The 56,766-nt window shown below is 37.4% G+C and carries 62 protein-coding genes, 1 tRNA gene, 2 pseudogenes and 1 riboswitch (1 of these 66 cut by a window edge); of the genes and pseudogenes, 11 read left to right on the top strand and 54 right to left on the bottom strand.

The window, feature by feature from the left end:
- Window positions 1-101 precede the first annotated feature (101 nt).
- Genes ACQ5H4_RS10720 through spoIIIAA form a run of 8 tightly spaced genes read right to left on the bottom strand, consistent with a single transcriptional unit; the run spans window position 102 to window position 5,290 of the window.
- A complete protein-coding gene (locus ACQ5H4_RS10720; protein WP_430774909.1) occupies window positions 102-647 on the bottom strand; it encodes a SpoIIIAH-like family protein in 546 nt (181 codons plus the stop codon).
- Between the two features lie 15 nt (window positions 648-662).
- Window positions 663-1,343 carry a stage III sporulation protein AG gene (gene spoIIIAG, locus ACQ5H4_RS10715; RefSeq protein ID WP_430774908.1) on the bottom strand — a complete coding sequence of 227 codons (681 nt, stop codon included), beginning with the start codon at window positions 1,341-1,343 and terminating at the stop codon, window positions 663-665.
- Window positions 1,344-1,958 (bottom strand): stage III sporulation protein AF, encoded by a 615-nt coding sequence (spoIIIAF, locus tag ACQ5H4_RS10710; RefSeq protein WP_430774907.1) that lies wholly within the window; start codon window positions 1,956-1,958, stop codon window positions 1,344-1,346.
- A gap of 10 nt (window positions 1,959-1,968) precedes the next feature.
- Window positions 1,969-3,177 (bottom strand): stage III sporulation protein AE, encoded by a 1,209-nt coding sequence (gene spoIIIAE, locus ACQ5H4_RS10705; protein WP_430774906.1) that lies wholly within the window; start codon window positions 3,175-3,177, stop codon window positions 1,969-1,971.
- 36 nt (window positions 3,178-3,213) lie between these two features.
- A complete protein-coding gene (gene spoIIIAD, locus ACQ5H4_RS10700) occupies window positions 3,214-3,609 on the bottom strand; it encodes a stage III sporulation protein AD (RefSeq protein ID WP_119709093.1) in 396 nt (131 codons plus the stop codon).
- A gap of 8 nt (window positions 3,610-3,617) precedes the next feature.
- Window positions 3,618-3,824, bottom strand: a complete 207-nt coding sequence (spoIIIAC, locus tag ACQ5H4_RS10695; RefSeq protein ID WP_077213937.1) for a stage III sporulation protein AC — start codon at window positions 3,822-3,824, stop codon at window positions 3,618-3,620.
- A 32-nt stretch (window positions 3,825-3,856) separates the two neighbouring features.
- Window positions 3,857-4,372, bottom strand: coding sequence for a stage III sporulation protein SpoIIIAB (gene spoIIIAB / locus ACQ5H4_RS10690; protein ID WP_119709094.1), 516 nt, complete (start codon window positions 4,370-4,372; stop codon window positions 3,857-3,859).
- Window positions 4,373-5,290, bottom strand: coding sequence for a stage III sporulation protein AA (spoIIIAA, locus tag ACQ5H4_RS10685; RefSeq protein WP_430774905.1), 918 nt, complete (start codon window positions 5,288-5,290; stop codon window positions 4,373-4,375).
- Between the two features lie 156 nt (window positions 5,291-5,446).
- Here spoIIIAA and ACQ5H4_RS10680 point away from each other — a divergent pair, with 156 nt between their 5' ends.
- Window positions 5,447-6,124: an SIMPL domain-containing protein gene (locus ACQ5H4_RS10680; RefSeq protein WP_430774904.1), complete on the top strand. Its 678-nt coding sequence runs from the start codon at window positions 5,447-5,449 to the stop codon at window positions 6,122-6,124.
- Window positions 6,125-6,178: 54 nt separating this feature from the next.
- Here ACQ5H4_RS10680 and efp read toward each other — a convergent pair whose 3' ends face one another.
- The 3 genes from efp to ACQ5H4_RS10665 all read right to left on the bottom strand — a co-directional run bounded on the left by efp (window position 6,179) and on the right by ACQ5H4_RS10665 (window position 8,433).
- Window positions 6,179-6,736: an elongation factor P gene (gene efp / locus ACQ5H4_RS10675; protein ID WP_430774903.1), complete on the bottom strand. Its 558-nt coding sequence runs from the start codon at window positions 6,734-6,736 to the stop codon at window positions 6,179-6,181.
- A 24-nt stretch (window positions 6,737-6,760) separates the two neighbouring features.
- A complete protein-coding gene (locus ACQ5H4_RS10670) occupies window positions 6,761-7,822 on the bottom strand; it encodes a M24 family metallopeptidase (protein WP_430774902.1) in 1,062 nt (353 codons plus the stop codon).
- An 86-nt stretch (window positions 7,823-7,908) separates the two neighbouring features.
- Window positions 7,909-8,433 (bottom strand): YqhR family membrane protein, encoded by a 525-nt coding sequence (locus ACQ5H4_RS10665; RefSeq protein WP_430774901.1) that lies wholly within the window; start codon window positions 8,431-8,433, stop codon window positions 7,909-7,911.
- Window positions 8,434-8,797: 364 nt separating this feature from the next.
- Here ACQ5H4_RS10665 and ACQ5H4_RS10660 point away from each other — a divergent pair, with 364 nt between their 5' ends.
- Window positions 8,798-9,169, top strand: a complete 372-nt coding sequence (locus tag ACQ5H4_RS10660) for an SA1362 family protein (protein ID WP_430774900.1) — start codon at window positions 8,798-8,800, stop codon at window positions 9,167-9,169.
- A gap of 17 nt (window positions 9,170-9,186) precedes the next feature.
- Here ACQ5H4_RS10660 and ACQ5H4_RS10655 read toward each other — a convergent pair whose 3' ends face one another.
- From ACQ5H4_RS10655 to ACQ5H4_RS10635, 5 genes and pseudogenes are all read right to left on the bottom strand, one after another.
- The gene (locus ACQ5H4_RS10655) at window positions 9,187-10,071 is read right to left on the bottom strand and encodes a patatin-like phospholipase family protein (protein ID WP_430774899.1); all 885 of its coding nucleotides are present in this window, start codon (window positions 10,069-10,071) and stop codon (window positions 9,187-9,189) included.
- Between the two features lie 108 nt (window positions 10,072-10,179).
- On the bottom strand, window positions 10,180-11,205 hold the full coding sequence (splB, locus tag ACQ5H4_RS10650; RefSeq protein WP_430774898.1) for a spore photoproduct lyase: 1,026 nt from the start codon (window positions 11,203-11,205) through the stop codon (window positions 10,180-10,182).
- A 107-nt stretch (window positions 11,206-11,312) separates the two neighbouring features.
- Window positions 11,313-12,425, bottom strand: a pseudogene (locus ACQ5H4_RS10645) (vitamin B12-dependent ribonucleotide reductase); the annotation flags it as partial.
- A 266-nt stretch (window positions 12,426-12,691) separates the two neighbouring features.
- Window positions 12,692-14,128 (bottom strand): annotated as a pseudogene (locus ACQ5H4_RS10640) (vitamin B12-dependent ribonucleotide reductase); the annotation flags it as partial.
- 387 nt (window positions 14,129-14,515) lie between these two features.
- Window positions 14,516-15,352 (bottom strand): lipoate--protein ligase family protein, encoded by an 837-nt coding sequence (locus tag ACQ5H4_RS10635; protein WP_430774897.1) that lies wholly within the window; start codon window positions 15,350-15,352, stop codon window positions 14,516-14,518.
- A 173-nt stretch (window positions 15,353-15,525) separates the two neighbouring features.
- Between ACQ5H4_RS10635 and ACQ5H4_RS10630 the strand changes: the two genes are divergently transcribed.
- Window positions 15,526-15,906 (top strand): rhodanese-like domain-containing protein, encoded by a 381-nt coding sequence (locus tag ACQ5H4_RS10630; protein WP_119709106.1) that lies wholly within the window; start codon window positions 15,526-15,528, stop codon window positions 15,904-15,906.
- Between the two features lie 55 nt (window positions 15,907-15,961).
- On the opposite strand, the gene gcvPB is transcribed toward ACQ5H4_RS10630, so the two are convergent.
- The 3 genes from gcvPB to gcvT are packed head-to-tail and all read right to left on the bottom strand — an operon-like array spanning window position 15,962 to window position 19,882.
- On the bottom strand, window positions 15,962-17,419 hold the full coding sequence (gene gcvPB, locus ACQ5H4_RS10625; protein WP_430774896.1) for an aminomethyl-transferring glycine dehydrogenase subunit GcvPB: 1,458 nt from the start codon (window positions 17,417-17,419) through the stop codon (window positions 15,962-15,964).
- Window positions 17,412-18,758: an aminomethyl-transferring glycine dehydrogenase subunit GcvPA gene (gcvPA, locus tag ACQ5H4_RS10620; protein ID WP_430774895.1), complete on the bottom strand. Its 1,347-nt coding sequence runs from the start codon at window positions 18,756-18,758 to the stop codon at window positions 17,412-17,414. Before gcvPA ends, gcvPB begins: the two co-directional genes overlap by 8 nt.
- A gap of 17 nt (window positions 18,759-18,775) precedes the next feature.
- Window positions 18,776-19,882, bottom strand: a complete 1,107-nt coding sequence (gcvT, locus tag ACQ5H4_RS10615; protein WP_430774894.1) for a glycine cleavage system aminomethyltransferase GcvT — start codon at window positions 19,880-19,882, stop codon at window positions 18,776-18,778.
- A 146-nt stretch (window positions 19,883-20,028) separates the two neighbouring features.
- A riboswitch (glycine riboswitch) is annotated at window positions 20,029-20,120 on the bottom strand.
- A gap of 167 nt (window positions 20,121-20,287) precedes the next feature.
- Between gcvT and ACQ5H4_RS10610 the strand changes: the two genes are divergently transcribed.
- Together ACQ5H4_RS10610 and ACQ5H4_RS10605 are read left to right on the top strand one after the other, a co-directional pair.
- Window positions 20,288-21,976 (top strand): DEAD/DEAH box helicase, encoded by a 1,689-nt coding sequence (locus ACQ5H4_RS10610; RefSeq protein WP_430774893.1) that lies wholly within the window; start codon window positions 20,288-20,290, stop codon window positions 21,974-21,976.
- A complete protein-coding gene (locus ACQ5H4_RS10605; protein ID WP_430774892.1) occupies window positions 21,954-22,748 on the top strand; it encodes a YqhG family protein in 795 nt (264 codons plus the stop codon). Before ACQ5H4_RS10610 ends, ACQ5H4_RS10605 begins: the two co-directional genes overlap by 23 nt.
- 10 nt (window positions 22,749-22,758) lie before the next feature.
- Here ACQ5H4_RS10605 and ACQ5H4_RS10600 read toward each other — a convergent pair whose 3' ends face one another.
- From ACQ5H4_RS10600 to comGA, 8 genes are all read right to left on the bottom strand, one after another.
- Complete coding sequence (locus tag ACQ5H4_RS10600; protein ID WP_430774891.1) at window positions 22,759-22,965, bottom strand: YqzE family protein; 207 nt, start codon at window positions 22,963-22,965, stop codon at window positions 22,759-22,761.
- 65 nt (window positions 22,966-23,030) lie between these two features.
- Window positions 23,031-23,402 carry a hypothetical protein gene (locus tag ACQ5H4_RS10595; protein WP_430774890.1) on the bottom strand — a complete coding sequence of 124 codons (372 nt, stop codon included), beginning with the start codon at window positions 23,400-23,402 and terminating at the stop codon, window positions 23,031-23,033.
- Window positions 23,399-23,839: a competence type IV pilus minor pilin ComGF gene (gene comGF / locus ACQ5H4_RS10590; RefSeq protein ID WP_430774889.1), complete on the bottom strand. Its 441-nt coding sequence runs from the start codon at window positions 23,837-23,839 to the stop codon at window positions 23,399-23,401. Before comGF ends, ACQ5H4_RS10595 begins: the two co-directional genes overlap by 4 nt.
- The gene (gene comGE / locus ACQ5H4_RS10585; protein ID WP_430774888.1) at window positions 23,823-24,146 is read right to left on the bottom strand and encodes a competence type IV pilus minor pilin ComGE; all 324 of its coding nucleotides are present in this window, start codon (window positions 24,144-24,146) and stop codon (window positions 23,823-23,825) included. The genes comGF and comGE overlap by 17 nt, the downstream gene beginning before the upstream one ends.
- Window positions 24,130-24,564 carry a competence type IV pilus minor pilin ComGD gene (comGD, locus tag ACQ5H4_RS10580; protein WP_430774887.1) on the bottom strand — a complete coding sequence of 145 codons (435 nt, stop codon included), beginning with the start codon at window positions 24,562-24,564 and terminating at the stop codon, window positions 24,130-24,132. The genes comGE and comGD overlap by 17 nt, the downstream gene beginning before the upstream one ends.
- The gene (gene comGC / locus ACQ5H4_RS10575; protein ID WP_430774886.1) at window positions 24,557-24,877 is read right to left on the bottom strand and encodes a competence type IV pilus major pilin ComGC; all 321 of its coding nucleotides are present in this window, start codon (window positions 24,875-24,877) and stop codon (window positions 24,557-24,559) included. The genes comGD and comGC overlap by 8 nt, the downstream gene beginning before the upstream one ends.
- A 19-nt stretch (window positions 24,878-24,896) precedes the next feature.
- Window positions 24,897-25,928, bottom strand: a complete 1,032-nt coding sequence (gene comGB / locus ACQ5H4_RS10570; protein WP_430774885.1) for a competence type IV pilus assembly protein ComGB — start codon at window positions 25,926-25,928, stop codon at window positions 24,897-24,899.
- Window positions 25,915-26,985 (bottom strand): competence type IV pilus ATPase ComGA, encoded by a 1,071-nt coding sequence (gene comGA / locus ACQ5H4_RS10565; protein ID WP_430774952.1) that lies wholly within the window; start codon window positions 26,983-26,985, stop codon window positions 25,915-25,917. The genes comGB and comGA overlap by 14 nt, the downstream gene beginning before the upstream one ends.
- Before the next feature lie 146 nt (window positions 26,986-27,131).
- Between comGA and ACQ5H4_RS10560 the strand changes: the two genes are divergently transcribed.
- Window positions 27,132-27,203: transfer RNA gene (locus tag ACQ5H4_RS10560), tRNA-Gln, on the top strand.
- Between the two features lie 166 nt (window positions 27,204-27,369).
- On the opposite strand, the gene ACQ5H4_RS10555 is transcribed toward ACQ5H4_RS10560, so the two are convergent.
- Entirely contained in the window at window positions 27,370-27,747 is a 378-nt protein-coding gene (locus ACQ5H4_RS10555) for a Spx/MgsR family RNA polymerase-binding regulatory protein (protein ID WP_430774884.1), read from the bottom strand.
- Window positions 27,748-27,948: 201 nt separating this feature from the next.
- Between ACQ5H4_RS10555 and ACQ5H4_RS10550 the strand changes: the two genes are divergently transcribed.
- Window positions 27,949-28,647, top strand: a complete 699-nt coding sequence (locus ACQ5H4_RS10550) for a helix-turn-helix transcriptional regulator (protein ID WP_430774883.1) — start codon at window positions 27,949-27,951, stop codon at window positions 28,645-28,647.
- Window positions 28,648-28,734: 87 nt separating this feature from the next.
- Entirely contained in the window at window positions 28,735-28,980 is a 246-nt protein-coding gene (locus ACQ5H4_RS10545; protein WP_066049620.1) for a DUF2626 domain-containing protein, read from the top strand.
- Between the two features lie 59 nt (window positions 28,981-29,039).
- On the opposite strand, the gene ACQ5H4_RS10540 is transcribed toward ACQ5H4_RS10545, so the two are convergent.
- Both ACQ5H4_RS10540 and ACQ5H4_RS10535 read right to left on the bottom strand, forming a co-directional pair.
- On the bottom strand, window positions 29,040-30,116 hold the full coding sequence (locus ACQ5H4_RS10540; RefSeq protein WP_430774882.1) for a class I SAM-dependent methyltransferase: 1,077 nt from the start codon (window positions 30,114-30,116) through the stop codon (window positions 29,040-29,042).
- Between the two features lie 138 nt (window positions 30,117-30,254).
- Window positions 30,255-30,887, bottom strand: coding sequence for an MBL fold metallo-hydrolase (locus ACQ5H4_RS10535; RefSeq protein WP_430774881.1), 633 nt, complete (start codon window positions 30,885-30,887; stop codon window positions 30,255-30,257).
- A gap of 238 nt (window positions 30,888-31,125) precedes the next feature.
- Between ACQ5H4_RS10535 and ACQ5H4_RS10530 the strand changes: the two genes are divergently transcribed.
- The gene (locus ACQ5H4_RS10530) at window positions 31,126-31,299 is read left to right on the top strand and encodes a DUF2759 domain-containing protein (protein WP_251514305.1); all 174 of its coding nucleotides are present in this window, start codon (window positions 31,126-31,128) and stop codon (window positions 31,297-31,299) included.
- Window positions 31,300-31,353: 54 nt separating this feature from the next.
- Here ACQ5H4_RS10530 and ACQ5H4_RS10525 read toward each other — a convergent pair whose 3' ends face one another.
- From ACQ5H4_RS10525 to ACQ5H4_RS10450, 16 genes are all read right to left on the bottom strand, one after another.
- Window positions 31,354-32,499, bottom strand: coding sequence for a YqgU-like beta propeller domain-containing protein (locus ACQ5H4_RS10525; RefSeq protein WP_430774880.1), 1,146 nt, complete (start codon window positions 32,497-32,499; stop codon window positions 31,354-31,356).
- 73 nt (window positions 32,500-32,572) lie between these two features.
- Entirely contained in the window at window positions 32,573-33,760 is a 1,188-nt protein-coding gene (locus ACQ5H4_RS10520; RefSeq protein ID WP_430774879.1) for a M14 family metallopeptidase, read from the bottom strand.
- A gap of 116 nt (window positions 33,761-33,876) precedes the next feature.
- The gene (locus ACQ5H4_RS10515) at window positions 33,877-35,757 is read right to left on the bottom strand and encodes an LTA synthase family protein (protein WP_430774878.1); all 1,881 of its coding nucleotides are present in this window, start codon (window positions 35,755-35,757) and stop codon (window positions 33,877-33,879) included.
- A gap of 251 nt (window positions 35,758-36,008) precedes the next feature.
- A complete protein-coding gene (locus ACQ5H4_RS10510) occupies window positions 36,009-36,986 on the bottom strand; it encodes an ROK family glucokinase (protein ID WP_430774877.1) in 978 nt (325 codons plus the stop codon).
- A gap of 11 nt (window positions 36,987-36,997) precedes the next feature.
- Window positions 36,998-37,198, bottom strand: coding sequence for a YqgQ family protein (locus ACQ5H4_RS10505; RefSeq protein ID WP_119709126.1), 201 nt, complete (start codon window positions 37,196-37,198; stop codon window positions 36,998-37,000).
- Between the two features lie 123 nt (window positions 37,199-37,321).
- Window positions 37,322-38,779 (bottom strand): spore germination protein, encoded by a 1,458-nt coding sequence (locus ACQ5H4_RS10500; protein WP_430774876.1) that lies wholly within the window; start codon window positions 38,777-38,779, stop codon window positions 37,322-37,324.
- A gap of 141 nt (window positions 38,780-38,920) precedes the next feature.
- Window positions 38,921-40,441, bottom strand: a complete 1,521-nt coding sequence (locus tag ACQ5H4_RS10495; RefSeq protein WP_430774875.1) for a rhomboid family intramembrane serine protease — start codon at window positions 40,439-40,441, stop codon at window positions 38,921-38,923.
- Between the two features lie 141 nt (window positions 40,442-40,582).
- Window positions 40,583-40,774, bottom strand: coding sequence for a hypothetical protein (locus ACQ5H4_RS10490; RefSeq protein WP_430774874.1), 192 nt, complete (start codon window positions 40,772-40,774; stop codon window positions 40,583-40,585).
- Window positions 40,775-40,836: 62 nt separating this feature from the next.
- Complete coding sequence (locus ACQ5H4_RS10485; RefSeq protein ID WP_430774873.1) at window positions 40,837-41,793, bottom strand: L-lactate dehydrogenase; 957 nt, start codon at window positions 41,791-41,793, stop codon at window positions 40,837-40,839.
- A gap of 56 nt (window positions 41,794-41,849) precedes the next feature.
- Window positions 41,850-42,626 (bottom strand): DUF92 domain-containing protein, encoded by a 777-nt coding sequence (locus ACQ5H4_RS10480; RefSeq protein WP_430774872.1) that lies wholly within the window; start codon window positions 42,624-42,626, stop codon window positions 41,850-41,852.
- Window positions 42,619-43,185: a 5-formyltetrahydrofolate cyclo-ligase gene (locus ACQ5H4_RS10475; protein ID WP_430774871.1), complete on the bottom strand. Its 567-nt coding sequence runs from the start codon at window positions 43,183-43,185 to the stop codon at window positions 42,619-42,621. The genes ACQ5H4_RS10480 and ACQ5H4_RS10475 overlap by 8 nt, the downstream gene beginning before the upstream one ends.
- Before the next feature lie 70 nt (window positions 43,186-43,255).
- Window positions 43,256-43,405: a 50S ribosomal protein L33 gene (gene rpmG / locus ACQ5H4_RS10470; protein ID WP_066049658.1), complete on the bottom strand. Its 150-nt coding sequence runs from the start codon at window positions 43,403-43,405 to the stop codon at window positions 43,256-43,258.
- 74 nt (window positions 43,406-43,479) lie between these two features.
- Window positions 43,480-44,109 (bottom strand): hypothetical protein, encoded by a 630-nt coding sequence (locus ACQ5H4_RS10465; RefSeq protein WP_430774870.1) that lies wholly within the window; start codon window positions 44,107-44,109, stop codon window positions 43,480-43,482.
- Window position 44,110: 1 nt separating this feature from the next.
- On the bottom strand, window positions 44,111-45,553 hold the full coding sequence (locus ACQ5H4_RS10460) for a nucleotidyltransferase family protein (protein WP_430774869.1): 1,443 nt from the start codon (window positions 45,551-45,553) through the stop codon (window positions 44,111-44,113).
- A 52-nt stretch (window positions 45,554-45,605) separates the two neighbouring features.
- Window positions 45,606-46,775, bottom strand: coding sequence for a glycosyltransferase family 4 protein (locus tag ACQ5H4_RS10455; RefSeq protein ID WP_430774868.1), 1,170 nt, complete (start codon window positions 46,773-46,775; stop codon window positions 45,606-45,608).
- Window positions 46,765-47,244, bottom strand: a complete 480-nt coding sequence (locus tag ACQ5H4_RS10450) for a DUF4912 domain-containing protein (RefSeq protein ID WP_430774867.1) — start codon at window positions 47,242-47,244, stop codon at window positions 46,765-46,767. Before ACQ5H4_RS10450 ends, ACQ5H4_RS10455 begins: the two co-directional genes overlap by 11 nt.
- Window positions 47,245-47,557: 313 nt before the next feature.
- On the opposite strand from ACQ5H4_RS10450, the gene ACQ5H4_RS10445 reads away from it, so the two are divergent.
- Entirely contained in the window at window positions 47,558-47,926 is a 369-nt protein-coding gene (locus ACQ5H4_RS10445; RefSeq protein ID WP_430774866.1) for a hypothetical protein, read from the top strand.
- Complete coding sequence (locus ACQ5H4_RS10440; RefSeq protein ID WP_430774865.1) at window positions 47,919-48,428, top strand: hypothetical protein; 510 nt, start codon at window positions 47,919-47,921, stop codon at window positions 48,426-48,428. Before ACQ5H4_RS10445 ends, ACQ5H4_RS10440 begins: the two co-directional genes overlap by 8 nt.
- Before the next feature lie 24 nt (window positions 48,429-48,452).
- Here ACQ5H4_RS10440 and phoU read toward each other — a convergent pair whose 3' ends face one another.
- The 8 genes from phoU to ACQ5H4_RS10400 form a co-directional block, all read right to left on the bottom strand.
- Window positions 48,453-49,112, bottom strand: coding sequence for a phosphate signaling complex protein PhoU (gene phoU, locus ACQ5H4_RS10435; RefSeq protein ID WP_430774864.1), 660 nt, complete (start codon window positions 49,110-49,112; stop codon window positions 48,453-48,455).
- Window positions 49,113-49,173: 61 nt separating this feature from the next.
- Window positions 49,174-49,953 (bottom strand): phosphate ABC transporter ATP-binding protein PstB, encoded by a 780-nt coding sequence (pstB, locus tag ACQ5H4_RS10430; protein ID WP_430774950.1) that lies wholly within the window; start codon window positions 49,951-49,953, stop codon window positions 49,174-49,176.
- 74 nt (window positions 49,954-50,027) lie between these two features.
- Entirely contained in the window at window positions 50,028-50,912 is an 885-nt protein-coding gene (pstA, locus tag ACQ5H4_RS10425) for a phosphate ABC transporter permease PstA (protein ID WP_430774863.1), read from the bottom strand.
- A gap of 1 nt (window position 50,913) precedes the next feature.
- Window positions 50,914-51,885, bottom strand: coding sequence for a phosphate ABC transporter permease subunit PstC (gene pstC, locus ACQ5H4_RS10420; RefSeq protein ID WP_430774862.1), 972 nt, complete (start codon window positions 51,883-51,885; stop codon window positions 50,914-50,916).
- Window positions 51,886-52,014: 129 nt separating this feature from the next.
- A complete protein-coding gene (locus tag ACQ5H4_RS10415; protein WP_430774861.1) occupies window positions 52,015-52,998 on the bottom strand; it encodes a PstS family phosphate ABC transporter substrate-binding protein in 984 nt (327 codons plus the stop codon).
- Between the two features lie 151 nt (window positions 52,999-53,149).
- Complete coding sequence (locus tag ACQ5H4_RS10410; RefSeq protein ID WP_430774860.1) at window positions 53,150-55,240, bottom strand: peptidoglycan D,D-transpeptidase FtsI family protein; 2,091 nt, start codon at window positions 55,238-55,240, stop codon at window positions 53,150-53,152.
- A 57-nt stretch (window positions 55,241-55,297) separates the two neighbouring features.
- The gene (locus ACQ5H4_RS10405) at window positions 55,298-56,509 is read right to left on the bottom strand and encodes an MFS transporter (RefSeq protein WP_430774859.1); all 1,212 of its coding nucleotides are present in this window, start codon (window positions 56,507-56,509) and stop codon (window positions 55,298-55,300) included.
- A 108-nt stretch (window positions 56,510-56,617) separates the two neighbouring features.
- A protein-coding gene (locus ACQ5H4_RS10400; RefSeq protein ID WP_430774858.1) for a superoxide dismutase crosses the window boundary here: on the bottom strand, window positions 56,618-56,766 show its end. The gene runs 460 nt beyond the window's last position; only the last 149 of its 609 coding nucleotides appear in the window; its start codon lies off the right edge, out of view — the gene reads right to left on this strand; the stop codon is at window positions 56,618-56,620.

Here is a 56,766-nt window from a genome sequence, read left to right as displayed (position 1 = left end):
TAAAATTTTACATACATATTTCCCTCCTGTGACTAAAGTTTGTAATAAATTAGGCTTATTTGAATAAAAAACGGAAAGCGCTCAGGCTTTCCGTTTTTCTATTATTTACTTATTTGAAATTGTACCACTGGCTTCAGCCCGCTTAATTCAGAGCGTACTAACTTTAAGATTTCATTTGCAGCTGCTGGTGAGTGGCTTTTTGCTTTTACAGTAACGCGAACTTCATCATCGCTTACTCTTACTAAAGCATCTTCATAGTCCATCGCTACAATCATTGTTTCAAGATACGCTTCTTTTTGAGTCACATCATTTAATTCTTTAATTTTGTCAAGAGCTGCATTAATGTCTTCAGTTGGTAGATCCGTTGAAGCAACTGTCGTTTCTAGCTCTTCTTTCAACTTACTTCTCTCTTCATCTAGCTCTAAGCGTAGTGCTTCAAACATTTCATCGCTAGCAGTACTAGAAATGACAGTTTCCCCAGATTCTGATTTATTTTCTCCACTTACTGTTGAGTCTTCCTCTGCTTCTTTTTCTACCGTAGCCATATTATTCATTTGCTGTTCTGGAGAAGTAATGTAATATACCGATAATACAACAACTAAGCTAAGCATTGTTAATAACCAAACCGTTTGTTTTTTCAATAACATCTATAAATCCCCCTTTTATTTTTTAGGCATAACAGATACTCTGTGAACCGGTACATCTAATAGTTTGGTAACGGATTCAAGTATCCATTTTTTCACTTGTATATTATCAGCTCCCTTTGCAATTACGATGACGCCACGAATAGCTGGCTTCTTCGTTTCTATTACAATAGGAACCTCTTTTTCCCCATCTCGGATAATCACTAACTGTTCATCCTTTGATTGGTCTTCGACTGTTCTTTGCCCACCCTCACGGTCAACCTCTTCCGTTTTCTGGGACTGAACAACCACATTTTTTTCTAGAATTTTTTTCTCAGTCGCGTCGACATTTACTGCTACAATGACTTCTCCAACGCCGACAATTCCCTCAAGTGTTTCCTTTAATTGATTTTCATAATGATCTTCATAGGCGGCAATGATTTCATTCCCATCTATTTTTTTCTGTCCAAATGTTTCAACGTCTTCGCTTGATTCATCGGCATTTGCTCCCGTTTCCACAGCTGAAGAACTTGAATTTGGATTTATTAGCAAATTGCTTGCTAACATAATGGCGGCTCCAATTAATAAGACGATCAAGAAGTATTGATATTTACTAGATTTTTTTTCAGGAGGGCTATCTTTACTAAATAGTTTTTTTAGGAATGTAATTGGCCCTTTATCTTTGTTAGGTTCTTTATCTTTTTCTGTATCATTTTCCACTTATTTGTTCCCCCCTTCTATGAAGATTTCAACAGCGTCTTTGTTTACATCCCATTTTTCAGAGAGAAGTGAAGACATTTCCTCGTTTTGTTCACTTACCGACTTAGATGGTAGAGGTGAGTTCGTATCAATATCAACCATTTGTACGACTTCTACTACATCCTCCGTTGTTGATTCTCGTAATGTAACAGATATCTCTTGAAGATTGTCTGGGAAGGTCGCGCTGCTCGTTTCATCCACTGATAAATCGATACTAGCAATCTCTAAACCGTACTGTTCCATCAACTCCTCTTCAACGTCCTTTTTTAATTGGACAGCCACTTCTTCTAAAGCATATGCATCAAAAGAGGCTTGTATTTCTTTTTTCTTCAATTCTATTGAATTTTCTATATTTTTTTCTGAAATGGAGTCTACTTCGGTTATAGAGGAGAGACTCGCCTCGAAATCACTAGATAATATTTTCAGAACGGGTGAAAGAATAATTGCTATTAGCAATAATCCAGTAACCATCCTGGTGTATTTTTGCATATTCGAATTTGGAAGCAGCATATCAACAACTGTTGCCAGCAAGACGAAAAGGATAATATTTGTGATCCAATCTTTTAGAAAATCCATTCCAACCCTCCTAACGGACCATCATCGTAAGGTTTCCTGCTGCAATGACAACGGTTAAACTTAAAAAAAACATCATAGATACGATAGCTAAAGCAGCAAACACGAAAACAATACTTTTACTAATGATTTCTAAACAAGCGATAACAGGTCCTCCTCCTAGAGGCTGTAAAACGGCAGCTGCAAACTTATAAATAAAGGCAATCATTAATATCTTTATCGCTGGAAAAGCGACAATTAATAGCAAAATGGCTACCCCTGCAATTCCAACGGTATTTTTCAGTAAAAGAGAAGCACTAATCACCGTGTCAGTGGCATCTGTAAACATTCGTCCAATAACTGGGATAAAATTACCGGTAATGAATTTCGCTGTTCGAATCGTAATACCATCTGTCACAGCAGCTGAAGCTCCTTGGACACTTAGAACACCAAGGAAAACGGTCAGGAAGATCCCGAGTAATCCAATGCTCCAATTTCTTAACAGATTGCCCAATTGAGTCACTTTGTGATGCTCTGATAAAATACTCACAATGCTAAGTACAGCTCCTAAAAACAAAAGTGGTAAAACCACATATTGTATAAACATTCCACTGCTATTCATGAGGAATAAAATCACTGGATGGAAAAAGGCTGCAGATACAAGCCCCCCCGACGAGGCAATTAATGCAAGAAGTAGCGGTATAAGCGCTAAGATGAAGGAAATCATAGTTGTTATCGTATCATTTGTATACTGGATGGCTACATGAAAACTATTTAGCGCGATAATAATTAACACCATAAATACAATCGCATACGCTACTTTACTAACTGTGCTCTTTTCAAATGAGTTTTGCAGTGTTTGCAAAAACATGGAGAACACGGTAAGTAAAATAAGGGTCCCAAGAAGTTTTCCATTCACAACAAATTCGTGAAAAATAAATTTAATTATTCCATTCGTCCACTCTTTTAAGGAAAATTGCTTGTCCCCTTTGATAAAATCGTATAGGCTTCCCTTTTGACTTTCCGGGAGAAACCCTCCGTATTCTGTCGTAATCTTTTCCCAGAACACTTTCATTTCATCGATATCTAAAGCCTCAAGCTGTTCCTCCATCATTTGTTCAGGATTTAGGACTGACTGTGAAGAAGATTGAGTTTCGTCGTTTGTCTCCGCTTTACTTATTGGGACTAACAAAAAAAGGATGAGAAATAAGAGAGAGATTGTTTTGAAGATTAGTTGCTTCAACTTTTTCACCTTCTTTTATTCAGTTCAGTGGCTCAACTAATTTGGGATTAATGCAATAATTGTTTCTATCAACACAGTCAAAATGGGTATCGCCATGGCAAGTATTAGTATTTTCCCAGCCATCTCGATTTTCGAGGCAATTGCAGCTTGTCCCGCATCCTTTGTAATTTGAGAAGCAAACTCCGCGATATAAGCGATTCCGATAATTTTCAGAATGGTTTCTACGTAAATGATATTTACATTTGCATTTATCGCTATTTTTTCAAGCATATGGATAATCGCGTAGATTTGGTCGATTAAATAGAGAAAGATGGAACATCCAACAAATACGATTAGCAAAAAGGCGAAATTTGGTTTTTGCTCCTTTACTACAAGAGCTAAAAAGGTAGCAATAAGTGCAAACCCAACTATTTGTAAAATTTCAATCGTCAAACCCTCCTTTACCCTTGGAATAGGAACACTGATTTGATTTTTTGAAATAATTCATCCACAATAGAAGCAACCATAAATAATATATAAATAAAGCCAAATAAAGTGACCCACTGAGCGTACTCTTTCTTTCCGACTTGATCGAGAATTGTGTGTAAAAACGCAACTACAATACCTACTCCAGCTATTTTAAAAATAATATCCACTTCTAAACCCATTTGCTTATCCTCCTAAGACCACATTCGATTTTTTACATCAATAGAATAACTAGAAGTAACCCTGATAGAAATCCTAAGCTTTTCATCATTTTTTCATATCTCGATTGCTTGTCATACGCATCCGCTTCTTCACGCTCTAGGTGGGTTAACGCCAAACGAATTTGTTTTTGTTGCGAGAAACGATCATGTCTCCCAAGCGTCTCACCAAATTGCTTCATAATCTCATATTCTCCTTGTTTTAACGCTGTGAGCTTCCAAACCTCTTGAAGACTTTCCTCCCACGCATCTTTTACCGTAGTTTCAGAGTTGGTTAGTTTCTTCGAAAAGGATTCAAAAAACCAAGAAAGAGGCTTGGAAAGCTGTGAAGCTAATCTTCTAGCTGCTTCATGAAGAGGGGTATGACCATACATGATCTCAGCCTCAAGTGATTGTAACGCTGACTTTAATTGTCTTAGCTGGCGAGGCCTTTCTGTTAAGTGCCTAGAGGCTTCAAAGCCCGTCCACGTAGTAGCAATGATAATAAAAACGGCTCCGATTAACTTTATCATTTATGTCACACTCACTTTTCTGACCATTTCCCTACCATGTTGATCCTTCACAGAAAGTACAGTGCCTGGCCCTTCTAATCGGCTTAATTCGATAAATCTTTGGAATATTCCACTATTGATAATCGGTGTTAATGTGGGTCTTTTTACAATATCTGCGTACGAATGGCCATGTGTCGTCGTTAAAAGCGAGATCCCTGCATGAACTGCTTCTAAAATAGCCTCGCCATCTTCTTCCCTACCAATTTCATCTACAACTAACACATCAGGGCTCATAGAGCGAATCATCATCATCATTCCTTCAGCTTTTGGACAAGAATCTAATACATCTACTCTCGGTCCGAATGTCAGCTGAGGAACACCATTTATACTTCCAGCAATCTCAGATCGCTCATCAACAATTCCTACCTTGGCTGCTGGGATCGTTTTTGTACCTGTTGAAATCACTCTCGCTAAATCTCTTATTAACGTTGTCTTTCCTGTCTGTGGCGGACCAATGATCATGGTATGCAACCAGTCTCCTTCATATAGAAATGGGAGGAGACTATGGCTAATCCCGATTTTCTCTCTTGCTATACGGAAGTTAAAAGATGAAACATCAGTAATTGCTTTCACCTTGCCCGCCTCCAAAATTACTTTCCCAGCAAGGCCCACCCGATGGCCGCCTGCCACCGTAACATATCCTCTTTTTAATTCTTCTTCTAATGTATAGATAGAAAAATGACTGATCTTATTCAGCAGTTGTATCGCATCTTCTGCTTTTACCGTATAAGATAAAAAGATTGGTTTTCCCCCACAGGTAATTTCCAAGGGGCGACCAATTCTGATTCGAATTTCTTCCATATCATTTAATTGAAAGGGTGACAGTTGATTCATTTGATTGGCAATTGCTTTAGGTAACATACCAATAACGTCTTCCATAACATTTCCTCCTGTCCTCAGAACCTTTCTCATTAATTCATTTGTATGCCTGCTTGGCCACATTATGACTCCTGAATTCTATAAATAAGAGTAGAATCTTATTCCTTAGACTGCATACATTTTACAAAGAGAATTACTGAAAAAGGAGGGGATGATATGTATCAAGATTACACCCGTGTATGGAACCATTATCCTTCTAGAGCAACAAATACAAATGAAATTAGGGTGATAGGGGAAGGAACAGTTGATATACAACCTGACCAGGCGGATGTTATTATTGGGATCATTACGGAGAATAAGGAACTCGTGCCCGCACAGCGAGAAAATGCACAAGTGAGTTCTGCTGTTGTGGATGCTTTACTTGCACTCCAAATTCCGAGAGACAAAATTAAAACATCTGATTTTTCCATTTTCCCTCAATACGACTTTGTTGATGGCGTGCAAACGTTTAGAAATTATAAAGTAGAGCATCGTTTAACAGTTACTTTATCCAATATGGAGCAAATTGGCATGGTCGTTGATAAAGCAATAGAAAGTGGAGCAAACAGTATACAAGCGATTAATTTTTCAGCAAAGAATGTCTTAAATCAAGAACAACAAGCACTCACTCTTGCCGTTAATGATGCGACACAGAAGGCTGCAGCGATTGCACAAGCCTTACGTGTTCAACTCAATCATCCACCTATACACATTATTGAAGGTGGCAGTGCTGTAACAATCCCTGAACCACTTTATGCTACGATGCCTATGGTAAAAGGAGTAAGTACAACGATAGAACCGGGTCTACTCCAAGTTAAAGCAACCCTTACGGCCGTCTTCCAATTTACTACGTAACAAAAAAAGACACTCACTCGAGTGTCTTTTTCATTCATTATAATAAGTACATTATTAAGCTCTTGAAACGTATGAAGCTTCTGTTGTGTTGATGATTAAACGATCACCTTGGTTAATAAAGAAAGGCACTTGAACAGAAAGACCCGTTTCTAAAATAGCAGGTTTTGTTCCACCTGATGCTGTGTCACCTTTGATTCCTGGCTCTGTTTCAGTAACTTCAAGCTCAACAGTATTAGGAAGTTCAACTCCTAGTGTTTCACCTTGATACATCATGATATGAACTTCCATGTTTTCTTTCAAAAACTTTAGTTCATATTCAATTGCTGTTGCAGGAAGCTCGATTTGATCATATGACTCTACGTCCATGAAAACATGTTGCTCTCCGTTTGCGTATAAATACTGCATTTTACGGTTGTCAATTTGCGCTTTCGCTACCTTTTCTCCCGCACGAAATGTCTTTTCTTGAACTGCTCCTGTACGAAGGTTACGAAGCTTTGAACGAACAAATGCCGCACCTTTACCAGGCTTAACGTGTTGGAAATCCATTACGCGCCATAAGCCGCCATCTACTTCAATTGTTAAACCTGTACGAAAATCGTTTACTGAAATCATTAATAAATCCTCCTAATAAGTGCATTAAAGAATAATAAGTTCTTTTGTAGAGTAAGTGAGGGATTCATTTCCATCCTTCGTAATAATCGTATCATCTTCAATACGAACACCGCCAAGCCCTGGAATATAAATACCAGGTTCAACAGTTACAATCATTCCTTCTTGAAGAACAAGATTTGATCTTACTGATAGTGCAGGACCTTCATGCACTTCTAGACCAATACCATGTCCCGTCGAATGACCGAAATATTCACCATACCCATGTGAAGAAATATGATTTCTTGTCAACGCGTCGGCTTCTTTTCCCGTCATTCCTGGTTTGATTCCTTCCATCCCAAGTAATTGTGCTTGTAATACAATATTGTAAATTTCCTTTAGCTTATCATCAGGTTCTCCAACTGATACAGTTCTTGTAATGTCGGATACATAGCCTTTATAATATGCCCCAAAGTCAAGTGTTACAAAATCACCTGCTTCAATCACTTTTTCACTAGCCACTCCATGAGGAAGTGCAGATCGAATTCCTGAAGCAACAATTATATCAAAAGATGATGAAGTTGCACCTCTTTTTCTCATAAAGAACTCAAGCTCATTCGAAACCTCTAACTCTGTTATCCCTGGACGAATAAAGCCTAAAATATGTGTAAACGCAGCATCTGCAATCTTTGCTGCTTCCTTTAATATCTTAATCTCTGCGTCAGTCTTTATCAAGCGCAACTTTTCAATAACGCCTGATAATGGTACTAGTTCTGTTTGGACTGCTTCTTTATAGGATTGATAAGAAGAATATGTAACATGTTCTTGTTCAAAGCCAAGTCTAGTGATTCCAAGCTCTTTAACTTGTGCTGCTACTTCCTCAGGTATGGTACCGTTATGCTTTACGATTTCGAAACCTACACATTGCTTTTCTGCTTGTTCGACGTAACGAAAATCAGTAATAAATTGTGCACGATCTTTACTAATGAGGACAACTCCCGCTGACCCAGTGAAATTAGACATATAGCGACGATTAAAACTACTTGTTATAACGATTCCATCAATATTTAACTTTTCTATCTCAGCTCTTAATTTATTTAATTTTTCCATCATTCTCTCCCTTTCGTATGTTTATTCTGTGTAACGAAAAAAGAATGCTCAATAAGAACATTCTAACACATCCTTTTTTCGTTACACTAGTCTGGAGAGAACTGAGGTTCATGGTTTGCCTTTTTTATTTTCTTCATTTCATGTTCTTCATAGGAAATCGAATAACCGATAAACGTCCCATATAAAACATAAAAACAAGCTGTAGTAATTAATGTATTTAACTCCAACTTTCTAAATGGAGGAATTCCAGGGAAGATTGGGTTAAGTACGAACAATACCAATGCAAGTAACGCAAGTCCAAAGCCCATGCTAATAAATATACTCCTAAAACGTCTGAGCGCTATGTAATACATAATGGCAACCCCGATTGAAATAACTCCGAGAAGAATAATCGAAATGACAGTACCAAGCCATTGTTTCTTCCATGCGCCGATCGCCCATGGTTCTAAGATAACCCTTGGATGAATCTCAGTGAAGTTAAAATACCATGCAATAAATGCAAGACCACTCCATAGTATTCCTCCTACAAACCCCGTAATAATGACCATAGCCATAAATGATAATGGTTTTTCGTGCTGTTCTTGCTCATATTTCCCCTTATTTTCTGCCATTAAAACCACCTCCATTTGTATTATGTCCCACGGCATTTCTTTCCTTACTTATAAATAAAAATAATTTGATTTCTGTCAATTTAAGTCTACATGATAGAGGTTTTTTTCCTTTTCTAGTAGAATAAATATAAGATAAGATTTTATTAAACAAATGTAAAAATGGAGTTCCAATATCGTGGAAAGTTGCATAAATTAATTAATACCTTTAAAACGTTTTATACAATAACAACCTCACCATTAAAATGTGCAAGCCCAATCTCCTCATCTTTGTTAACGAAGAATGGGTGGAAATTGTGTAATTGTCAGAGCAGCTAGTTTAAAAGCGGAAAAAAATGCTAATCATGCTTTTAGGGAGGTGGCTTTCATGAAAAATCGAACTTCGCTTATTTTTATCGTTTGTTTAGTTACTTTAGCTGCCATTGGTGTAGTTTCTAGACTTATGGTCAATCCGAGTGAATTTTTTAAAAGTATTTTTGTGTTTGCAATTGTCGGAGTCATTCTGTACTTTTTGGTTCGACATTTTTATAAGGGAAGTCCCGACAAAAAAGAACAGCATGCGTTCCGTAAAGCTGCTAAGCGTTCAAAAAAGAAGTATGTACAAAAAGAGCGGAAACCTTCAGCCAAAAGTGGCTCCATTACTTCGTTAAAAAAGCATGCGAATAAATCCAAATCAGCCACACATTTAACGGTCATTGAAGGGCGAAAAGGTAAAAAGAAAAACCGAGCATCTTTTTAGACGCTCGGTTTCTCTTTTTAATAACTCCACTTTGAAAAGAATTGGGAAGCTCTTTCCTTCCCTAAATCGAAAAGGATTTGCTTTTTTTCCTCAGTCAATTCGAACTCCGTTGTTAATACCCCTTCAGTAGGGATAAAGATGATATTTTTTTCATGCTTTCTTGAGATATATCTCGAGTCATGAGCATCCTTCATTGTCTCAAACAGAGCCTCGTATAGCTTAATTGCGTTGGTTATTTGTTTAATCGGTCGATCTTGAATACTATGAGAAAGTTTGATTCCTAATACGGGTCGAACCTTTTTTACATTCTCACTATCAAATAGCCACATGGGAAAATTGCTAAGAACCCCACCATCAACAACTGTACTTGTCGTATGGTCATGCTTTATTTTAACTGGTTCAAAAAAATACGGTAAGCTACAGCTCATTCGGATTGCTTTCGCAACTGAAAATGAATTTGGATTAATTCCATAGTACGGCAAATCATCTGGGAGGATAATTAATCGGCCATTTGATAAGTCCGAAGCGACAACTCTTAAAGCTTGTGGTTCAAGGTCTGCAAATGTTCGAACACCTTTTTGTGCAAGCTTTTCAGCAAGCCATTCTTCAAGTTTCTGTCCCTTGTAAATCCCAAGTCTCCAATAAAGAAGAATCCATTTAGCCACACGAAAGGGTAGATACGAAGGCCGAGTATCTAAAAACGTTTTTAAATCCAATTCATTTATAAGCTCATAAACCTCTTTGCTTGTATAGCCTGCAGCAATTAACGACGCAATAATGGAGCCTGCACTCGTTCCTGCCACTCTTTTAAATCGAAAGCCTCTATTTTCAATTGCTTCATAGGCACCAACTAAGGCAATTCCCTTAATGCCTCCCCCAGAAAAAACGCCGTCAATATACATGAAAGTCACTCCTTAGATGCACGTATATGATACATCTTTAAGCAGTAACTTCATGAAATAGTACCGCGGACAATCTTAATCATTTTATTTTTTTATCGTATGGGCCTTTTACGTAAAGTAGCTAACCTCTGCATTGGGAAAATACTCTTTTACATACCCTCGAATCGTTTGCTCCATTTCTGCTGCTTCATCGGTTTGATACACGTACTTTCCAATTCCGTAACGCCCCCATTTGTATTTTCTTTTTTCTTCATCCATTTCGAGCTTTGTTTTCGGGTAGCGCTTTTCAATTACCTTTTTGGCTGGCTTCGTAAAACGATGTTGAATTAATTCAAAGGTTAAGTTAGGCAACTCAATTCCTTGTAATGAGTCACTTAGTCGTTCAAATAACTCTCGATACCCTTCCTTCCAGTCCTCATGAAGATAAATAGGGGCAACAATAAACCCAAGTGGATAACCCGCATCAGCTACTTTCTTAGCGGCTTCAAGTCGTTCATCAAATGTTGATGTTCCCGGTTCGAAATTTTTAATTACATACCGTGAATTCACACTAAAGCGAAATCGTGTTTTCCCATTATGTTTCGCATCAAGCAGATGGTCGACATGATGATACTTCGTTACAAAACGAAGCTGACCATACTCTGTTTGACCGATAAACTCAATCGTTTTCTTTAGGGAATGAGTTAAATGATCTAAGCCAACAATGTCTGATGTACAAGCGGCTTCGAATCGAGTGATCTCTGGAGCTCGTTCATCCATATATTTTTGAGCCTGATTAAAAATATCCTCGAGATTTACGTATGTTCGAATATACGGCTTACTTCCTAATGTAGTTTGTAAATAACAGTAATGACAATGCCCCATGCATCCTGTTGCTAAAGGAATGGCGTATTCGGCTGACGGCTTAGATGTATCAAACTTTAATGTTCTTCTTACACCAACAACTAAGGTGGACTTTGCATTCCGGTATTGCTGAAGCTCATTGTCTCCAGGAATTCCACGTATTTGATTATGTGATGTTGTTTCTCTTATTTCAAGGCCCATGTCTTCAAACTTTCGTTTCAATTCTTTACCGAGTTTATACTCCAGTGCACCTGGTTCTATATAAACAAGCTGTGGAACGAATGGCTTCATATTTTTCCCTCATTTCATCAACCTAGTTATACAGGTAGTATGAACAAAAAAATAAAGAAACGAAAAAAGAGGATGGAACAATTATTTCCATCCTCTTTAACCTCAAATTATAGACCACACTTTAACTGTGCGTTACAGTTTGTACAAGTGTTACAGCCACCGATTTCTTTTACTTTTCCTTTGCGACATACAGGACAAGTATTTCCAACTTCAGAACCAATGGTTACATCAGTCGAACGAAGATCCGAAATGGTATCAACTAATACCACATGTGTTTTTTCCACATTTGGCTCAAATTCATCAGCCGTATTTTCTTCTGCCTTCAGTGTTAATACCTGGCTATCACGTGATCCATCCACATATACGGTACCACCCTTTGCTCCACCGCGGTATAAACGCTCATACACCTTTTCTACCTGCTCAACGCTATATCCTTTTGGCGCATTTACCGTTTTACTTATTGAACTATCAATCCATCTTTGGATGACACATTGTACGTCAGCATGCGCTTCAGGTGAAAGCTCCATCGCTGATACGAACCAGCTTGGCAAATGATCAGGATCCGCTTCTGGGTGTCGGTCAAGATAATCTTGTACAATATCTGCCTTTACTTCAATAAACTTCCCAAGACGTCCACTACGGAAATATGAGAACGAGAAGTAAGGCTCAAGACCCGTGGATACACCTACCATTGTTCCAGTTGATCCTGTAGGAGCTACTGTTAGCAAGTGAGAATTACGGATTCCAGTTTCTAGAATAGCTTCTCTCACATGCTCAGGCATCTTTTGCATAAAGCCCGTTTGCGTAAATGCTTGACGAAGACGATTCGTTTCTTCATCTGTATTGCCTACAAGGAACGGAAAGCTGCCTTTTTCCTTCGCTAATTCAACAGATGTTTCATAGGCTGTCGTTGCAATTGTTTCAAACACTTTATCAATTAGAACATTTCCTTCTTCAGAACCGTATTCTGTCTCACAATAGATCAGAAGATCATGTAAGCCCATTACACCAAGTCCTACACGTCTTTCTCCTAATGCTTGGTTCTTATTATCTTCAAGGAAGTATGGTGTAGCATCAATAACGTTATCTTGCATACGAACGCCGACAGCGACCGTTTGTCTTAACTTTTCAAAATTAACCGTTTTTGTCTCTTTATTTGCCATCTCCGCTAAGTTAACAGCAGCAAGGTTACACACGGAATATGGTGCTAGTGGTTGTTCCAATTTTGTTAACCTAAAGGCTTTTTATCCTCTAGTTCTTACGGTTGTATTCCCGCAAGTTCAGCATATCTTTTCATTGCACACGATACTCTTTCGGTAGATCCTGTGTAATGCTGCGGCCTCGTGGACGGGTTATATTCTCTTTCAAGGTTCACCGTCTATGCGTTGCCCCTGACTAAACTTTTACATTCAGCCTTCGGTTCGGATCAGCATCTCAGCCTTCCCGCTTTATTCCGCAGTTTTTTACATGAGGCAAACTATTTACCACATGGATTTGTAGCTACTACTTGTTGACCATATGCTTTCGCATTTGTCATATCGTTTGCGTTGTCGATGAAGAAAATTCCAGGCTCAGCTGAGTATGTCGCACAGATGTTAATAAGATTCCATAATTCTTTTGCCTGGATCTTTCTGTACACTCGTACTTTATGGCCTTGTTTTTCCCACTCACGAACGTCCCCGACTTTATGCCACTCTTCGTTGTAAATTTTCATTTCCTCAGCATCGTAGCTTTCCACATCTGGGAAACGAAGTTCGTACACAGTATCATTTTCAACTGCAGTCATAAACTCTTTCGTTAAACAGATAGAAATATTCGCGCCTGTTAAGAATTCTGAGTTATGAACGGAGAAATTTCCTCCAGTAGCAAGCTTTTCTTCAGCGTCCGCAATGTTTTTCTCAGAAAAACCACCATGACCTGGAATCGTTTTGTAATTAGCAATACCTTGGTACATAGCACGCTCACTCTCTGTAAGAGGAGAAAACTTTAGTTTTTCTTTCGCATATTTTTTAATCGTTTCATCTTTTGTTGTCTCAAGTAAGAAACGAAGAATTTTTGGATTTTGCATTTTTGAAATAATGAATTCAATAATGTCAGGATGCCAGTCGGCTAACATGATCATTTGAGCACCACGTCTTGACCCACCTTGTTCAACCAAGTGAGTTAGCTTTGCAATATCATCCAACCACGATACTGAACCAGATGATTTGCCGTTTACTCCACGAGCAAGTGTGTTTCTTGGTCTTAGGGTTGAACCGTTCGTTCCAACTCCACCACCGCGGCTCATGATTTCCATTACTTGCTTACGATGCTCGGAGATTCCTTCACGAGAATCTTGCACAAATGGCATAACATAACAATTGAAGAATGTTACTTCTGTTCCAGCACCTGCTCCATAAAGAACTCGTCCTGCTGGAATGAAGTTTAAGTTAACTAGTTCCTGGTAAAACTTCTGGAACCATTCAGCCTTCTTTTCTTCTGTTCTCTCTACTGAAGCCAAGCCTGTTGCGTTGCGTTTCGCAATTTGCTCATAGAACACTTCCAATGGCTTTTCAATGACATCAAGCGAACGATTAATAACTCCTGTACTAGCTTCTTCCGGGTCATCTAGAACTCCTCTAAACTCCTCATCAACAAGCACTTTAGCCATCTTTTGGTCCCAATCAATTTCAAGAATAAATCCAAGACCTCTCGCAGGAAACTTCGGATCTTCTTTAATTGTAAGAACAACAAAATCTCCGTTCGATAATGTTAGCTTTTCCGTATCTTTAAATGTATAACGGTCAAGCATAACTAGTCTTGATACCCCTTTATGAGTAATCTTCATATCTGGGGTTACTGGATGCACCTGAGGAAACAAGCTAATGTCCTTGTTCAAGCTCTCGACATCAATATTCATTTTTTTTCTAAACGCAACAGACATACACACAACTCCTTTAAAATATACAAATGCTTCTTTTAATCTACTCTGTAAAAAACTACTAATAGAAATTTAGAATCTAGCACAGCTAGGAATATTCTTAAATTACCACAGTCCAATTGTGAAATCAACTATATTGTCTACATATAGTATATATTTTTCCAAAACAACCACTATATATTGTGTTTAGTTCAAACACCTGCAATTTTGTCAAACTCAAAAAAATTAAGAATCTAGCGAAAAGAGATGATTTTTGTAGATTTTCGAGCGAAAGCGATAAATTTTAACAAATTTCGCTCCTTGCTTTTTCTAACAATGAGACAAACCTACGTACTATAGGCTTTTTTCCTATAACTTTACAAAAAAAAGAAAAGCGACATATTTCGACGCTTATCTTTTAAAATTCCATTCATTACTTTCATACCGTTCTCGCGCCAGTTTATGAACATATTCTAGCTGCTCTTCCGAAAGTTCAAATGGTTGCAATTCTATATTTAGCCCTTGTTCGAACCCCTTTTTAAAAGCATGTTTGGCTTCTTCTACCTCTATTTGTCTTGAACTAATTTCATTAATGGCCACAGCCTTGTTTTTAAAGGCTTTTTGCATACGTTCTTTTACTCTTTCGTTCGGATATTTAAAAAGACTAAACAGCTTATCTTCATCTATATCTAGTAGGATGGAACCATGCTGCAGAATAACACCTTTTTGTCTTGTTTGCGCACTTCCTGCTACTTTTCTTCCCTCAACAACTAGCTCATACCAGCTTGGAGCATCAAAGCAAACAGCTGAACGAGGATTTTTTAGAGAATCTCTTTCTTCTGCTGTTTTAGGAACCGCAAAGTAAGCTTCTAACCCTAGTAGCTGAAACCCTTTTAATATTCCTTCAGAGATTACGCGGTATGCTTCTGTTACCGTTTTAGGCATGTCGGGATGTTCTTCTGTCACAATAACACTGTAAGTTAGCTCTTGGTCATGAAGTACCCCTCTCCCACCGGTTGGTCTACGTACGAAACCGAGGTGATGTTCTTTCACCTTATCAAGATCGATTTCCTTCTCAACCTTTTGGAAATACCCTATAGAAAGAGTAGCCGGATTCCAGCCATAAAAGCGGATAATTGGCGGAATCTCTCCTTTACTATGCCAATCAAGTAATGCTTCATCCAATGCCATATTAAAAGAAGGAGATCCTTCTCCTGAATCAATGAAACCCCATATTTCTTTGTTCATAATGAAACCTCTTTTTCTAATGTTGAAATCTAGCTCTATTAGCTTAACAAATGAAACGAATGAAAGAAAGTAACATGTACTCAAAAATTAAGTTGTTCCTCTTTACCCAAAGTCTCAACATCGATATAATATAACTTGGCGTAATGCTTGTTCGAAAGGAGACATGTTACTTTATGGATACTCTTTATTTTATCCTTATACTTGTAGTTGCCATTATCGCTTACTCTGTGATTACATGGCTCTACCAACGAAAAATTGTAAAAACGCTGAATGAACAACAATTCCGTGAAGGCTATCGAAAAGCTCAACTAATTGATGTGCGTGAACCGAACGAGTATGAAGCAGGACATATTTTAGGAGCTAGAAACATTCCTCTATCGCAATTTAAAATGCGCATGAAAGAAATTCGTCCTGACAAACCGGTTTATCTATATTGCCAAAGTGGGATGAGAAGTGGCCGTGCAGCACAAACACTTTACCGTAAAGGTTATAAAGATCTTTCTCACCTTGAAGGCGGATTCAAAAAGTGGTCTGGTAAAATTAAAGTAAAGTAAGAGAAAAGGATTCCTAGCTCTTTAGAGCGGAATCCTTTTTGTTTTCTTAACATCACTATGCTTGATACCTCAAAATTGGCTTTCTTGCAGCTGTTGTTTCATCCAATCTCCCTACAACTGTTGTGTGTGGAGCTTCTTGAACAATTTCAGGGTTCTCTTCTGCTTCCTTTGCAATTTGAATCATTGCTTCAATAAATGCATCTAGAGTTTCCTTCGACTCTGTCTCTGTTGGCTCAATCATGATGCATTCCTCTACATTTAGTGGGAAGTAAATAGTTGGCGGGTGATATCCGAAGTCCAACAGGCGCTTCGCTATATCTAATGTACGTACACCCAGCTTCTTTTGTCTCTTTCCACTTAGGACGAACTCATGTTTACAATGCCTGTCAAACGGTAAATCAAAATATGGTTCAAGACGTCTCATCATATAATTCGCATTTAAAACAGCATATTCCGTCACTGCTTTTAATCCATCCGGACCCATTGTACGAATATACGTATAGGCTCTTACATTAATCCCAAAATTACCGTAGTATGGTTTTACACGTCCAATTGACTGTGGGCGATCGTAGTCTAACACAAATTCTCCGTCTTTCTTCGTAACAATTGGCTTTGGTAAGTATGGAATTAAATCTTTCTTCACCCCAACAGGACCAGAACCAGGACCACCGCCACCATGTGGGCCAGTGAATGTTTTATGAAGGTTTAAATGGACAACATCAAAGCCCATATCTCCTGGTCTAGCTTTAGAAAGTACTGCATTTAAGTTTGCTCCATCGTAATAAAGCTTTCCACCAGCTTCGTGAACAATCTGCGCCATTTCCAGAATATTTTCCTCAAACAAACCAAGAGTATTTGGGTTGGTTAGCATTAGGGCAGCCGTGTCTTCTCCAACAACACTTCTTAGGTCATTTAAATCGACTAATCCATTTTCATCGGACTTAACAGTAATGGTTTCAAAACCTGCGACTGTTGCTGAAGCTGGATTTGTTCCGTGAGCGGAGTCTGGTACAATTACCTTTGTTCTTTTTGTGTCGCCATTTGCTTCATGGAAGGCACGAATGAGCATAAGTCCCGTCCACTCACCATGTGCACCTGCTGCAGGCTGCAATGTAACTTCATCCATACCCGTAATCTCAATTAGATGCTCCTGAAGATCATACATAAGCTCCAATGCACCTTGAACAGAGCTTTCATCTTGAAGGGGATGTAGATGAGCAAAACCAGCTATACGAGCTACGTTTTCGTTGATCTTTGGGTTGTATTTCATCGTACAAGATCCAAGAGGGTAAAAACCGGAATCTACTCCATGATTTCTTTTTGAAAGAGCTGTGTAATGACGCATGATATCAAGCTCAGAAACCTCGGGTAGGTTTGGTTCAACAGCTCGCAAATAATCTGCTGGAATTAAATCGTCTATGTTTACCTCAGGGATATCTGTCTCTGGGAGACTATACCCTATTCGGCCAGAGGTACTTAATTCAAAAATGAGCGCTTGGTCTTCCTTATGCATGATAATCCCCCATTCGATCAACAAATAGATCTATTTCTTCTTTTGTACGTAGTTCGGTTACTGCTACAAGCATGTGATTCTTCAACTCTGGATAATTACGCCCGAGATCAAAACCTCCAATGATTCCTTCCTGTAAAAGCTGTTGGTTCACTTCTTTCACAGGCTTATTTAAGACAACAACAAATTCGTTAAAACATGGTCCATTAAAGGCAATTGTGAATCCTTTATTTTCAAATGCCTTCTTTGCATAGTGAGCTCTTTGGATATTGCTCACAGCCATTTCTTTGACGCCTTTTTTCCCTAAAGCCGTCATAGCGACAGATGCAGCTAGAGCATTCAACGCTTGGTTTGAGCAAATATTAGATGTTGCCTTGTCACGTCGGATATGTTGTTCTCTTGCTTGAAGCGTTAAAACAAATCCTCTTCTTCCTTGATCATCTTTTGTTTGACCAACAAGACGACCAGGAATTTTACGAACCAACTTATTCGTTACAGCAAAATAACCGCAATGTGGTCCACCGAATGATGTTGGAATTCCAAACGGTTGTGCATCTCCCGCTACAATATCAGCACCAAAGGCTCCAGGAGGTGTTAATGCACCAAGGGACAAAGGATTGCTTGATACCACAAACATTGCTTTGTTAGCATGTATGATTTCCTCGAGTTCTTTCATCGGCTCGATTCTTCCAAAGAAGTTTGGATATTGAACGATAACGGCTGCAATATCATCACCCATTTCGCTCTTTAAAGCATCCAAATCAGTCACACCATCTTTGTATGGAATCTCTACGACTTCTACGTATTGTCCTTTAGCATACGTCTTGACTACATCCTTTGTTTCTGGATGTACCGTACTAGAGAGAAGCACCTTTTTACGCTTCGTATGACCAGAGCTTAGCATCGCTGCTTCTGCCAAAGCAGTACCCCCGTCGTACATTGAAGAGTTTGCAACGTCCATACCTGTTAATTCACAAATCATTGTTTGAAATTCAAAGATTGCCTGTAACTCACCTTGTGAGATTTCTGGTTGATATGGTGTATACGCTGTGTAAAATTCTGAACGAGAAAGAACATGATCAACAATAACCGGCATGTAGTGATCATACACACCTGCCCCTAAAAAAGAAGTATGTGAGCGTAAGTCGGCATTTTTAGCAGCCAAGGTTGTTAATTCTTTTAATAAGGCTGTCTCCGATTTAGCTTTTTTAATCTTATATTCTCCCTTAAACTGAACACTTTCTGGAATATCGTTAAAAAGCTCCTGAACATCGGAAATTCCGATTTCTTCTAGCATGGCTTTTTTATCGGTTTCTGTCATTGGTAAGTAGCGATGCTTCATGACGTTTGTTCCTCCCCTTATTTCTTTTCCCTTTTATAAAATGGTGTTGGTACCACTTTTACCTTCAAGCGTTTCCCACGAATCTCAATGGTTAGCTCCGACTCTCTAGTTACGACTGCTGAATCCACTAACGCTAAGCCAATGTTTCTTTTCAACGTAGGTGATTGTGTTCCAGTCGTTACTTCTCCTACAAGTTGTTCACCCACATACACCGGATATCCATGTCTTGGGATGCCTCGGTCAATCATTTCAATGCCTATTAGTTTTCGAGGAACTCCAGCTTCCTTTTGTTGCTTTAAAGCTTGCTTCCCAATAAAATCTTCTTCCTTATTTACTTTCACAGCGAAACCAATACCCGCTTCTAGCGGAGAAATCGAGGAAGAAAGCTCCTGACCATACAGGGCCAAATTAGCCTCGAAGCGCAGAGTATCACGAGCGCCTAAGCCACATGGAAGAACGCCTTCTTCTTTACCTACCTCAAGAATTTTTTCCCATAGGTAAGTCGCATCTTCACTATTACAGTACACCTCAAAACCATCTTCTCCGGTATACCCAGTTCTTGAAACAAGTGCCTCTTTTCCTCCAATCTTTACTTTCTCTTGAAATTTAAAATATCCAATTGTCGAAAGCTCCACTGTTTCAACTAGTTTCTGAAGAACCTGTTCAGCAAGCGGGCCTTGAAGAGCTAGCTGGCCCATTTGTTCAGAAAGATTCAGAAGCGTTACATCCCCTTCAACATGATCGTTTAACCATGTGAAGTCTTTTTCAATATTAGAAGCATTTACAACAAGCAAATAATGGTCGTCATTCAATTTATAGATTAGAAGATCATCGACCGTACCACCATTCTCGTAGCACATAGCAGTATATTGGGCACCACCAATTTGCAGCTTTGATACATCATTGGTCATCATTTTTTGAAGGAAGGCCAAACTGTCTGTCCCTTTCACTTCAACTTCTCCCATATGAGAAACATCGAACAAACCTGCCTTCGTTCTTACAGCCTCATGTTCTTCTTTAATGCTTGAAAATTGTACAGGCAGTTCCCATCCTCCAAAGTCAATGGTTTTCCCACCATACTTCTGATACACATCAAAAAGCGGTGTTCTTTTAAGTTGCGCCACTATTATTTCCCCCTTATAAAATCATAAAAAAAAGGACAGAGACCCCCCTCTTTACTTAAGAAAGGTCTCTGTCCTGGCACCTGAAAGTTTACCGTTTGGCTGTCCCCTTTGGTGGCTTCAAATGAATGAAGCGCTCTCCAGAGTTGCGTCAAACAAGAGTTCTTTTGCCTGAGAGATTCACAAATTTTTGTTTGCTCCTTCGGCGCTACTTTGAAGTAGTCTCTCCCCTTGTTCTCATTCGCATTATAAAAATTCCCAATTTGGATAATACTAAGCTGTACTTATAGAACATTCGTCAAAATAAATTATAATGTGACAAATTTCAAAACTTTTAAGATATTAACATCCTACCATTTCGAAACCCATACGGCAATATATTTATCGATCAAAAAGGGAGTTGTTTTTATGACGGTAGAGATTGAGTTTGATTCCACTTGGCAGGAGGGGCTGGTAGAGAAAATTTCAAATGATGGCCCTTGGGGGAACTTTGAGTTATATAAACTAGCGGTAGAAGTTGAAAAACATACGGTTATTGATAATTTTGAGGGATTACAAGCTCCCAAACATCTTCCTCAATTAACACCGCTTCCCCATCAGTTAGAAGTGGCCAAGCAAGTAGTTGAAAACATGAACGGAAAAGCTATCCTTGCAGATGAGGTAGGTCTAGGGAAAACGATTGAAGCAGGACTTATTTTAAAAGAATACATGATCAGAGGTCTTGTAAAAAAAGTCCTCATTCTTGTACCCGCCTCCCTTGTGACCCAATGGTCATATGAGTTAACAAGTAAGTTTTATATTCCGGCAGTTTCTCAACGTAAAAGCTATGTGTGGGAACAGTGTGATGTGGTCGTATCTTCTATTGATACAGCGAAACGGGCTCCCCATAGAGAAATCATTCTCTCTCAAGATTATGATCTTATTATTATTGATGAAGCACATAAATTAAAAAACAATAAAACAAAAAACTATGAATTTGTACAAAGCTTAAAGAAAAAATTCTGCTTACTTCTAACAGCAACCCCAATTCAAAATCGAATTGGCGAGATTTTCAACCTTGTCTCACTTTTAAAACCAGGCCATTTAGGAAATGAATCTGTATTTAATGAAAAATATAAAAAAGATTCCCGAGATATCAACGATAATGAACATTTAAAAGAGCTTGTAAATAAAGTGATGATCAGAAATCGTCGAGCAGACACAGGTATTGAATGGACGAAAAGACAAGTTGAAACTATTCCTATTGAGCTTACTAAGGAAGAGCAGGACTTGTATGATTCTGTTACTGAACTACGGTCAGAGGGAGACTGGACAACCACATCCGCTTTCTCAGTCATGACTCTGCAAAGAGAAGCATGCAGTAGTAGAGAAGCAGTCTTTTTCACATTAAAAAATATGCTTGAAAAGAAGGAAAACCCATCAAAGGAATATCAAGATCAAATCACATATTTAATCGAGAAGGTAAACGCCGTACATACGAATTCCAAGGCGGTAAAAGCGCTTGAACTGATTCAACAAGTAAATGATAAGGTTATTATCTTTACGGAATACCGAGCCACTCAGCTCTACCTTCAATGGTTTTTAAAGCAAAACGGAATCAGCTCCGTTCCTTTCCGCGGAGGATTTAAAAGAGGTAAAAAAGATTGGATGAGACAGCTTTTTGAAAACAATGTACAGGTCCTTATTGCAACAGAAGCAGGAGGAGAAGGAATTAATCTTCAGTTCTGTAATCATATCATTAATTTTGATTTGCCTTGGAATCCCATGAGACTAGAGCAACGTATCGGGAGAATTCATCGCCTTGGGCAAGAAAAAGACGTAATGATTTATAATTTTGCAACTAAAGGAACTGTGGAAGAACATGTTTTAAAGCTACTACATGAAAAAATTAATTTATTTGAAAAAGTGATTGGTGATCTCGATGATATTCTGACTCGTTTAGAGTTTGGTAGCTTTGAGGATCATCTTTCAGATATATTCGGAAACTCCACCTCTGAAGGGGAAATGCGAATAAAAATGGACAACCTAGCCTCCATGATTCAATTTGCAGAAGAAGTTAAGGAAGGTGATTATCGTGCAGCAACAGGAAATTCATAATTTTTTGGTGAAGTACTTTACTGCTAATCAATGTGAGATACTCGAGAATACCGGCTCATATTTAACTGTGCAATTAACGGTTGAACTAGATAAGGAATTAATGAATCGCCCGTTTTACTGGCATTACTTAGAAAAAACAGGTGGAGTTCCAAACCCTATGAAACTTACGCTTATTACAGATCAAAAAAAGACACCTGACGATATTAAAGGAGAAGTCATACACTTTGGTTCACCAAGACTTCATCAAATATTCAACTCATCTAAAAACCTTGCTGGATATATTCGACTCTATGAAGATCATCAAGCAACCATGGGTCAACAAGTACCATTACGTCCTTGGTTAGGTATGAACGTAAAAATCTCCTATCAATGTGACCGTAAAAGAGATGTCTTTCGGTCGATAGGTCTACAATTAATTAATGGACAAATGATCGAGAACTTCCACGATGAACTGATAAAATTACAATTAGCTCGCAAAATACCTGACTACTCCTTTACCTTATCACCACTTATTATGCCGAATAGTGGGGTAACGCGAATTCAGAATATGATTCGCTCAAACATTCTTGAAGAAGATCATACATGGGCAAATGAGGCTAGAGAACGCTGGTCAAAAGACTTGAGGTTGCTGGAGCATTTTTATGAAGATGCGGAGGAAAAAGGCGAGAGCTATGATAATGAAAAACGAGCCTTACAGGAGCAATACGAGCCAAAAGTTCAAATTTCGATTATTAACGGTGGTATTTTTTACTTATCTGAAAAAGCGATTTAAAGGGAATGACTTATTTGTCATTCCCTTTAAATGATTTCTCTCTCTTTCCTTTGTTCATCATAATGACATATGGAAGAATACCAAACCAGCGAAAAGCAAATGCTTCTCTCGTTTCTTTTTTTTCCTTCCTCAGCTTTTTTCTTTCTTCCTTCGGTTGATCAATATATTTCACTACCGTTTGTGTAATGTATTTCACATAATCATTTATTGCGCTCATGTTCTTGCCTCCCTTATAGTCATTAACAGTATGACCAAATACTAGTTAACTAAACCCATAGGGTGCTACACTGGTAACATCCATCTTACTAATTTTCCGCTTCTTATCTCATACTGGGCTATCGCTTTAACAGAAAGTGTACCCTGAATCATAAAATAAGTAACTTCTACATATTGGTTAGAAATCTGTTTAACTGTATACGTCACTTTGGCGTTTGTGTATGTTGCCATTCCATCTATAGGAATTACACCGCCTGCCATTTCCTCAGAAATCCTCTTGGATGTGAGCAAAAATAAATACTGTCGTTTTTCTTGTTGATTGACTGAGGACACTATCCCTTTTTCCGATACATACTGATTAAACTCAATTGTTAAAAAAAGTGAGACTAGTAGAAAAATACACAAACTAATAGGATACATAAATCCCTTTTCATTCATGGGCCTCCCACCACCTGAAGGAAAGGAAACAGTTCGTCCTCATATACAACATGATTGTTACCAATAACAAGAATGGAGATACTATTTTGATTTTGATTGAACTCAACACTACTTATATTTTGCAACACTATTTCATGCCCTTGAAGTTGCACCAGGCGACGGATATATGGTCCATATTTCTCATACGTGACTAATTCCCCAACACTTTGCAAATAAAGCTTGCCGTTTTTCACCTCAACATAATCACAACCTTGAAGCTCCGTATTTAACTGACTAATAAAGAGCTCGAATTCTAGTTGTTGTGTACGGTTCGCAACATGGTTCATGTTTAAAATAATTGAAAAAATATAAGGTAAAAAAGACGCAAGCATACAATAAATCGTGAAAGATACCAACATCTCTACTAAAGTAAATCCCTGATTATTGAAAACTGTCACATATGAGAACTTCCTTTTTGAAGGAATTTTCATAGCTTACACACACCTCATTTTTAGACACTTCCTTTGTCACAGTAAATGGCTTCCCTTTTCTCTGTACTGTTAATTGGTCTTTGATAACTCCGGTAAACATTGCTTCCTGTAAAGAGTCATATAATATCTTTGATGCCTCACGACTATATTGGTTGTTAAGCGACTGCTTGCTCACCTGAATATACATTGGTAGTAAAAATAATGTTAGTACCAACCAAATTGACAGAGAAAGCAAAAGTTCCACAAGGAAAAATCCATTAGTTTTGTACAACATGAAATCTCCCCTTCCCTATGTTAAACGTAAATTTATACCGTTCTGCTTGTATATCGATATACAAAGTACCAAATGTATTTATATTTCCAGAGGTGTTATATCGAAAATACAAATTTTGTGAACCTTCTCGAATGTTCACTTTATTTGAGTATGTTCGATCGACAATAAATTTTCCATTTTGATCCTTAGCGTAATATCGATGAGATAGGGGGAAGATATTTACAGAAACAACTGTATGATTTGAGATAGCATATTGTTGCATGTAATAAAGGTCATCTTTGAATTGAGAAAAAAAGAGCTGTTTATCGAGGAAAAACATTTGAGGACGAACAAAAAGAAAAGAAAACGAGACAATCAAAGCAAACATACTTAACACAAAAATAGATTCTATTAAAGTAAACCCATGATTGTTATTCATTATTAGTTGAGACCACTCCCGTAGATGAGATTGTCACGATATCTCCATTTGGACAGGAGGATTGGTTTTCTTGTAAAAACCCTTCTGTTTGCAATTCTGCCAGACCAGTTGGCAAACGATTATTGTCCATTTCAAAGGACTGAACCTGTGCTTCTACCATTTTTATAAAAGCTTCACATCCTTTTTCCTTTATATTGCTGTTATGCTTACTGATATTCGGAACTGCAATGATTAATAATACTGAAATCACAAGCAAAACAATCATCATTTCAATAAGTGTAAAAGCCTTCTCATTTTGGATGAATTTTTTCATTTTTTACTCTCCTTAAGTTTTATATACCATCCATTAAATGAAACATTGGGAGTAGGATGGATAAATACATTGAAATAACCAATAATCCTACAATTAGATAAATAGACGGTTGAATAAATTTCATAATATGATTCACTTTTTCTTGGAATCTATTCATACAATAACTGCTAAAGAAAAGAAGCTCTTGATCAAGACGGCCATTTTTTTGCCCGTGCTGAATGACCATCGGCAAATCACGTTCAAATATCTTTTGCTTTTTAATAATTTCTTCAAGACTAGTCCCTTTTAATAAATGTTGCTTTAAATAAGCTCCTAGTTCTTGATCAAACTTGTTTTCCTTATTTCCTTCGAAGAGACTTACCGCCTCATAAATCGAAAGTCCCCCTCCTAGCAAATAACTCATTTGCACAGAAAAATAGTGAGTGATTAATAATTGGAAAAACACACCACACCAAGGAATGGATACTAAAATCTTCTTTTGTTTCATGGCGGAATAGTTTTTGAACACAAAAAGATAGTAACTAGCAAAAATAAGTAGAGTTACGACAAAGAGAATGCTAATGAAAGGGAATGTAGAACCAATAAGGATAATAACCTCTGTAAAGAGGTTTGAAGGTAAGCCCATGGACTGAAAGAGAGAGACAAACTTTGGTAAAAGAAATTGATCAACAAACACAAAAAGGAGAATAGTAGTAAAAACAAGAATAAGAGGATAAGTTACTATTTTAATTAGTTCTTTCTTGTCTTTCTGCTGCTTCATCATATAATTACTTGCTTCTATATATGCATGAGCTTGGCCACCATGTTGCTCTGCAAAATACACATAGCTAACTAAGGTTTGATGAAAGCCTAATTTTTGAATCACTAACGAAAAAGCGAAGCCCTCTCTTAATAATTTAATGCTGTTATTAAGTTCGAATTTCTTCCCTTCAGCCATCTGCAAGGAAGTAGATTCCAACGCTTCGGCAAGAGAGTAGCCCCTATCCAGTAATTCTCCCACATGTTTTAACAAGTTGGATTGCTCCGTTAATAGCCACTTATTTGATTTCATTGTCTAACACCCATCGATCATACTCCGTTTCTTTGATAAACCCTAATGCGATTCCCTTTGATATGACCTTTCTTAGAGTTATATAGTCATACGCTCTTTTCTCCCCTCTTGCTTCATTTATAACATGACTTAAAGGTTGACCAGCTAATATCTCAAAGACACATGCTTTTTTTGAACGATCACAAACAAAACAAGCGTTTGTACATTCTGTTGTACAGAGTGTACAACTAAGTTCTACTAACCTTTGAGCTGTTACTGCAACTAGCGTTTGTTCAATTTCAATCCAATCTACTCCAAACTCTAGGAGCCGATAAATAGCCCCCTTTGCATCTCTAGTGTGCATGGTTGATAACACAAGATGGCCTGTCAATGCAGCTCTAACGGCAGTTTTGGCTGTCTCACTGTCCCTAATTTCCCCCACCATAATAATATCTGGATCGTGACGAAGGATGGCTTTCAATCCAGCCGCATAGGATATTCCAGCCTTTTCATTCACTTGAACCTGTAAAACAGCGTCACTTTCCTTTTCAATTGGATCTTCTAAAGCAATCACATTTCGGTCAAATAAATTCGTGCTCTTTTCGAGCAAGGTGTATAAGGTAGTGGTTTTCCCACTTCCGGTTGGACCAGTCAAGATAATTAATCCGTGGGCATGTTTAAGTAAGGCAAGAAGCTTATTGGTCATATAAGGGAATAAGGAAACTTGGTAGGAAGGAATTGATTGGTGCTCGGGGAGCAGTCGTATGACTAAACTTTCTTTTTTGTTGCCAGGAAGAGTAGAGAGGCGTAAACCAATTTGCTGATGATCGACTACTATCGAATAAGAACCGTTTTGAGGACGTCTTTTTTCCCCGATATCCATGGATGCACTAAATTTAAAATGGGAGATTAGCCTTTCACATTCTTCAATAGGGAGCGAGTAGCGAGTGACGAGGCGATGTGCCACTCTGAATTGAACAAGAGTGTCATGCTTTCGGGGGATAATGTGGATATCGGTTGCTTGCTTTGTAACAGCATCCTTCAACATTCGATCAGCTAATTCTTCAATCGAAGTCACCAATAAGACACCACCTTTTCATTTGGATAAACCTATCGTATCATTTCAATAGTAAATGATGGGAGAAAAAGTGTGTATATTTTTCAACAAAGCAACCATAATAATTAGTACAAACACAGTATTTACATCATTAATTATTACAAAGATGGGCTATAGCCAAGCGGTAAGGCAACGGACTTTGACTCCGTCATGCGTTGGTTCGAATCCAGCTAGCCCAGTTAGAAAAGCGGAGAAAGCTTGTTCAGCCCCGACAGGCATAAGACGAATCTTGCAGGAAGGCCCGCCTTCCGGAGAGATTTGGCTTATGACCCCGAGGGGCTAGCTTTCGTAGCTGGACAACAAAGAAAAAAGGGAAGACGGCCGTCTTCCCTTTTTTTCTTACTGTTAGCTGCTTTTTTTAATTATTTTTTTGTTCACAATACTCTTCAATGCGTCTGGGTTGTAACCGACCACTAATTTTTTTCCATCAGTAACAATAGGTCTTTTTAGCAATCTCGGTTCTTCGACGACCATATTGATAACCTGTGAAAGAGTAAGATCATTCACATCTTGATTTAGACTTTTAAATATTCGACTTCTTGTGGCAAGCAATTCGTCCAATCCCTCTGTGGTAAGAGATAGTAATTCTTTTAGTTCCTCACTTGTCGGTGTTTCTTTAAATAAATGCCTCTCCTCATATGCAACTCTATTGGCTGTCAGCCACTTTTTCGTTTTACGACAAGATGTACAACTTGGATAAGTGAAAAATGTCAAATCATTCATCCTTTTCCCCGCCTTTTAAGTTGTTTTCATTATTTTGTTAAATATATTTTAACCTTTTGTATAACTTTTGTATAGTTATTTGTTCAATATTTCGCCAACAAGTTGTGAACATTTTATAAACTTACAGTGAATACAGTTTTTACTACCGTCGGCTGTATTATAATGGAATAAATTTAAGGAGATCCGAGAGGTGTGGCTAAGATGGAACAAACATTAAAAATAACAAATGTATTATCGGACCCAACTCGTTATTACATTTATCAGTACATTACAAAAAGACATCAAGAAGTTACCGTTCAAGAAATTGCAGACAATTTTAATATTCATCCGAACGTAGCAAGATTACATCTTTCTAAGCTTGAAGATGTGAATATGCTAATCTCGGAAACAAAAAAAACAGGCAAGGGCGGAAGACCAAGTCGGTTATACCGATTGTCCGATGACGTTATTCAGTTGAATTTTCCGTTCCGAGACTATCAAATGTTAGCTAAAATTACTATGGAATCCATGCTCTCTCTTGGAGAAGAAGGTCATAAAGTATTACGAATGACGGGGAAAAGATTTGGTAAGGAAATGATTGAACAAGAAATGGCCAGATCTCATAATGGAGAGTTCCCGACGTTTGAACAAAAGTTAAACACGTTAAAAAATGCTTCAACCATGGCTGGATTTTATCCAGAATTCGAAGTGAGTGAAGATCAGTCTCGTATATACTTCCAAATTTTCAACTGTCCATTTAAAGAAATCGCGACAGAACATCCAGATGCTGTTTGTGAAACACATCACGAATTTTTAAAAGGGATGTTTGAGTCACTATTTAATGAAGTTGAACTTGTAGAGAAGCAAAACATAATCAATGGCTGCGATGCTTGTGCTTATCAAGCATTAATAACGAATTAAAAAAACAAACTCCTGTTTACTTTTTCATAGCGTTTACATTATAATATTGTAAGGTAAGGGACTTGTAGGGTGAAAAGGAGGGATCATATGGATCGTATGTTTAGAGTAATGGGGTTTTGGACAGGTATTTTTGCCGTTATGTTCTACCTAGGGCATATGCCACAAACATCATTGCTATTCTTTGGTCAAACGGGGTTTTTCATTCTGTTAAGCTACCTAAAGCTTTCTGAACGTATGTATATTTATATTTTCGGTGCCTATTTAACAGTGTTCTTCGTTGGCTTTACATACTGGACAACATTTATGATGACACCAGGTGCTGGCGGACATTAATAGGAACGAAGCCCCATGAAAAAGGGGAAAAAGCGATGGGATTGATCCATCGCTTTTTATTATATAGAGAACTCCTTTGATATGTTTTTCGATTGAACGACTACTTGAAAGTGGCTACTCATTCCACCCGGAGTGATTAAACTCCTAATCGCTCGGTTTCGTTTACTTTGTTCCGAAAAGGGATTTGGATCATAATGATCTTTTAATAAATCTAAAATACCAATTTGTAAGAAGAATTCATCTTGCCTCATAAATCGTTCTAAGTTAAGGCCATACTTTTTTCCAATCTGAATGAAAGGATCCCACTGTACATGTGAGGTGATATCCATCTCACCTGGGTGTGCAAGGAGATTTGTTTTCATTGTGTGTTTCGCATATCCCCTTAAGCTACCTTGTGAGCGACCTGGTTCTTCCCATTCTGAGTCAGTATAACCGTAATCAACAGATAGCAAAATTCCTGAATCAATTATTTTTGAAATCCCTTTTATAAATTCACCCATCGCTAAGGGTACTTCCGCACGCTCGTCTTCTCGCAAGTTTCGCATATATTCTGTCACATAAGATTGAACATTCGTGTTTACTAGAGGTACTAATAACTCCTTTAAATCCTCGTTCTCTACCGTAATCATCACTTCATGAAGGATCCCCTTTCTCTTCTCGATCACATGTACCGGGAGAGCATCGAATAACTCATTCGAAAGAATCATTCCTTGAAAGCCTTTAAGCTCACTCAAGTTATTAATTATTTTAATTTTATCATCATCTATCGCTTTTTGAATAAGTTGCTGATGAAAAGGACTAGCCTCTAAGATGAAATATGTAATAGGATCGGTAGTTAATATACTCCATTCTTCCAAAAATGCTTGAGCAAATCTTCCTGATCCAGCCCCGATTTCACAAACAAAAGCAGGGATAACCCCCTTGGATACTTGCTTATAGTACCACCTTGCAATTAGCTGCCCATAAATATTTCCAATGTTACTTGTTGTAATAAAATCCCCTTGACGACCAACCTTCTCTCCAGCTTTCATATAATATCCACTTTCGCTATCATACAAAGCTACTGACATATATTCAGCATAAGAGATTTGCTGACAATTGGATGAAGTGATCAATTCTTTTATCTTTTCCTTCACTAGCATATCCCCACTATCCTCTATTGACACAGTATTTATTTTATAATATCTTATAGTAATTAACCATCCCTCCCAAAAAGGAATGGTAGTATCCCTATGAAAAGACCCTACTCAACTTGAGAAGGGTCTTTTCATTTGTTAAAAACCATTTAAAAACGGATTGGAATCCATCTCGTCACCAATAGTTGTTGTGTATCCATGTCCAGGCAATACTAACGTTTGCTCGGGGAGTACAAGTAGTTTACTATGAATACTCTTAAGAAGCTGTTCATGATTCCCCCCAGGCAGGTCTGTCCTCCCGATGCTCTGCTGAAACAACGCATCTCCTGAAATAACAAATTCTGCTTCTTCGAAGTAAAACGAGACACTACCTGGAGAGTGTCCAGGCGTCTCAAACACGGAAAAAGTAAAGTCTCCAATGGTTATGGTTTCTTCCTTTTCAAAGAAATGATTTGCTGAATTTACTGATGTAGAGACTGGCATCATAAAGAATTTCGAACCGTTTAAAGATGGATCTCCTAACCAGTTTTCTTCTTTCTTATGTATGTACACGGGTACACGATAGTGGTCTCTAATGATGTCTACTGCTCCAATATGGTCAAAATGAGCATGTGTCAACAGGATTGCTTGTGGTACCACTTTTCTCTTTTCTAGTAATTGAATAAGTTTTTTCCCTTCATCCCCCGGGTCAATAACGAGGCAATGATTTCCTTCGGTTACGATATAGCTATTGGTTTGTAACGGACCGAGGGGAACCTGTTCCCATTTCATAAGATTTTCCTCCATATCATTTGATCTTAAGAATATTTTACACTAGTTTTATGGAAAGGAGAAATATTGCTCAACAGAATTGACGTCAAGAAAGTGTCATTTTTAAACCTCGACAAATGGAAAAAAAACCGATACAATAAAATACGAATGTAAACACTTACGTTACATAAAATACTGAAATATGCACGAAATGATAAAAGGCATTTGTCTTTACCATTTGATAAAGGGGGCTGTCAAAGTGGGATTGGTCATTATATTTGCTTTAGTTACATTGCTAGCAGCATATGGAGCATTTAGTTCACTAAAAAACAAAAATTTCCTTGGACTATTTTTTGCTGTAGGAACTTTAGCTATTTTCGGTTTCTTTACAGTTATGACTGTGATCCACCATGGATATCCAGCAACACACTAACACCATAGCGATGCAATAAAAAAGGACTGCGAAAAGAAATTTTCGCAGTCCTTTTTATTCTTCTATTAAACCTATTTTCTTTTTTTCACCAAGGAGGAGGAGGTTTTCTAGGCTGTACCCGTACAGACATAATGTTCCGTTAGGGGAACAGCTGATAGGTTCATTTACTAAGTCTTCGATTACAACTAGCTCCTCATTAGACTCGATTGAAAACTTAATAAGGTCAAACGTCCCTTTATAAGTGTCAATCTCCGAACTATATTCTGGCTTAAATGTATAGAATGTGTGAGACCCCTTGTTATAATCATAAAAAGGAACGGACCATCCTGAAAAATTAGACAGCTGTGGCAACAACAATCTTGACTTCACTTGAAAATCCTGGTCATAAAATGTGTAGTTTCCTACAGTTGATTCCTCATTAGAGTCTATAGTTATGCTAAGCGTGTGTTTCGAAAAAACATCAACCTGATAGACATCCTTCAAGACATCCTTACTTACTTTACTATTAATATTATATTTTTTTAAAGGTGCAGAAAGCGATGGTCTATCCGTACGCCAATCGAGATACAGAAGTTCGTTTACATTACTCCAATACGCAAATGGTTGAGGGATGATTATTTGAGCAAGTGTATTATTGCTTATATCTAATGTATAGGTTTGATACTGCCAATCTTCTGTAAAGCTCGAAATTAGCAAAAGATTTTCATTATACTCATTCCATTCGATAGCCAATTCATTTGAAGGTATCTCTGACGACAAGATGATTTTTCCACTAGACGAGATAATCGTCACCAAACCAGTGCTTGAATTAGGTGAGGAATGAATAAGTATACTGCTTCTAGTAGGGCTAACAGTTACCGAAACAATAGGATAGACACTCGAATACAACAGTGTTGACTGACCTACTACTAAGTCATAGGAATATAAGGCGGACCCGTCACTAGTATCGGTAACATACAGTATTGTTTGATTATCTAACCAGCCATTACCGGAAGAAAAACTTCCCTTCATTTCTTTAATTGGTAGCATAACCTCACCACCAATGAAGGAAAGGGGTATTTCCTTCTTTTTTAACTCTATATTATGTAATGATTGAGGTAAGCTATTTGGTACACTTTCCTTACTACACCCAAATAATAGAACAACAAATAGAAGGAAAAGAATGAGATAAAGTGCATGTTTAATTTTTACTGAAAACACTATTCTTTTCCTCCTTAAAGACAATTAAATTTATTTTACCTTTCTCTATTACGGTGAACAAGTAAAATCTTTCCTAAACATACATGGCAGCTAAAAAAACCCCTAGCATCTCATGGTATATCTTTCTATACTGTGATAATGGAAGTGGGTTGATTCCTTTTCCAAGTTCAAATGTAAACCCAGCCTGTTTAAACTCTTGAATAAACCAATCCTTATAGCCTGCATGGCTGTCGATATACTGTACAGAACGGTATCCACTGACACGTTCAAACTCATTTGCAAGCAAATGTGCCTCAGTAGGTTCTAACCCTTCATAACCCCAATAAAACTCTTCTCCCTGTGAGTGAAAGGCCAACAGTCGATGGAAATTTCTCTCTTTAGCAAGTTGAGCCATTGCAATTGCCTCAGGTTCTGTTAAAGGTTCATTACCAGGGAAATCTCTAGCTGACGGTGCTTTTGGTATTTTCCTCTCTTTTTCAATTTCCCATTTTGCCGGAAATTGATTATTTAGATCGACCCCACGAATATTTGCTTTCCAACCTACAAAATCACTACTCCCACCGTTGTAGGTTCTTAAATGATCCCATTCACTTTCTAACGGACCATGTAATACCAAATCCACTCCATCTGGATTTACCATTGGTACGATAGAAACATCCACACGGTTATAAAGGGCCTGAATATCTACTCCTCTGATCGATCTCTGATTGGTTAATGCTAATAGAAAGGTATTCACTAGCTGCAGGAGAATCGGGGTAGTAATCCATTCATTCGCATGAAAAGAAGCATTATAGTGTAATTTCAAATCTCCCTTGCCAAACCGCAGCTCATGAATTGGATTTCCACGTACACTTTCTCCAATGGTATTTGTTGAGACAAAAGGGTACACTTCAACTAGCTTTTTAATATCTGTTTCAAGTTGGGCTGAATCATAAAAGGTCTGCCCGTGTATGATTGGTTTAATCATTCTCTTTGGAATATGAACAACTTCACCTTGCTCAAAGCTGTTGGGATTGCGCTTCTGATTGACTAACAATAATGCATCAATGGAGAGATTATAGTGAAGAGCTAGTCTCCAGAAAGCATCATTCTGGCCGATACAACGAGTTTCTAGCTCAAATCCTGGAATCTGTATCGTTTGCCCTTTTTCAAGGATCGTATCATTTGTCAGTTTGTTAGCGTCTAGCAGCAAATGAATTGGCAACATAAATAATTGACTATAATAATCCAATGAGTCTCCTGTCCGAACCTTAACTTTCAAGGCCATCATCTCCTTCCTTTATCGATTCATATGAAGAAGATGAAAAAAGATTCCTAGAAAGAATAAGGAAAACGAAGCTATAAAAAAGAGCCTACAAAAAGTAGGCCTCTCTTTGATCACTCACTTGTCTCTTTTTTGATATTCCCAGATTTTTCGTAAAACCGAAGTAAATCTCCGTAAACAATTTTATCAGAGTACTCAAGCTCATTTTTCGCTTTTTCCATGTATGGCTCGCAAGCATCAACAGAATCAATTGCTTCCCCTGTCGATTTGTCATAACATGTGCCTTTCGTGTATACATAATCCTTCGTGATAAAACTTCCGTCACGAAGCACTGTAAACTCTGTAAAGTCTTTAGAAAACAAATCCGAACCAAAATCAATATTTTGCTTTGTATCAATTCCAAGTAAGTGAAGGATGGTAGGCTTTAAATCCACCTGCCCTGAAACATTGTGGATAATCTTTCCTTCTTGCCCAGGAATATGAATGATTAATGGCACTCTTTGAAGCTGTGTACTCTCTAACGGTGTAATTTCTTTTCCTAAAAACTCACCCATTGTCTTATTATGATTTTCAGAAATTCCGTAATGATCCCCATAAAGGATAATAATTGATTCCTCATACAATCCAGTTTCCTTTAGCTCCTCAATAAAGAGTTTTAATGCTTCATCTTGATAGCGGACCGTAGGAAAATAATTATTTACTGTTTTATTAGTAGAATCATAAGGTTGAATATACAAATCTTCCTCGCCAAGTTCAAATGGGAAGTGATTAGTTAGAGTAATAAATTTCGAGTAAAATGGTTTTGGCATATTTAATAAATGATCAACCGATTGTTCAAAGAAAGGAATATCTTTAAGTCCCCAACCAATCGAGTTTGTCTCATCTACGTCATAATCACCTAGGGCATAGAATCTTGTATAGCCTAATGAATCATACATTAAATCACGATTCCAGAAACTCTTGTTATTGGCATGTAGAGAAGCTGTGTAATACCCATTTTCATTTAGTATTTCTGGTGTTGCTCGATACTCATTTTCTGAATGAGTAAAGAATACTGCCCCGCGGCTTAAGCCATATAAAGAATTTTCAACGATAAACTCAGAATCTGACGTTTTTCCTTGTGCGGTTTGGTGATAGAAGTTATCAAAATAATAACTTTCCTTAATAAATTGATTTAGGAAAGGAGTAATTTCTTGCCCATTTACTTCCTGATTAATGACAAAACTTTGAGTTGATTCCATTGAAATTAATATCACATTTTTTCCTTTGGCAATTCCAAACATATCATCACTAGGGCGCTTGTAATTCGCTCGGACATAGTTTTCAATATCCACCAATTCACTGCCGTCTGCTAATGCTCTTTGTGCGGATGATTTGGACTGTAGAAAGGCATCGTAAATATGGTAATTGTATGTTCCAATATTTTTGACAAGCATTTCTCTATCAAATGTTCGAGTAAGAAGTTGTGGTCTTTCTGCTTCAGCCAATCCTAAATTAAAAAATGCAATGGCAGCAGTAAGTAAATAATACGCACTTATCACTACTTTATTACGATTCTTCTGCTCTGTTAATGTTGGTCTCCGTAAAACAAAAGCAACAATAAGAAAGAAATCAGTGAAATATAAAAGATCCTTCCATTCTAATAGTTCATTCACACTGCTTCCTAAGTCCGCCATATTACTTGTTTGAAACAATACCGGTATCGTTAAGAAATCATTAAAGAAACGATAAAAAACAACATTACCAAACAAAACGGCCGACATAAGAAAACTTGTTGTAATAATGAATCGGTTTTGACTTTTCCCCTTTAAAAACAAGCCAATACCAAAGATAAACATTAGGAAACTTAGCGGATTTATAAATAATATAAATTCTTGTCTCCAGTTTTCAATTTTAATATCAAAGCTAGTTTTATAAACGATATACGTTTTTATCCAGAGCAATACGATTGCAATTGCAATCAAAGAGAACTTTGACCACTTCAACTTGTTCATGCAGCAGGTACCTCCTGTATCTTTGGTCAATGGTATATTTTGGTAGAATTATAGTTAACCAAAAATAATCTTAATACTTTTTTAACGAAAAATCAAACTCATCATTATAATTGTTTTGTAGAATGTTAAATGACTGACCTCCATATTACCCTAATAATAGACGTTTGAAACCTAAAAATAGTTTCAACTTTGTCCAATTTTTTTAAAAATAAAAAAGAACCTCCACAATAAATGTAGAGGCTCCTCCCATATTACTTACTTACATAATCCCTTATTAACCAAGCTGCACCAATCACACCTGCATCATTTCCAAGTGTCGCAACAGCGATTTTTGTTGATTCTTTTACTCGTGAGAAGGCGTATTTTTCAAAGTTTTGGCGAACGCTGTCTAGTAAAATATCTCCCGCTTTTGAAACTCCTCCACCAAGAACAATTTTCTCAGGGTTAAGTGTGTTAGCAATATTCGCTAATGATAATCCAAGATGGAAACTTACTTCCTCAATTACTTCTTTTGCAAGCGCATCCCCATTTCTCGCACTATCAAATATATTTTTGGCTGAGATGGTACCTTCTTCACGATATATTGATGCAAGTTCTCCACTTGAATCATGTGCCGCCTGAAGCTTTTCTTTTCCTATTCGAACGATACCTGTTGCTGAAGCTATAGTCTCTAAGCAGCCTGTTTTCCCACAGTTGCAAGGGGCTCCACCGACAGGGATGGATGTAATATGACCAATTTCACCAGCAGCTCCACTTACACCTTGAACAATATGTCCGTTAGCGATCACACCACCTCCAACGCCTGTTCCTAACGTGACAGCTACGATATCCTTCCCACCATTACCAGCACCCTTCCACATTTCACCAAGTGCGGCACAGTTAGCATCATTATCGATGATCGCAGGTAAGGAAGTTTCTACTTCTAATAAATCCTTTAAAGGATAGTTATCATCCCATCCTAAATTTACAACGTTGTAGATAATGCCTGTTGCATAATCCACTGGACCAGGTGCACCCATCCCTATCCCTAAAAGCTTACTTTTAGGCTGGTCTAATTCTTCAAGTGCCTGATCGATTGATTTGGCTATATTAATCGTAATATTTTTCCCCTTATTGCTATTATCTGTTGGAATTTCCCATTTTTTTAAGATTTCACCGTATTGATTAATAAAAGCAAGCTTTGTTGTTGTTCCTCCTAAATCTACCCCAACCAACCACTTATCTGTCATATTTACACCTACTATTCTTTATTTTTTAATTGTTGAATTTCATGACGGACAATAAATAATGCCGTTTGAAAGTCCTGTTCTTCAATCAACTGAGATTGATATAATTCCTTCAGTTCTTCCTCCATCAACTCTAAATCAGCAAGGCGGTCTCCAACGTAAATAATGGTTCCAAACTTCTTTAAAAATTGTTGAATATCGTATGTATTCTTCATCTAATTACCTCAAGTACTAAATTGTGAAAGCTTGTACAAACGCTTTCATAAAAAGTATAATCGAAAAACAAGCTTTACTCAATACTACAAAAAAAATATGCCTTTCAAAAAGAAAGACATGCGTTATCTATCGGGATCTTTGGGATGTAAAATTTCTGGCCTCTTACTTTTCAAAGGAATGGGGGATCGAATTAGAACATCTTTTAGTGCTTTTATATCAAAGGGGATGAATGGCCAAAGATATGGGACACCAAAAGATTTCATATTTGCGAGCAAAAGGATTAGTAATCCGGTCCCTACCACAAATCCGATCGTATGGAATAGCGCTGTAAAAATTAGTAAGCACAGCCTTACTAGTCTTGATGCTAAGCTTAACTCATAGCTTGGTGTTGCAAACGTTCCAAGAGCTGCAATAGAGAAGTATAATATGACTTCATTACTCAATAATCCTACTTCGACAGCAACTTGTCCAATCATCAAGGCTGCTACAAGACCAAGTGCAGTGGCTAACGCTGATGGAGTATGAATAGCTGCCATCCTTAGTACATCGAGCCCAATCTCAATCAGAAGAAACTGTAAAAAGAGGGGAATTTGTCCCATCTCATTTGGCCCTATGAAGGCAAGAGCTTTTGGTAACAATTCTTTATTCGTCGCTAATAAATACCACATGGGCAACAAAAAGATAGAAGACCACACCGCAATAAAACGTACTAATCTAAGATACGCACCAACAATAGGTTTGTTCCGATACTCCTCTGCATGCTGCAGATGATGCCAAAAGGTAACCGGGGCAATGATCACACTCGGTGACCCATCGACGATAATACATACATGTCCCTCATATAAATGGGTAGCCGCTGTATCTGGCCTTTCGGTATATCGAATAACAGGGAACGGGTTCCAATGTCTACCTGATAAATACTCTTCGATTGTTTTATCTGCCATCGGTAAGCCATCCGTATCAATTTTTGATATAGCTTCTTTCAACTGTTTAACCATATGGGGATCGGCAATATCTTCTATATAACTAATGACAATATCCGTCTTTGATCTTCTTCCGACCTGCAAATATTCCATCCGCAACGTACGGTCTCTTACTCTTCTTCGAGTCAAGGCTGTATTAAAAACTAGTGTCTCGACAAAGCCATCTCTTGCTCCCCTAACCACCCTTTCAATATCCGGCTCTTGAGGACCACGAACTGGATAAGTTCTTGCATCAATTAGAATGGCCGTTGGTATCCCATCTACAAGAAGAGCTGTAGGACCTGCTAATACGGTGTCGACAACCTTATCCAAATCGTCGGTAGTTTCTACTTCGACATAAGGAATATACGTTTTAAGCAACGCACTCAGTGCATCAGGCTCAAGCTGTTCCTTCTTTAAATCAGCCAACAGCTTCATTAAATAATGAAGAATATCATCTTTTACAAAGCCATCGACAAAATAAAACGCCATTCCTTTCTCTGCGTATTCTACATCTAACTGAATAACATCAAAGCTTTTATCAACACCTAGAGCATCCCTTAAATAACTTGTATTGGTATGTAGTTTTGAACTCACCTTATGTTTTACTGCTTCCATAGCGTCACCTCGTTCAATTAAAGAACTTGCTCCAAACATTTCCATGTATACTTCAACATCATAGACATCCCCCCAAAAAAACATACGCTATCAATAGAAAAAAGGTAATGCTATAAAACATCACCTTAAAGAAAAATGAATTTATTGTTGTAATTTGTCTATAAAACTTTGATACTCCTCTCGATCGGGAGCAAGCTTTGCTGCTTTTTGTGCATATGTTAGTGACTCTTCTTTGTTTCCTAATTCATAGTAAATGAGGGACAGATTAAAGAATGCCTCATGAAAATATTTATCAAGTTCAATTGCTCTTAGTAAATGATTTTCCGCAGAAGATAGATCATTTCGTTTAATCTCAACATAAGAAAGCTGAAAAAATAATTCTGCAGAAGACTGATGTGTTTGAATAGCATTAGTCAATAAACGATAAGCTTTATCATAGTTTTCATCTTGAAGATATACCTGAGACAGAATCATCACCGATTGTGAATCTGTAATTTTTTCTGGATTTGTGTAGCCATACCATAACATACTACCCATCGCAGATAGAGTAAGGAATAAAAAAAATGTTTGCTGTACCCATTTTTTGAATTTTGGAAAATGGACAATCGATGCGGCTAGAAATCCTCCTACAAGACCACCAAGATGGCCAGCGTTATCAATTCCTGGGATCGTAAAACCAAGAGACAGGTTGATGGCAATGACAACAAGAACATTAAAGCCCATTGTCCGAAAGAAGAGGGAACGATAGTTAAGCCCAAAGTATAGAAGAGCTCCAAAGCAGCCAAAAATTGCTCCACTTGCACCAGCTGAAAGACTTGTAGTGAATAAAAAACTTGCCAGTGAGCCGCTAAAACCAGCGACCAAATATATAAAAAGAAATCTCATTCGTCCATATATTCTTTCAATCGTAGGGCCAAGATAGTACAACGCCAATGTATTCATAAACAAATGAAAAAATCCAATATGAAGTAGAATGGGTGTTAAAAACCTCCACCATTCTCCCTCTATAATAAGCGGATTGAACTTCGCACCATACTTAATGAGTGTGGCTGTATTTGTGCTTCCACCTTTCCACTCAAGAAAAAGGAAAGCGATGATTTGAAGGACTATGAAGAAATATGTAAAAAAGGGTTTTCCATTTTCAAACATCGACTTCTCAATTTTTATACGATGAATTGCTGTTTCTAACGTAGCGTTTTTTAAGAGTTCAATTTCATCTAGAGAGTATTCTTCCTTGCCCTCAAGTGGTATTTCTTCACTAAATACATGTTCCAATTCAGATATTTCCTTATTATATGTGTCCCGTGTAATCAACTTTGTGATGATATTTGTTTTGAGAATCTTTTTTTCGGAAAGCAGAAAATCATAGTCATCAACCGGTGGATAAGATGACAAATATAAATTTAATACGTTTGCCTCGCCGCGAATCAATTGACGTCGGATTACTTCACCATTGTTTCCACAATTCTCAATATCTCGAGAAAGCCAATTGCTCCAGTCTAAGTCGATCCGTCTAAGACGAATAATTGGTACTTGTTTGTTTTCTACTTTTTCAAACCACAATTCCTCTTGCGAAGGTGAGGTCTTTAATAGTCGATACTCCTTTTTATGAACAAGAAAATGCGCAAGCTTCCAAAATAAATAATCTTCTAATTTGTTCAAGCTTCCCCCTCTTTCCTTTACAAACATTTACTCACATTATATACGAGATTAGTTCCTAATAAAAAAGTTTTGAGTTTGGCCCTTTTACGAAAGGTAAACGCACATAAAAAAGACCAAAGCACAAAACTTTGGTCTTTTTTATTAATAGGCAGTACGTCCAGAGAATACCGTTTTTGTCATTAAATTTCTAACATACGGTACATTCATTAAGGAACTAACAACCATTCTTCTTATCATTGGACTACCGAGTACGATATTTACCAATCGAAAACGATTCTTATAGGCATAATATCCACCAATACCAACTAATACCATGGAAAATAAACGTGACATTTTCATCCCTCCTACCTATAGTTTGAAACGTCAAATTCATTTTTATCCATGACAAATAAAAATCATTTTTCAATCTTCATGACAGGTTCCATTGTCTTTTTTAGCACTTTAACAGAGTGAGCAAACTTTACCTTCTCTGTTTCATCTAAATCTAAATGGACTACTTCTCTAATCCCATTTCTGTTTACTACTGCAGGTACGCCTATGTATACATCATTTTGATCGTATTCTCCATTAAGATGGGCTGAAACAGTAAGAACCGAATTTTCATTTTGCAGAATCGCTTTTGTTACACGAACTAAGCCCATGGCGATTCCATAAAAAGTCGCACCTTTTCTTTCAATAATGTGATAAGCTGCATCCCTTACATTAAGAAATAGCTCCTCTAAATCCGCTTGCTTATACTCACTATTTTTCTTAATCCATTGTGAAATTGGAATCCCGGCAATATCAGCGCGACTCCATACAGGAAGCTCTGTATCACCATGCTCACCGATAATGTAGGCATGAACATTTCTTGTATCCACATCGAAATAATCTCCTAACAGGTAGCGAAACCTTGCTGTATCAAGAATCGTACCAGATCCGATGACTCTCTCCTTAGGCAGGCCAGAAAATTTCCAGACAGCATAGGTTAAAATATCAACCGGATTTGTAGCAACTAAAAAAATACCATCAAAGGAATTTGCCATAACTTGCTCAACAATCCCTTTAAAAATATGGGTATTTTTTTCAACTAGGTCTAATCTTGTTTCACCCGGCTTTTGATTTGCCCCTGCACAGATGACAACTAAATCAGCATCTTTACAATCACTATAATCACCAAACCATATCTTTGTTGGGCTTGGAGCAAAAGGCATCCCATGGTTTAAATCCATAGCATCACCTTCTGATTTTTCTTTATTTAAATCAATTAGCACTAGCTCTTCCGTTACCCCTTGGTTTAACAGTGCAAATGCATAACTCGAACCTACAGCACCTGTTCCAATTAGAGCTACGCGATTAACATGATTTTTCATTCCATTCCCTCCTTAGTTCATTACTTATCGTTTCCACAATCATTTATTTTCATGACCTAATACATTAACAATATCGCAATCGCAGGAGCAAAGCCAGATATAAAGTTAACTACGTCATTATTAAAGAATTTCCTACCTCTTATTAGGGCTGTTTTTCTTTGACAATGAACCATTTTCTCGGTTTCCACACCACAGTGTGAACATCTATATAACGCTTGTACATATGCACCGAGGAAAGTATCAATGACATTGCCAAGAAACCCCAAAAGGAAAATCATCCAAAATTCAGATATTTGCAAGTTGAATAACACGTAAGATGAATATGAAATCACCATTGCACCAGCTATCGCTGCCATTGTGCCTAACATACTGACTGCTCCCGACGTTCCTCTTTCAACAACTGAAAAAGTACGAACAGAATAAGGACGTCTTTTACTTAACGTGCCAATTTCCGATGCCCAAGTATCAGAGTTAGAAGTAGCAATAAAAACACAAAAAGCTAAAAGTAAACTGTTGGTTTGAAAGAATCCATACAAAACGCTTATTAGCGCCGCCATTCCACCATTGGCCAACACTTGCTGATAATCCCGCCTTGAACCCTTCGCATGCATCTCCTCGACTGCCATCTTGTCCTTCCTTTTGTATATAGACCAAAGACTTGAAGAAGCAAAAAATATCCCTAATAAAATCAAACCTTTTATCCCTAAGCTAAAGCAAATAAGTAAACCCACAAAAACGGCTGAAACGCTTCCTGACTTTGTCAAGAAGCGCAAGGCATACCCAAGAAGAGATGCCAAAATGATAAAGGAAGGGATTAGGATATATTCAATCACTACTAAAAACCTCCTCTGGGGTAATTAGCTTTTTTACAGGTATATCATGTGGTTCTAACGGAAGGGAAGATAAGATTTGCTCTGGAAAAGCCAAAGAGATGGTCTTTCCTTCATAATCACTTAAAAAACGATCATAATAACCACCACCGAAACCGATACGGTAGCCTTTTGTTGTATATCCTAAGCCTGGAACAATAACTAAATCTATTTTACTTTTATGAACTTCAACCGTTTGACTGACAATTGGTTCTAGAAGACCAAAAAAGACGGATTCTAGCTGTTCAAAAGTTTGAATTACATGAAAAGTCATTGTACGAGTCTGCTTGTGACACTTTGGAACAACAATCGTTTTCCCTGTTTTCCAGGCTTTTCGGATGATAGGGTATGTATCTACTTCAGGTGTTCTCGAAATAGTGATTGCAATAGTAGTAGCGTCCTTCCACTCCTCTGTTTTGAATAAACGAGTAGCAATCTGATTGGATTGGCTTTCATATTGTTGTTGTGGCTTTTGCTGAAGATCTTGTTGAAGGATGGAGCGAAGGGACCTTTTATTAGTCAATGATTTTCCCCCTAGTATCTGAATAGTTGTTTGTAAACACAAAAAAAAGCAGTGGGAATGACCCTACTGCTTATTTTGTTTCACGGTGTAAAGTAACTCGCTTTAATCTTGGGCAATATTTTTTCAGCTCGATACGATCTGGGTTATTGCGCTTATTTTTTGTAGTGATATAGTTACGATCACCAGTTTCAGTGCAAGCTAATGTAATGTTCACACGCATATTTATCCCTCCAAACTCTATCTGTTCAGACTTGTTCGTTATTTGTTCATACGACTTTTCTATAATACCATTATTTATTTTGAAATGCTAGTGTGTTTTTTTAAAATTGTATCATTAAGATGTAGAAGTAAATTCTTTTCAGTTCCTTGAATCACCCAAGCGGTGCCTTTTCTTAAAGTTTTAGCAGGAATGGTTAAATTGAGGGTAAAAATACTTGCCGCAGCTCCCTTTCCCATCGGTTGATATTTTAATATTCCTTTTTTTTGATCTGCCCATATTTGGTCAGTTGGAATATTCCAAAGAGGCTGAACGGTTTGTTGAATGGTTCCTTCTTCAGACCGCCCATTTACTAGAAACATTTTTTCACCTGAAAGATGAAAAATTACTTTTTCAAGGGGCGATACAAACGAAAGGTGCTCAGTCGCTACTTCGTGGTGACGACTCATAAAGACTAGCTTCATGTTCTTTTCCACTTCGTTATGATTTCTGACATATACTTGGAACAAACGAACTTTTGAATGAATACTTTCTTCTTTAACATGAATGGAAATCGACTCTGAAGAAATTAATTTTTCATGTCCATTTGAAATCCAGTGCATATTCCCACCTATCCAAATACCAGGAATAGTTGAAAACTGTTTTCTCATATTCGGAGTGTGCTTATCTGGGTCCTTTTCCATTGACAAATACGTATTTGTTATCATTTTACACCCCTTGATAGATCGTTATTTGGTTACGGCACTCATAGGACATTGCTCTAGCAACTTCAATACTCTCCGCATGTGTATAGATGGTAATATACTCTTCCATTTCGAACGGAAAAATATATACCCAACGATTATCACTCAAGTGGAGCTTGATTCCTTCTTTAATGTTAATATTCTTCGTCTTTTCAAGCATACTCTCAATAAGTATTCTAACCATTTTACTTTTTAAGTTTGATGGGCAATGAATTTTTGTTACAGTCACTATTGCATCAAATGGTATTTTGGTTTCAAGTTTCTCCATGCTGTATTCACTACCCGGATGATCTTCATGCTCATAGGTGGAACCATTTTCAAAAAAATCGTTAGGTTGGGAAATGACATGTCTATTTAATTTACTCTGTATCTCTTTCTTACCAAAAACCATCATATTATCTACCATATTTGCTCCCTCTTCAACCACAACAAATGAAGCAATGACACAATTTACAATGTGAGAATCCTTTTTAACTTGAACTCCGTCCCATAAAATAGAATCTTCTATAAAACAGTCACTCTCAATGACACAATTTTTACCGATGACCGTATTGGCACCGATGACCGTATTTGATTCAAGTCGAGAACCTTCACCAATAAGAACCGGACCTTCAATGTTACACAACGGATCAATCTCGCAGTTCGGACCAACCCACACACTCTTTTTAATCTCCTTGTATCCTTTTTTTTCTTCCCATCCCAAGGAGGGTGACAAATAATCTCGATGAACTTGGTGGTATGTATGAATCTGTCCAATATCAATCCAATAGCCCTCCAAACTAAAGCTGTAAAGAGCAACATTCTTTTGCAGTAATAGAGGAAATAAATCATGGCTAAAATCGAATGGACGGTCACTTGGAATATAGTTTAATATGGACGGTTCAATAATATAAATTCCTGTATTAATTTGATCACTAAAGATTAAGTGCTGTGGTGGCTTTTCTAAAAAGCAACGAACTTTTCCTTCCTTATCCTTAATGACTATCCCATAATGCTCTGGGTGTGCCATCGAGGTTGTTACTACTGTAAGGTCACTTCTTGACTCAAAATGGAATGTAACAGCCTTTTGAAGATCAAATTGATTAACCACATCTGAAGAGATCACAATAAATGTTCCATCAATAAACTCCTTTAAAGCTTGAAGACCACCTGCAGTCCCCATTGGGTTTGTCTCATAAAAATAAACAAGCTTTACTCCATATTTGCTCCCGTCACCACAATGTTTTTGTATTTTCGTAGCTAGATGATGGATTGTTATGGCTATTTCAGTCACTCCCTGTGATTTTAACCATGAGATACAAAGATCAATTACAGGAATATTCATAATGGGTACGAGAGGTTTTGGAGTTAACAATGTAAGTGGCGACATCCGGGACCCTTTCCCACCAGCCAAAATCACGCCCTTCATTCTTATCTCTCCCCTACTTCCTTTGTTTGTGTGAACTTAGTTATAACCTAATCTACAAAACTGTTTCTTCGAAAACTCGGTGTGTATCCTCCGCAATTCTTTTCCAGCTATACATAGCCTCAACCATTTCTTTCCCACTCTCACCTAGTTGAATAGCAAGTTCTTCATTGTCTAAAAGAATTGTTGCCTGCTCAATAAAACTCTTTGGATCATTGCTGCTCATTAATAAACCTGTGTGTAAATGATAGATAATACTCTTTAGACCTCCAACATTTGATACAATTGTTGGTTTCGAATAGGCCATAGCTTCTAGCGCAACGATCCCAAACGGCTCATACAAACTTGGAAATACAGCAAAATAACATTGCTTAAAAAGGGCTTCTCTCTCAGCATCTGTAACAAAACCAATAAAATATATATTTTTTAGCCCGAGCATCTCCACTCGATGTCTGAACTCTTGGAGCATCGGACCTTTCCCAGCAATCATGAAGTAAACATCAGGTCGCCTTCTTTCCATTTCTTTCGCTGCCTCAATGAGAGTATGGAAACCTTTTTCCTTTACCATCCTACCAATTGAAAACACCATTTTTTTCTCTTGATGGATTGGGAATTTATCCAATACTTCCTTACTATAAATAATGTTGGCAATGCTTGTATCTATTCCATTGGGAATCATGACAATTTTATGAGGCTCTATATCAAAAATGTGAAGTACTTCTTCTTGCATAGATGTACTGCAAATAATCACTTTATCTGAATAATGAATAAGCTCTTTCTCTTGTTCATAAATCTTCTTTTGCATTTCTGTATATATGCCTTCGTTCCTACCATGTTCAGTAGCATGAATCGTAGTAACTAAAGGTAATTGTCGTTTCTCTTTTAATGTCACCGCAGCAGCGCCTACGAGCCAATCATGAGCATGAATCAAAGCATATTCGTGTTCTTCCATAAGATCCATTGCTTGATGAATAATTGATAAGTTTAAACCACCCACCCAACGAATAAAACTGGGTTCTCCCTCATTTAAAGGAACTACCCTAAAAATTTCTATATTTCCTATTCTTTCATACTTAGGAAGCTCCTCAATCCAAGTCGTTATGATATGGATCTGATAGCCAATTGAGGTTAATGCTTTAGCTAATCCTTCCACATGTCTGGACAAGCCTCCAACAACATTAGGAGGGTACTCCCATGAAAGCATAAGAATTTTCTTATTGTTCACGTTCCCACTCACTTTCCTTTACATTTTCATAAAAGCTGTATGTACTTACATATTCATTCCAGCCTCGTGAATTTCTTACCAGTGTTTTTGGTTTTTCAATGAAATCTGTTTGTTCTATTTGAATACAATCAGACCGATGAACGGGGAAGTATTGATCTTCCAGTAAAAACCCTAATTCTAGTAAATATACTTTGTTTTCCTTTAGTCCTTTTAACGTCCAATAGTTTTGTTGTTGGGGAACTCTTATATCTAGGTAAGGTGAAGTTACCTCATTATCACGTAGTTGTTTGGAAACGTCATACACTCTCACAATCTGATCTTTTATAGAATCTTTAAAAAAGCGTTGTATAACGTCCAATTTTAGTGGTGATGTATACCAACATACGAAAAGCTTGTCTTTAGCAATAAATTGAGTGTGTATCCCGTCCTTTTCCTTTGTTTTAGCCAATGTATTGGAAACAATCGTCATTATGCACCTCAAGAATTAAGAAATTAACAGTATATGTTTACTTTCAATTAAAATACCTATTTGTTAGTTTCATCGTAGCATTGATAGGTTCCTCTCACAATAAACACATTTTGTCGTAATCTGCTTATCCCTGTCACACCGACTTTATAGGAAGATTTATTTTTTAAATTTACAAGTCTTGTAAGAAAAACTAGTCATTTCGACCTTTTTTTCTCATTTCCCTCGACAAAACCCTCTTATCTTCTTACTTTGATTCGAAAATTGTCGTATATAGTGATACAATGTTTTTATTGATTTTTAAGAGGTGAAAGAAATGGAATATGTGTTATTAAGTTTATTGGTTGTATCAATCCTTCTCTTCGTCCTATCCTTTTTTGTTAAGGATCCGATGAAAGAGCTTAAGAGCGAAATCGATCAGTTATCCCTAAACCAAATTCAAGAGCTATACCAAATGAAGAGAAAAATAAAGATTCTTGAAGAGGAACTTCTAGTACCCGATACAGACTTCTCTGGTACCGCTTCTCAAAAAAGAGAAGTTCATGCAATATTAAAGAATCAAGTTTGGTCACTATCCCAACAAGGTCTCTCCATTGAACAAATCGCGAAGCAATCTTCTCTTCCTATCGAGGATGTTGAGATTATTTTAAATGAATTTTCTATGAGGGGAGAAACATATGAATAAGATTCACCTAAGAGCATTTGCTTTTGGTCTCCTCTTATCCACTTGTATATTTGGGTCCTATTATTATCTTTCTGGAGACAATGGAGCAGCAGCAAAATTAAGCAATGAAGAGTTAATTGCTCAAGTAGAAGATAAGGGATATAAAGTAGTTGATGAAAAAGTATATGCAGAGTTAGAAGCAAAGGCAAAAGACACTGAAGCAACACCAACTGAAGAAGAAACAAAAGAGACAGAACAGAATGATACATCGAAAGAAGAGGCAGCAAAAGAAGAAGAACAGCCCGCAGAAGCTGTTAAGGAGTACAAACTTAACATTATTAGTGGTATGCAATCAAGTGAGATTGCCACCCTTTTAAAGGACGCAGGAATCATCACTGATGCCTTTGAATTCGAGCAATATTTAATCAATTCGGGTTATCATACGAAAGTTCAACTAGGTGAGTTTGTAGTAAAAAGCGATATGACCTACGAACAACTTGCAAAGATCATAACAAAAAGCTGAAGATAATCTCTTCAGCTTTTTATATTACTCATTTAAATCATAGTGTCTACCTTTAACAAGATAAAACGTGTGTTCAGCAATATTGGTCACATGGTCCGCCGCTCTTTCTAAGTAACGGCAAGTAAACGATAGTTGTGTAATTTGCGCCAAAAACTCTGGCTTTTCCTGATTAATTCTTAATAGTTCCTGTATCGTTTGACCGTATAAATGATCAACCTCATCATCCATATCCGCCACTTGTTTTGCTTTTTGCACATCTTCTTCGATGAAAGATTCTAACGAAAGCTTCAACATTTTAGAGGTAACCTCATACATTTCTCTAATACGAACAATCGGCTTAACATGTTCCTCACTACCAATTCGAATAGCTGATTTAGCAACGTTTACGGCAAAATCGGCAATCCGCTCGATATCTGTTGCGATTTTAATGGCAACAATGATTCGACGTAAGTCAATCGCCACAGGCTGTTGCTTTGCAATTAAAAGAATAGCAAAGTCGTTAATTTCTTCATACAAGACATCTGCTCTTGTATCATTCTCCATAATTTCTAAAGCGAGTTCCACGTTCTTAGTTTCTAATGCTTTAATTGCTTCGCTTAATGCATGATCAGCGAACTCACCAAGTTCCATCAACTTATTCTGAAGTTCCTTAAGATCAAAATGAAATTTTTCACGTACAACCATATTTGTCTTCCTTTCATGTCCGATTGGTATTGTTAACAATCAAATCGTTTGTTTTGAGTATTTATCCGAAGCGACCAGTAATATAGTCTTCTGTACGTTGATCAGAAGGAGTTGAGAATATTTTATTCGTATCGTCAAATTCAATTACTTCTCCATTTAAGAAAAATGCCGTTTTATCCGAAATACGTGCAGCTTGCTGCATATTATGTGTAACAATTATAATACTATATTCCTTTTTAAGCTCTTGAACCAGTTGCTCTACTTTAAGAGTTGAAATTGGGTCAAGGGCTGACGTTGGTTCATCCATTAAAATAACATCTGGCTCAATGGCTAAACAGCGTGCAATACAAAGACGTTGTTGCTGACCACCGGATAGACCGTACGCATTTTCATTCAAACGATCCTTTACTTCATCCCAGATAGCTGCACCACGCAAGCTCTTTTCAACGATCTCATCAAGTACTTTTTTATTGCGAATTCCATGAATTTTAGGTCCATATGCAATATTTTCATAAATGGATTTTGGGAATGGATTTGGTTTTTGGAAAACCATTCCTACATTTGTTCGTAAATCTTCCACTTTATATGATTTATCTAGTATACTTCTTTCACGATACATGATATCTCCAGAAATTTTTACTACGGGAATCAGTTCAACCATTCGATTTAACGTTTTGATAAATGTTGACTTCCCACATCCTGAAGGACCAATGATAGCTGTTACTTCCCTCTCATTTATATCAAGGTTAATGTTTTTTAATGCATGATCTGTACCGTACCAAAGGTTCAAATCCTTCGTTTGATAAGCAAGGCTTTTCTTGCTTGCTTTGTTTACACTCATATTATCACTAGATTCTTCCGCTGTTTTATTTTCACTATATGTTGAAACGACCATCGTAAAACCCCTCCACCCAATTAAAATCTTCTTTGAAATTTGTTTCTTATTAACACCGCTATTGAGTTCATTATGAATAAAACCAATAATAGAACAACAATTGTTGCAGCCGCTAGGTTTGCATATTCATCTACTAAAGCTGAATCAATAGTCCAGTAATAAATTTGCAGTGGCATGACCGTAAATTTATCTAAAAGACCTTCAGGTAGTGGAATAATAAATGCTGGAATACCAATTACTACAAGTGGTGCTGTTTCACCAATTGCACGGGATAATGCTAAAATAACTCCAGTTAAAATCCCTGGTAGTGCAGCAGGTAAAACTACGTTTTTAATCGTTTGCCATTTCGTCGCTCCCATTCCATAAGAAGCTTCCCTTAAGAACTGAGGAACCGCACGAATGGCTTCTTGACTTGCCACTACTACTACAGGAAGAACTAATAAAGCCATTGTGAAGCCTCCGGCTAAAACTACTGCACCTAAATTTAATCCTCTTACAAAGATTGTTAATCCCAAAATTCCAAAAACGATAGAAGGAACTCCGGCTAGATTAGAAATATTCATTTGTATAAAGGCTTGTAAACGCCCCTTTTTTGCATATTCCTCTAAATAAATGGCAGTACCTACCCCTAAGATTAATGTTACTGGTGCGACCACTAGCATTAGCCACAAGGTACCCATTATTGCTCCCTTAATACCGGCTCTCTCTGCGTTTGTAGAAAGTCTGTTATTTAAAAAGTCAAAATCTATCCAGCCAAGACTCTGTGCAACTACACGATAAATTAGTACAACTAAAACAAGTAATCCAAATAAGGTAGCTAAAAGAAACAATGTTTTTGCTATACGATTAGTAAGTAAACGTGATGTCATCTTTTTTTGAACTTGATTTGTATCAACGTATTTCATCTTAATATTCCTCCCTAAACTTACGAGAGATATACTGGGCAATTAAATTCATGACTAGTGTAAAAACAAATAAAGTCATTGCCACTGCGTAAAGACTGTAATAAAGCGTGGAACCTGCAGGAGCATCTCCTCCTGTAACTTCTACTATATATGCAGTCATTGTTTGCATGGATTGGGTAATATCAAATGTGAAGACTTTGTTACTTCCACTTGCTATTGTTACGATCATCGTTTCACCAATTGCACGGGAAATTCCGAGAACAAATGAAGCAACAATTCCAGATATAGCAGCGGGAACGACTACCTTCCAAGTTACTTCAAATTTTGTCGACCCTAATCCTAAGGCTCCTTCCCTCATTGCATTAGGTACGGAGCTCATTGCGTCTTCCGAAAGAGAAGCAACCATTGGAATAATCATAATCCCCATAACTATACCCGGACTGAGGATATTGGTAGGCTCAAGTGTAGGTATAAGCTTTGTTAATAGGGGAGTCACAAATGTAAAAGCAAAGAAACCATATACAATCGTTGGAATACCTGCTAGGATTTCTAACATTGGTTTTAGTAATTTTCTAACTCTCTCCGACGCATACTCACTTAAGTACACAGCTGTCATTAATCCAATAGGAATTGCTACGAACATAGCTATAGCAGAAGATATGATAGTAGCAGTTAGTAATGGCAAAACACCAAACTGTGCACTTTCACCAAGTGGTTTTAAGACTGTGCCAGTAAAAAACTCCACAAAGGAGACCTCTCTAAAAAACGCAATGGTTTCTGTTAATAAGGTTAGTACAATACCTATAGTTGTTAAAATAGAAATAATAGCAATGGTAAGTAGTATTTTAGGCATTAACCCCTCTAAAATACTAGCCGTACTAACAGATTGCTTGTTTTTCGCAATCATCTCTCGAACACTGACCGTGTTTGATTCCCTTGTTACATCTTTTCCCAAGGATAAAACCCCTTTCATCCAAACCCTATCATCCTTATCATGCAAAGAATGACTCATTTTATTCTAATTTTAAACAGCTAAGAAGATGAGAATGAACCCATCTCATCTTCTTTAGTACGTCAGATTGGTATCTGAATACCTTGTTTATTATTTTAATCCTTCAAGAGTACTGATTGTTGCTTCCACTTCTTCGTCTGTTAAAGGAGCGAATCCAGTGATTTTTGCAACTTCTTGAGCATTGTTCATTGTATAGATTGCATAATCCAACACTTGTGGCTTTTCTTTCGCCATGTTCACATTTAAGTAAGTGAATACTGGACGTGTGAATGGAGAGTATGCAAATTCTTCACCTTCACCGATTGTTTCTAAAGTAGGCTCAACCGCACCGTTACCAAAGTCTACCTTTACTGCTTGGATCTTATCTTTGTTGTTTTCGTAATAACCATATCCGAAGAAAGCAATAGCGTTCTTTTCTTTAGAAACTAAATCTACAAGAGTTGAATAGTCTTGCTGTAGGTTTACACCTTCAACCAAGTCTTGCTCTTCAAGAATTTTTTCCCAGAAAAATTCGTATGTTCCGTGGTTTTCGTTAGGACCCATTGTTACGATTGGCTCATTCGGGAAATCTGGACGAATATCTGACCAGTTTTTCTTTTCACCTAAGAAAATTTGTTTTACTTCATCTTGAGTAAGTTCTGTTGCCCAATCATTATCTGGATTGACTACAAATGTTAAACCATCTAAAGCAACTTTCATTTCTTGAACTTCAATTCCTAATTCTTCAGCAGTTGCAGCTTCTTCTTCCTTAATTTGACGAGAAGCATCGTTGAAATCTGTTCCGTCTTCAACTAAGAACTTCTTGAATCCTGCAGATGTACCTGCACGTCCAACTTCAACAGAAACGTTTTCTTGAGCATTCGTCATATATTGTTCAGCCATTTCAACCATGAATGGATATACTGTACCTGAACCATCAATCACTACAGATCCTTCTAATTCGGCTGTTTCTCCAGTACCTTCAGCACCATCAGTACCTTCAGTAGCATCTTCTTCTCCGCCACCACAAGCAGCAATAATGGACATAACAGCTGCTAGCATTAAAAGTAGGCTGAGTTTCTTGATTTTTTTCATTCGGGAATTCCTCCTAAGAATTAAGGTTTGTTTTATTCTGTCCTACAAGTAATACAATAATACTGAACTGTTAAAAGGGTTTTAATCGTTTGTAAAGGTTTTGTAAATTAAGTAGAAATGTGTGTGAACCTGTCGGAATTTGGGCATAGTATTACTTTGCTCTCTTTAATTGAAAGTACGTATCTAACACTTTTCTCCCTATTTCCAAATTAGGAGAAGGTCCTTTTTCCCCTGTATAAACCCACGGGACAACAACAGCCATTGAAATCTCAGGATTGTCGGAAGGTGCATACGCCACTAGGCTCAAATTCATAACGGCTGGCGGCTCTTTATATAAATGCCTTGAAGGCCCGTCATAAAAGGCCTGTGCGGTTCCCGTTTTTCCAGCTGGTGAATAGGCAGCATCCTTAAATTCTTTATAAGCCGTTCCTAACGGATGCTGCATGACTTGGCGAAAGCCCTCTTGAACCCTCTTCATATTCGACTCATTAACATCAATTCGATTAAGTATTTTTGGCTTAATTTCCCGCACGAGTGTCCCAGGAGCATGTATATTTTGGAGATTCGTTTGCCGTATCTCCTTCACCATTCTTGGCTGTAACCGATTTCCTCCATTGGCGATTGTACTTACATATTGTGCAAGCTGCATGGGTGTGTATGTATCATATTGCCCGATCACTAAATCCAATAAAAATCCGGGCTTTGAGCTTGTCCCTTTATACCCGATGGTTTCATTGGGAAGATCAATTCCAGTTCTAGTTCCAAGTCCAAATTGACCGAAGGAATCGCGAACAATATGAAAGGTATTCGGTTCTAAAATTAATGGTTTATCATATGCATAATGACCTTTTCCAATCTTTATTGCGGTATGAAACATGTACACATTAGAAGATCTTCTTAAGGCGTATACATCATCTATCGGACCAAAATTCTGCCATGATTTCTTCACAGGTGTTCCTTTAATTTTCATAGGGGCATCAACTAGTACGGTTCTAGGCTTTAATACTCCCCGTTGATAACCTGTCAAAATTGTTGCACCTTTTACTGTCGAACCGACATTATAGGAAGTAGTAATATTTCCTAATGAAAAATCTTCTGCTTCATAGTTCCCATCATCATTTTGCACCAATAACTTTCCAGCCATCGTTAAAACTTCCCCTGTACGAGGATCCATTAAGACGACAAATGCTCGGTCTAAAAACTCGGTATCCTTGTTGTTTGCCTTCGTTTTCATAAGAACGTCTTCAATTATTTTTTCGACGGCTAGTTGCAATTCCATATCGATACTTAATATAAGGTCATTCCCTTGCTCACCTTCAGATATAGTCTGTGACTCAATTATTTCTCCAGATTTGTTTGTGACCTTCTTAATCTTAGATTTTTGCCCGCTAAGGACGTCTTCGTACTGATATTCAATATAACTTTTGCCAACCCGGTCATTACGGTTATACTCTCTTGCAACATAATAATCCAGATGATCTCTTGGTATTCCTTCCTTTGTGTCAGTCACTTTTCCAAGGACTGTTTTTAACGTATTGTTAAACTTATAGACTCTCTCCCAATCAGTTATCGTTTCTATACCAGGTAAGGATTGCAGGCTCTCACTTACTTCTGCAAACTCTTTATCTGAGACATCTTTATTTTTTATCACTTGAGGAGTAAATTCCGTACTGTTTCTTAATTCCTTCCATATGGATATAATCTCTAAATCTTGTTCTTTGAATTGTTCGATATCACTTTGCGTTATACGTTCTAGCGTTATTTGGTAAATCTTTTTATTCCACTCCTGGTTGGTTAGTCCTTTTTTTAATGTTTTCCTTTCTTTTTCCTGCAACTTGTTTTCTGCTTTATCAGGGAAACGCATCACCCAATACTCTTTTTTGTCTCGATCGGAAATCCTGCTATAATCCATTGTAATAATTGAAGCCAATCTCTCTGCAACCTGTAACATTTCTTTAGGTCCATGTCCCTGGTTTATATAAGCGATTGCCTTTTGAGGGGCATTGTCCACTATCATTCTAAAGTTTCTATCGTACATACGACCTCTTGGAACCGGATGATTGATAGTAACATCCTCGGTTCTTTCTATCTCCCTACGATAATCTTCTCCATAGACAATTTGGATAAAGCCAAGACGAAGGACAAGAATGGAAAAGAGCAAAAACACGAAAAAAAACAGCATATTTAACCGAACAGGTAGCTGCTTTCTCTTCTTTTTTTTCTTCTTTTCCTGCTGATGCATGTCTTCACCTCATTTCAGCACCCCTCCCAAAATTCAATTTTAGGAGAGGCGTTAGGATCAATGAAATTCAATTTTCCTAATAAAAAAATAAATTAGACTATGACCTGATCCGATCAATAATAAAAGGATTGGGATACTTGCCTTTGGATCAAAAAATGATACAGCCATTAAAAAGATAAGAATTGAGACTATTCTTCCCGAATTCAGAAAAATTTCTCTGACCACTATATATTCAATTCTCATTTCTGCAGCATTCCAGCCTTTACCGATTACATCGTAAGTCATCGATAAATATGGGACCAACAGCATCGGGTATGCAATAGCAATAATCGATGCGTAAATTAAAAGCTTTGTATAAGTGAGGTTAAATACTAATAACAAAATAGCTAAATACAATAGGATACCACCGAGAAGAATAGCTTTTTTTCGATGTTGTTTTTTAATCCAACGTGAAGCAAAGTAATACCCAATAAAAGCAATACCTGAATTCACTAATCCAAAGGTACCAAGTGCCATTTCGCTTCCTGTCGTAATAAATACAAAGACCGAAATGACAAAGACAAACGTTCCTTCTCTCATTCCTTGGACAAAATGTGCGTTTGTAATTTGCCTCCAATTAAAGTTGTTTTTTCTCTCTTGTAAAATCCTTAGAAACATGTATCTTCCATTCGCAGGCCTTCTCTTTAAGAAAAAACTTAAAATAACCGCAACAGAAAATAACCCTAAGGATGTAGCAAAGATAACAGAATAGCCAGTGAAATTCTCTAGTTTTGATATCACAGTTCCAGCAGCAATAGGACCGATCATTCCTCCAACAGAAGACAGAATTCCCAAAAAGCCATTAAAGAAATCTCTTGTTTCTGGCTCCGTAACTTCAAAGGTCAGCACATTAAAGGCCAGCCAGTAAAAACCATAACCAATTCCTAGTAATCCTCCTAACACAACTAAAAATTGCGAAGCATTGGTTCCTATTGTTAAAACGGTTAGGTAGAAAATGGCTAAAAAAATGACTCCAATACGTAAAACGATTACTCGGTCAATCTTTTTAGCCCATCTGCCTGCTAGGATAAATGTTAAAGGTTGGAGAACAACAACTGAGAGGTTATAAATAGCTAAATCTTTAAAATCACCGGATTGTTTCCATAAATAAATATTTACAAATGTATTGGATAAAGCAACACTTAAGGAATACAGACCTCCGATTAACAAAAGCAAAAGCAAATCCTTTGTCAGATCGATGTCACCAATTAATTTTTTAACTTTACTCATGAATAGAAACTCCCCTTCATATCTAAGGGTAGTTTTCAACAAGCTCACCTTAATTATGTACAAAATAAACAAAAACGACGTGGTATGATCCACGTCGTTACTTGTTACTTATTTCGCTTCAGTATATCTCTTTGCAACTTCATCCCAATTTACAACGTTCCAGAAAGTATTGATATAGTCTGGACGACGGTTTTGGAATTTTAAGTAGTAAGCATGCTCCCACACATCAAGGCCAAGGATTGGCGTTTTCCCTTCCA

Source organism: Bacillus coreaensis (assembly GCF_050586445.1).
Classification (GTDB): domain Bacteria; phylum Bacillota; class Bacilli; order Bacillales; family Cytobacillaceae; genus Robertmurraya_A; species Robertmurraya_A coreaensis.
The sequence above is the reverse complement of the archived record's forward strand: the minus strand, read 5'-3'. Positions and strand labels throughout refer to the sequence as shown.

What these genes read in the sequence shown, in the direction of transcription:
- ACQ5H4_RS10655 (WP_430774899.1), bottom strand. Translation starts at nt 10,071, where the DNA reads ATGTATATTGACGGCGTTTTTTCTGGGGGAGGCATTAAGGGAATTGCC.
- pstC (WP_430774862.1), bottom strand. Translation starts at nt 51,885, where the DNA reads ATGAAAGGGGTTTTATCCTTGGGAAAAGATGTAACAAGGGAATCAAAC.
- comGB (WP_430774885.1), bottom strand. Translation starts at nt 25,928, where the DNA reads ATGAAATCAAATAAGTGGCTATTAACGGAGCAATCCAACTTGTTAAAA.
- gcvPB (WP_430774896.1), bottom strand. Translation starts at nt 17,419, where the DNA reads ATGCATAAGGAAGACCAAGCGCTCATTTTTGAATTAAGTACCTCTGGC.
- ACQ5H4_RS10450 (WP_430774867.1), bottom strand. Translation starts at nt 47,244, where the DNA reads ATGACGATTGTTTCCAATACATTGGCTAAAACAAAGGAAAAGGACGGG.
- pstB (WP_430774950.1), bottom strand. Translation starts at nt 49,953, where the DNA reads ATGAGTGTAAACAAAGCAAGCAAGAAAAGCCTTGCTTATCAAACGAAG.
- ACQ5H4_RS10515 (WP_430774878.1), bottom strand. Translation starts at nt 35,757, where the DNA reads ATGAACAAGTTGAAGTGGTCAAAGTTCTCTTTGATTGCAATTGCAATC.
- phoU (WP_430774864.1), bottom strand. Translation starts at nt 49,112, where the DNA reads ATGGTTGTACGTGAAAAATTTCATTTTGATCTTAAGGAACTTCAGAAT.
- ACQ5H4_RS10485 (WP_430774873.1), bottom strand. Translation starts at nt 41,793, where the DNA reads ATGAAAAATCATGTTAATCGCGTAGCTCTAATTGGAACAGGTGCTGTA.
- ACQ5H4_RS10545 (WP_066049620.1), top strand. Translation starts at nt 28,735, where the DNA reads ATGGATCGTATGTTTAGAGTAATGGGGTTTTGGACAGGTATTTTTGCC.
- ACQ5H4_RS10635 (WP_430774897.1), bottom strand. Translation starts at nt 15,352, where the DNA reads ATGAACAAAGAAATATGGGGTTTCATTGATTCAGGAGAAGGATCTCCT.
- ACQ5H4_RS10445 (WP_430774866.1), top strand. Translation starts at nt 47,558, where the DNA reads ATGGAATATGTGTTATTAAGTTTATTGGTTGTATCAATCCTTCTCTTC.
- ACQ5H4_RS10550 (WP_430774883.1), top strand. Translation starts at nt 27,949, where the DNA reads ATGGAACAAACATTAAAAATAACAAATGTATTATCGGACCCAACTCGT.
- ACQ5H4_RS10680 (WP_430774904.1), top strand. Translation starts at nt 5,447, where the DNA reads ATGTATCAAGATTACACCCGTGTATGGAACCATTATCCTTCTAGAGCA.
- ACQ5H4_RS10505 (WP_119709126.1), bottom strand. Translation starts at nt 37,198, where the DNA reads ATGAAGAATACATACGATATTCAACAATTTTTAAAGAAGTTTGGAACC.
- comGD (WP_430774887.1), bottom strand. Translation starts at nt 24,564, where the DNA reads ATGAATAACAATCATGGGTTTACTTTAATAGAATCTATTTTTGTGTTA.
- gcvPA (WP_430774895.1), bottom strand. Translation starts at nt 18,758, where the DNA reads ATGAAGCATCGCTACTTACCAATGACAGAAACCGATAAAAAAGCCATG.
- ACQ5H4_RS10415 (WP_430774861.1), bottom strand. Translation starts at nt 52,998, where the DNA reads ATGAAAAAAATCAAGAAACTCAGCCTACTTTTAATGCTAGCAGCTGTT.
- spoIIIAA (WP_430774905.1), bottom strand. Translation starts at nt 5,290, where the DNA reads ATGGAAGACGTTATTGGTATGTTACCTAAAGCAATTGCCAATCAAATG.
- spoIIIAB (WP_119709094.1), bottom strand. Translation starts at nt 4,372, where the DNA reads ATGATAAAGTTAATCGGAGCCGTTTTTATTATCATTGCTACTACGTGG.
- rpmG (WP_066049658.1), bottom strand. Translation starts at nt 43,405, where the DNA reads ATGCGTGTGAACATTACATTAGCTTGCACTGAAACTGGTGATCGTAAC.
- ACQ5H4_RS10610 (WP_430774893.1), top strand. Translation starts at nt 20,288, where the DNA reads ATGACGGTAGAGATTGAGTTTGATTCCACTTGGCAGGAGGGGCTGGTA.
- ACQ5H4_RS10555 (WP_430774884.1), bottom strand. Translation starts at nt 27,747, where the DNA reads ATGAATGATTTGACATTTTTCACTTATCCAAGTTGTACATCTTGTCGT.
- ACQ5H4_RS10595 (WP_430774890.1), bottom strand. Translation starts at nt 23,402, where the DNA reads ATGAATGAAAAGGGATTTATGTATCCTATTAGTTTGTGTATTTTTCTA.
- ACQ5H4_RS10630 (WP_119709106.1), top strand. Translation starts at nt 15,526, where the DNA reads ATGGATACTCTTTATTTTATCCTTATACTTGTAGTTGCCATTATCGCT.
- efp (WP_430774903.1), bottom strand. Translation starts at nt 6,736, where the DNA reads ATGATTTCAGTAAACGATTTTCGTACAGGTTTAACAATTGAAGTAGAT.
- ACQ5H4_RS10670 (WP_430774902.1), bottom strand. Translation starts at nt 7,822, where the DNA reads ATGGAAAAATTAAATAAATTAAGAGCTGAGATAGAAAAGTTAAATATT.
- ACQ5H4_RS10440 (WP_430774865.1), top strand. Translation starts at nt 47,919, where the DNA reads ATGAATAAGATTCACCTAAGAGCATTTGCTTTTGGTCTCCTCTTATCC.
- ACQ5H4_RS10500 (WP_430774876.1), bottom strand. Translation starts at nt 38,779, where the DNA reads ATGGAAGCAGTAAAACATAAGGTGAGTTCAAAACTACATACCAATACA.
- spoIIIAC (WP_077213937.1), bottom strand. Translation starts at nt 3,824, where the DNA reads ATGGGTTTAGAAGTGGATATTATTTTTAAAATAGCTGGAGTAGGTATT.
- ACQ5H4_RS10660 (WP_430774900.1), top strand. Translation starts at nt 8,798, where the DNA reads ATGAAAAATCGAACTTCGCTTATTTTTATCGTTTGTTTAGTTACTTTA.
- ACQ5H4_RS10510 (WP_430774877.1), bottom strand. Translation starts at nt 36,986, where the DNA reads ATGACAGATAAGTGGTTGGTTGGGGTAGATTTAGGAGGAACAACAACA.
- pstA (WP_430774863.1), bottom strand. Translation starts at nt 50,912, where the DNA reads ATGAAATACGTTGATACAAATCAAGTTCAAAAAAAGATGACATCACGT.
- ACQ5H4_RS10535 (WP_430774881.1), bottom strand. Translation starts at nt 30,887, where the DNA reads ATGAAATGGGAACAGGTTCCCCTCGGTCCGTTACAAACCAATAGCTAT.
- ACQ5H4_RS10490 (WP_430774874.1), bottom strand. Translation starts at nt 40,774, where the DNA reads ATGTCACGTTTATTTTCCATGGTATTAGTTGGTATTGGTGGATATTAT.
- ACQ5H4_RS10405 (WP_430774859.1), bottom strand. Translation starts at nt 56,509, where the DNA reads ATGAGTAAAGTTAAAAAATTAATTGGTGACATCGATCTGACAAAGGAT.
- ACQ5H4_RS10665 (WP_430774901.1), bottom strand. Translation starts at nt 8,433, where the DNA reads ATGGCAGAAAATAAGGGGAAATATGAGCAAGAACAGCACGAAAAACCA.
- ACQ5H4_RS10600 (WP_430774891.1), bottom strand. Translation starts at nt 22,965, where the DNA reads ATGAGCGCAATAAATGATTATGTGAAATACATTACACAAACGGTAGTG.
- ACQ5H4_RS10410 (WP_430774860.1), bottom strand. Translation starts at nt 55,240, where the DNA reads ATGCATCAGCAGGAAAAGAAGAAAAAAAAGAAGAGAAAGCAGCTACCT.
- comGE (WP_430774888.1), bottom strand. Translation starts at nt 24,146, where the DNA reads ATGTTGTACAAAACTAATGGATTTTTCCTTGTGGAACTTTTGCTTTCT.
- ACQ5H4_RS10720 (WP_430774909.1), bottom strand. Translation starts at nt 647, where the DNA reads ATGTTATTGAAAAAACAAACGGTTTGGTTATTAACAATGCTTAGCTTA.
- spoIIIAF (WP_430774907.1), bottom strand. Translation starts at nt 1,958, where the DNA reads ATGGATTTTCTAAAAGATTGGATCACAAATATTATCCTTTTCGTCTTG.
- ACQ5H4_RS10465 (WP_430774870.1), bottom strand. Translation starts at nt 44,109, where the DNA reads ATGATAACAAATACGTATTTGTCAATGGAAAAGGACCCAGATAAGCAC.
- comGC (WP_430774886.1), bottom strand. Translation starts at nt 24,877, where the DNA reads ATGAAAAAATTCATCCAAAATGAGAAGGCTTTTACACTTATTGAAATG.
- splB (WP_430774898.1), bottom strand. Translation starts at nt 11,205, where the DNA reads ATGAAGCCATTCGTTCCACAGCTTGTTTATATAGAACCAGGTGCACTG.
- ACQ5H4_RS10460 (WP_430774869.1), bottom strand. Translation starts at nt 45,553, where the DNA reads ATGAAGGGCGTGATTTTGGCTGGTGGGAAAGGGTCCCGGATGTCGCCA.